The organism is Ewingella americana (assembly GCF_006438725.1).
GTDB classification, from domain to species: Bacteria; Pseudomonadota; Gammaproteobacteria; order Enterobacterales; family Enterobacteriaceae; genus Ewingella; species Ewingella americana_A.
Map to the genome: position 1 here is coordinate 173,015 of NZ_RCZD01000006.1, position 57,671 is coordinate 230,685.

The following is a 57,671-nucleotide window of genomic DNA, read 5'->3' on the forward strand; positions in this document are numbered from 1 at the left end:
GCAGCTGCTTTAGCTTTGCTTTCTTTAACCACAAGTAACCCCCTCCTCTTACGCTCTTATTGCGTATAACGAACGTTATCCGGCCAATCAAAAATTAGCACTTGTCATTTATTGACGGTTTATTCTCGCCCGTAAAATGACAATAGCCGTAGGAATGATTGACCTCCCGGATAACAATACGCAACAACGCTAAAAACAAACACAGAATCGAGTCATGCTCATCGGGCATTGCTGCGTATTCGCACATGTTTATTTAAATAAACATTTCACGGCAAATAAATAATTGCCGGGGGATCGTTTTGTCTAAAGAGTAAGAGAAATGAAAAAATTAAAAATTGCCGCCAATACCAATACATATGAGTGCTTTGAAACTTCCCGCGAGATAGTGGATATCCAGCACACAGATTTTAATGATATTGCTGCGGTAGTGATGTCGGTCGCGGATGTTGAACAGGGCATGATCAAACAAATAGAAGAGATGGGTCTGAACATCCCGTTATTTGTGGCCGTCTGCTGTGAAGAATCATTAGATAATACTGCGCTGCCTGCATTGCATGGCGTATTTGAACTCTGCGGCAAAAATACTCAGTTTTACGGTAAACAGCTGGAAGCGGCAGCGGTGAAATATGAAAGTGAATTATTACCGCCGTTCTTTAATACCCTGACCCGCTATGTCGAAATGGGCAACGCCACGTTCGCCTGTCCGGGCCATCAGGGGGGTGAATTCTTCCGTAAACACCCGGCGGGCCGCCAGTTCTTTGACTTCTTTGGTGAGAACATCTTCCGTTCAGATATGTGCAATGCCGACGTCAAACTCGGCGACTTACTGATTCACGAAGGCGCACCCTGTGATGCACAAAAGCATGCAGCCAAAGTGTTTAATGCGGATAAAACCTATTTTGTGCTCAACGGCACTTCAGCCTCAAATAAGGTGGTCTGCAACGCCCTGCTGAGCCGTGACGATTTGGTGCTGTTCGACCGCAATAACCATAAGTCCAACCACCATGGTGCACTGATCCAGGCAGGTGCTACGCCGGTCTATCTGGAAACGGCGCGCAACCCGTTTGGCTTTATCGGTGGCATTGACGCCCACTGTTTTGAAGAGAAGTATTTACGCCAGCAAATCAGTGAAGTGGCGCCTGAACGTGCCCACGAGAAACGCCCTTTCCGTTTGGCCATTATTCAGTTAGGCACCTATGACGGCACGATTTATAACGCCCGTCAGGTAGTGGATAAAATCGGCCATCTCTGTGATTACATTCTGTTTGATTCCGCCTGGGTCGGCTATGAACAGTTTATTCCTATGATGAAAGAGTGCTCGCCGCTGCTGCTGGAATTGAACGAGAACGACCCTGGTATTATCGTCACCCAGTCCGTGCACAAACAGCAGGCTGGTTTCTCACAGACATCGCAAATCCATAAAAAAGATAAGCATATCAAAGGTCAGGACCGCTATTGTAACCATAAGCGCTTCAATAATGCCTTTATGATGCACGCCTCCACCAGCCCGTTCTACCCGTTGTTTGCCGCACTGGATGTTAACGCCAAAATGCATGAAGGCAAAAGTGGCCAGCGTCTTTGGAAAGAGTGTGTCCGCGTCGGTATTGAAGCCCGCAAGATGCTGATGGCAACCTGTTCGCTAATCAAACCCTTCGTTCCTGACATGGTTGATGGCAAACCGTGGCAATCGTATGACACCGAACTGATGGCTCAGGATCTGCGTTTCTTTAATTTTATTCCGGGTGAAAAATGGCATGCTTTTGAAGGTTATGCCGAGTCCCAGTATTTTGTCGATCCTTGTAAATTACTGCTTACCACCCCAGGAATTAATACCGAGAATGGCGAATATACTGAATTCGGTATTCCGGCAACCATTCTGGCTAATTATCTGCGGGAAAACGGCATTGTTCCTGAGAAGTGTGACCTGAACTCGATTCTTTTCCTGCTCACACCCGCGGAAGATATTGCCAAGATGCAACACCTGGTGGCATTAATAGCCCGCTTCGAACAACACATTGAACAAGATTCACTGCTCAGTGAAGTCCTGCCTGCTGTTTATAAAAGCAATCAGCAGCGTTACGAAAATTATACTTTGCGCCAACTTTGCCAGGAAATGCATGACTTGTATGTCAGCTATGATGTTAAAGAATTACAAAAAGAGATGTTCCGCAAGAAATATTTCCCACGTGTTGCCATGAATCCGCAAGATGCCAATACCCAGTTTATTCGCGGTAAGGTTGAATTGGTTTCTCTGGCCAAAGCCGAGGGCAGGATCGCCGCCGAAGGCGCATTACCTTATCCTCCGGGTGTGTTATGTGTTGTTCCGGGTGAAATTTGGGGAGGTGCTGCCCAACGCTATTTCCTGGCGCTGGAAGAGGGTATCAACTTACTGCCCGGCTTTGCGCCTGAATTACAAGGTGTATATATCCAGAAGGATGAAGACGGCTGGAATCGCGCTTACGGCTATGTCATTAAAGCTTAATTAAACATGTTACTGGTGGAGAGTTCTCCGCCAGTAAGATCACATTATAAAAAGTGAGAATGATCATGAGTAAAGCAAATAATAAAATGGGGGTCATGCAATTAACGATCCTCACCGCAGTGAATATGATGGGTTCCGGCATAATTATGCTGCCAACCAAACTGGCTGAAGTCGGCACTATTTCTATTATTTCCTGGCTGGTCACCGCCGTGGGATCCATGGCACTGGCCTATGCGTTTGCCAAATGTGGCATGTTCAACCGCAAAACCGGCGGCATGGGAGGTTACGCTGAATATGCCTTCGGCAAGTCCGGCAACTTTATGGCCAACTATACCTATGGCGTTTCCTTGCTGATCGCCAATATTGCCATCGCTATTTCCGCCGTCGGTTACGGTACGGAGTTGTTTGGCGTTGCCCTGACGCCTCTGGGAATCAGTATTGCGACCATCGCCGTGCTGTGGGTAGCCACAGTCGCCAACTTCGGTGGGGCGCGCGTCACTGGCCAAATCAGTACCATCACTGTCTGGGGGGTGATTATCCCGGTACTCGGCATTTCGGTCATCGGCTGGTACTGGTTCAGCGGCGAAGCCTATATGGCTGCCTGGAACCCCCATGCGGTACCGACTTTTGAAGCTATCGGCTCCTCAATTTCGATGACGTTATGGGCCTTCCTGGGTCTGGAGTCCGCCTGTGCCAATACTGAAGTGGTAGAAAACCCTGAGCGCAACGTACCTATTGCGGTGCTCGGCGGTACTCTGGGTGCAGCCGTGATCTACATTATTTCGACCAACGTCATCGCCGGGATTGTACCCAATATGGATTTGGCCAACTCCACCGCCCCGTTCGGCCTGGCGTTCTCACATATGTTTAACCCAACGGTGGGTAAAGTCATCATGGCGCTGATGATTATGTCCTGCGTCGGTTCACTGCTGGGTTGGCAGTTCACTATTGCGCAGGTGTTTAAATCCTCTGCCGACAGCGGCTTCTTCCCGAAAATCTTCTCAAAATTGAATAAAGCCGATGCCCCGGTGAAAGGCATGCTGACCATCGTGGTTATCCAGAGTGGCATGACGCTGATGACCATCAGCCCGTCGCTCAACAAACAGTTCAACGTATTAGTTAACCTCGCGGTCGTCACGAATATCATCCCTTATATTCTGTCGATGGCGGCGCTGGTGATTATTCAGAAAGTCGCCAACGTGCCCGTCAACAAAGCGCGCATTGCTAACGTGATTGCGGGAATTGGCGCACTCTACAGTTTCTACGCACTCTACAGTTCCGGCCAGGAAGCCATGATGTGGGGCGCGCTCGCCACCTTCCTCGGTTGGTCGCTGTATGGGATTGTTTCACCACGATTTGAAATGCTGGAAAAGAAAGGTTGATAACCCCCCAGGCGGACGTAATGTCCGCCTTTAAACAGGTATATCTAAGAAGCTGCCTGTACGGCAGTGAACCGCTGGAAAATACGCTTATCCCCTGCGTTATTAAAGTCCTGCGATGGTTTTAGTGGATAGACCTTTTTTTCAGGCAGAAATTGCTCTCTATGAATATCAATGAGTTAATGCTGGTGAGAAAAGGAGGGTTCGCACGGCGGAACACTGGCGACAAAAAAAGCGGAGAGATCTCCGCTTAGGTTTTATGGGTGAAGCTAAAATCAGAACCGGTTAAATGCTGCCGGGAAAGTGACTTCGCCGTGGGCGTCAGTCAGGGCATCTTCGGCCAGGGTGTAGAGCTGGAAAGCGGCTTCGGTGCCCGGCCAGCGGCAGTGGAGATCGTGGGCGGCGGCGGGTTTGAAGCCGAAACGGCCGTAGTAGGCCGGGTCACCGAGCACAACCACGGCGGCGTAACCAAATTCATTCAGTGAATCCAGCCCTTCGTAGATAAGCTTCTCACCCAGCCCCTGACGGCGCAGGGATTCGTCTACGGCCAACGGTGCCAGCCCGACCCAGTTGCGGTCTTCGCCTTTGATATCCACCGGGCAAAATGCGACGTAACCGACAACGCTTCCTTCATCATCCGTCGCCACCACGCCAAGCGTCAGCAACCCGTCTTCACGCAGCTCTTTGACCAGATCGGCTTCATCGCCACTCGGAAACGCACTGCGCAATAAACGGTCGATACCCGCAGCATCAATAGGGATTTCAGTACGAATTAGCATGTCTGCGCTACCGGAGCCACAGGCTCACGGTCCTCTTGTAAACCGGCTTCGATAAAGTCTGCCAGACGCATCAGGCCGCTTTTCAGCAGAACCGGCATGCTGTCGAGATCAATGGCATCCATCAGGTTCTTCACGTTCAGGCCAAGTTCAGTGTCGCCTTCAATGCGCAGGCGACGTTGGAAGAATAAGGTGTCGGGATCTTGTTTACGGGCGGCGATCAGCACCAGGTCATTAGCGTTGCCGCTGAAGCTGACGTCCGCTTCACCGTGCTCTCGAATCTTCAGTTTGCCCTCTTCGACGGTCATCAACCAGCTAAGGTTAAGATCGCTCACCTCGATTTTTAACCAGCGGTCTTCGAGGAAGTCCAGTTCGCCTTCGGCCAGCGCCTGACGGAACTGCCAGCTCAGCACTTGCTGCAAAACCTGTCGCTGTAGTGCAAAAGGCGTGAATTTTAATGGCACACTCAGCAGGGATGGCCCCTGACGCACCATACGTGCTCGTAGTTGTTGCAACACTGGCACTACTCCTTTCGGTAACTTTTCACAAACTGATTCGGTTACGATATGCGCTCTATTTTGCCACATCGTCCGTTTAGTTCAGCGGCCTGCATCAATAAATACTGCAACAGAAAGAAATCACACACAACACTCCGCGAAAGCGTACAGCGATCAACTCGGCAGAAACTGCCTCAAATCAAAATATTGCATTCATAGCTTCTCTAAAATGGTCAGCCTGTAAAACGCTCCCTGATGAATGATTTACGTCAGCGGATACTTCCCTTTTCATTCTTGCCGGTGCAGTGACTGCCGGTTAAAGCCAGGAACAGACGATGGAGCTACTTTGCCCGGCGGGCAATTTGCCTGCGTTAAAAGCGGCAATTGATAACGGTGCCGATGCGGTTTATATCGGTTTAAAAGATGACACCAACGCCCGCCACTTTGCCGGTCTGAACTTTACTGAGAAGAAATTGCAGGAGGCGGCCAGTTATGTCCATCGCCACCGCCGCAAACTGCATATTGCCATTAATACCTTTGCGCACCCTGACGGCTATCAGCGTTGGGAGCGTGCGGTAGATATGGCCGCGCAGCTCGGGGCCGATGTGCTGATCCTCGCTGATATTGCGATGCTTGATTACGCCGCCACCCGCTATCCGCACGTCGAGCGCCATGTCTCGGTGCAGGCCTCTGCGACAAATGACGAAGCCATACGATTTTATCAGCGCAATTTTGATGTCTCTCGCGTGGTGCTGCCGCGCGTACTGTCGATGCATCAGGTGCGCCAGTTGGCGCGCAGCAGCGTGGTTCCGCTGGAAGTGTTTGCGTTTGGCAGTCTGTGCATCATGGCCGAAGGCCGCTGCTATCTCTCCTCTTATCTGACCGGTGAGTCGCCAAATACGGTCGGTGCCTGCTCTCCGGCGCGGTTTGTGCGCTGGCAGCAAACGCCGCAGGGGATGGAATCGCGCCTTAATGACGTGCTGATAGACCGTTATGATGAAGGCGAAAATGCCGGGTATCCGACGCTGTGCAAAGGCCGTTATCTGGTCGATGGCGCGAAGTATCACGCGCTGGAAGAACCCACCAGCCTGAACACGCTGGAGCTGTTACCGGAGCTGTTCGCCGCCAATATTGCCTCGGTGAAAATCGAGGGGCGTCAGCGCAGCCCGGCCTATGTCAGCCAGGTCACACGCGTCTGGCGCGCCGCTATTGACCGCTGCAAGGCCGATCCGCAGGGCTTCACCACCGATGCAGAGTGGATGAAGCAGTTGGGTTCCATGTCGGAAGGTACGCAAACTACGCTTGGCGCGTACCATCGTAAATGGCAGTGATCGCAGGGAAAATGATGAAATATTCTTTAGGGGCCATTCTCTACTACTGGCCAAAAGCGGAAGTTGAGGCGTTTTATCAGGCCGCGGCCAGCAGCAGCGCCGAGGTGATTTATCTCGGGGAAAATGTCTGTACTAAACGGCGCGAAATGAAGGTTAATGACTGGATGGAGATCGCCCGTCAGCTGGCCGCCAGCGGCAAACAAGTGGTGCTCTCTACGCTGGCGTTGTTGCAGGCGCCGTCCGAACTCAATGAGCTGAAACGGTACGTCGAGAACGGCGAGTTTCTCATCGAAGCCAATGATTTTGGTGCGGTGAATATGGCGGCGGAGCGCAAGCTGCCGTTTGTCGTCGGCCATGCGCTCAACTGCTATAACGCGGTGACGCTGAAGATCCTGCAAAAACAGGGCATGACGCGCTGGTGTATGCCGGTTGAACTGTCCCGTGACTGGCTGATGAATCTGCTCAAACAGTGCGAAGAGCTGGGTATCCGCGATAAGTTCGAAGTCGAGGTACTCTCCTACGGCCATCTGCCGCTGGCCTACTCTGCCCGCTGCTTTACCGCACGTTCGGAGGATAAGGCGAAAGACGATTGCGAAACCTGCTGCATCAAGTATCCGCAGGGCCGCAAGGTGCTGTCGCAGGAGAACCAGCAAGTATTTGTGCTCAACGGCATTCAGACCCAGAGCGGTTATTGCTACAACCTCGGCAATGAGCTGACGTCGATGGAAGGGCTGGTGGATATTGTGCGGCTGTCGCCGGAAAGCCAGGAGACGTTGAAGATGCTGGAGACATTCCGCGCCAATGAGTGTGGTTTAACACCGGTAAGTCTGACAGATAAGGCTGACTGCAACGGTTACTGGCAGCGGGTCGCCGGCCTGGAGCTGGTGAAGTAATGTCTAAGCTGCCTGTACGGCAGTGAATATATTGTTCAGGCGCGGATTTCGCGCCTGTTTTATTTCTATCCGCCAAACATCATTAATCATTCTTCAGCGGTTTTTTGCGGTGCAGCAGAGTGCGTAACCGTCCGCTATCACGCAGTATTCCCAACCCAATTCCCAGCACCGTATAAACCGCCCCCAGCAGCAACAACATCAGCATATCGCTACCCACTTCGCTAAATGGCAGCCCCATCTGATTCACCCCGGCGATAGCTTTGGTCGCCCAGGTTGAAGGCAGCATGGATGAGATGCCCCGCACCCAGGTTGGCATAGCTTGCAGGGGCCAAATGGTCCCTGAAATATAGAATACCGGCATGGTAATAAAGGAGAGCGTCAGGTAGATCATCTCCACGCTGCGCAGGCACTCGGTGACCAGCTTCCCCAACCCGAGTACCGCCAGCAGGAACGGAAATGTCAGCATGATGATCTCGGGAATACTGGCGGTTTGCCGGTAACCCAGAACCCACGGCCAGAGCACAAACAGGACGATCGACAGAAAAAGCCAGATGGGGATCAGGGCGGATAACCCGCCGAGAAACACCGGGATCGCCGGTTTACCGTCAGGCGCACTGTTGAGCGTAATGTTGACGCGCACGCTGGCGATCAACAGGGAATGCTGCAACAACATGACCAACAGGCCGGGGAAAATGATCGCCGCAAAGCTGATGCCTGGGTTAAACAGATCCAGCGTTTGGCCGACGATCGGGGTGAGTAGCACGCTGGCCTGTTTGGCGGTAAAGCCGCTGTGCATCAGTAATTCTGTGTTGTATTGGGTGAGGATCGACTGATAGGCCGCGACGACGTCCTGCTCAATCTGCCCGTTCGCCAGCCGGTTGGTGGCATCGCCGTACACCGGGATCACGATATCCTGCCCGGCGAGGATCTTCTTCTCGAGATCCACCGGCATGATGATCACCGCAAACAGCTTACGCCATGCGAGATCCCGCTGGGCCTCTTCGACGCTGTCGTAGCTGTTGATTTTGATTTTCGGCGTGGCATCCAACTGACGGGTCAGCAGACGGCTGGCGCTGCTGTGGTCCTGATCGACTACCGCCACCGGTAAATCCCACACAGTGCGGTTGGCGTACACCGTACTCATGACGCAAAGCGAGAGCAAAAGCATCATCCACATCGGCTTATCGAGCATACCGGTCAGGACTTTGGTGAAAGTTTTCCAGTAGGTCCGCAACCATTGGCGCGTGGTCATTTTCCCGGCTCCTGTTTTTTCAGGCGCAGGTATAAGCGCTTATGCACCAGCAGACCGGTGATCAGCGGGTAAACCAACAAAATGGCACACACGCTGAAGATGGCGCTGGCCGGAACCTGCCGCAGGAAGATGTCGAACATGGCGTACAAGGCGTGCGTCAGGGGTTCGATATTGGAGATAATACGGGCAGGCCATGGCATGGAAAGTTCAGGCACCGCCATCCCCGAGAAGGTCAGTGCGATACTGACGAAGATCCCCATCATGGTATACGCCGTGATGGTGGTGCTGGTGAAGGTAAACAGCAGCAGGCCGATGCTCTGCGCTGAAATCACATAAAAGAAACCGATCAGCACCATAAATAACGGATTACCGCTGACCCGCGCATCGAAGAAGCCAACCAGCATGGCGATTTCCACCATCAGCAAGGTGGTAAAGCACAGCGTATAAGGCGCCAGTTTTCCCAACAGGGCAAAAGTGAAGGAAGGTGCACCGATCAGTGACTGGCTGCGGGCCATCACGTAGATCATGCAGGTGACAGTAAACAGCTGGATCAGGTGAATGGTGGCGGCGAATTGCTGGTAGTAAATGTAGCTGCCACTGGCGTTGAACAGACTGCCATAAGAGAGCTCGACGCTGGCCAGAGGCGGCACGGTTTTACCGATTTCATTAGCAATGATCGAACGATATTGGGTGTTGAGTTCAGTGATAAGCCCGCTGAAGTCCTGCGTGGAGTAAAGCCCGGCTCCGTAAAAAAGCGCGTTGTAATAAAGCACGACACTTGGCTGCTTGCCTGAGAGCGCATCGGCTTCGAAGTCTGGCGGAATGTAGAGCAGTGCGTAATCCTGAGCGGTACGCAGCCGGTGCTCGGCTTGCGGCAAGCCATCATCAAAGGCCTGAACGTGCGCATGCGAACCGGCGTCGAGGTTACGGGTCAGCGTTTTCGATAAAGTACTATGATCGTTATCCACTACCGACACCGGCAGGTCCAGCAATGTTCCTTCGGAGAAGTTGCTGCTGATGAGTACAAACAGCAGCAGCGGAAATATCCAGCCCAGCCAGTGGATCACCGGTTTACGAAAGGCATGGCGCGTTTCGCGGGTGAAAGAACGCGAGAAGCAACGCCAGCCGGCTTTTACCCGGAGCATCGCCACTACTCTTTCCAGTTCCACAGGGCGCTCATTCCCTGCCTTAGGTTAGGAATAGGTTTTGCCGGATAGAGGCGAACTTCAAAGGTTTTCAGGTCAAAATCGCCGGTGGCACGAGTGGCGCGCTTGGTGGCGTAATCCCCAAGCGGGGCGATGTAGCGCACTTCGGCATCAATCATTTGGTTATTCAACGCCGGGACGCGGATCTGAATTTTGTCACCCTTATGCACACCGGCCAGAATATTTTCCCGCAGGTTAAAAACAAAATAGGCATCCCGCAGGCGGATCAAGGTCAGTAATGGGCTACCGGCATTTTGCAGTTCGCCCACTTCGACGGGGATCGGACCCACTTCGCCATCGACTGGCGCCTTGACCAGCAGGTCATCCGTCTGTGCTTTGACTTCCAGCAGATCCTCTTCGGCCTGACGTAACTGGGCGGCATAGTTTTCACGCTGTTCAACGCGATCACCGTTGATACCTTCATCCAGGTTGGCTTTCGCCACTAAGACCTGCTGGTAGGCGCTGTCGCGTGCGCGGCGTGCGTCTTCTAAATCTGACGCCGAAATAAAGCCTTTGGCCGCCACTTTGGCGTTACGGTTATAGAGATCGCGAGCGTTGATGTACTCCGCCTGCGCCTGCGCCAGCGTGGCCTTCAGATTGCGGATGCTCTCTTCGCGGGTGCCGTTCACCGATAAATCCAGCTGTGCTTTGGCCTGATCACGGGCAGCTTCCAGCGCACGTAACTGCGCCATCAGTTCGGGGCTGTCGAGGGTGATCAAAAGTTGTCCGGTTTTGACGTCATCGCCGCGTTCGACGTGGCGCTCAATCACCCGGCCTTTGGCTTTGGAGGCCACGATAACTTCAGGGGCATCCACTTCGCCCTGCAATAAGAGATCCTGGTTACCGGCGCGAAAAAGTACCGCCAGTGAAATAGCCACCGCGACCAGCAGCAGGGTCAGCAACATTCTTTTACTCATGGAGTTAACTTCCTTTGTGACTGCCAGCGGCAGACCTCAGCCAGACCGGGGATCGGTGCGGATCGTTGGCGTTTCCTTTTCCATCGGCCGGATCCCTGGCTGCTGGCTTCATCAGGGGATGAATGAAGAGCAGGTATGATAACGGGATGCAGAGAGGCTCTTTTAACACGAAACAGCATATTCATTAAAATTATAGATCAAACCATTTGTATTAATACAAATGCGCGTTTCGGCCTGCGCAGAGCACAAATCAGGTATTCAGCGGAAGTTTAATCGGTAATACTCAGCTGTATAATTAGCGGGCGAATAGCTTCGCCCCTCACCCATCAACGAGTGAGCGATAACGATGTCTGATACAAAGACCGTACCTTTATCCGTGCTGGACCTGGCCCCGGTGCCACAAGGTTCCAGCCCGAAGCAGGCGTTCCAGTCCTCCCTGGACTTAGCCCAACATGCCGAAAAATGGGGCTATCAACGTTACTGGATGGCGGAGCATCACAATATGACCGGCATCGCCAGCGCGGCAACCTCGGTGTTGCTCGGCTTTATTGCCGGTGGCACCAAAACCATCCGCGTCGGTTCCGGTGGCGTAATGTTACCCAACCACTCCCCGCTGGTGATTGCTGAACAATTCGGTACGCTGGCCACACTCTATCCTGACCGTGTGGATTTGGGCCTTGGCCGCGCGCCGGGTACCGACCAGCGCACCATGATTGCCCTGCGCCGTCATCTCTCTGGCGAAGTGGATAACTTCCCGCAAGATGTGCAGGAGTTGCAGCACTATTTCGCCGATGTACAGCCAGGTCAGCCGGTGCAGGCCGTACCGGGCCAGGGTTTACATGTGCCGCTATGGTTGCTGGGTTCAAGCCTCTACAGCGCGCAGCTGGCCGCAGCACTCGGCTTACCGTTTGCCTTCGCATCACACTTTGCGCCGGATATGTTGCATCAGGCGCTGGCAATTTACCGCAGTCAGTTCAAGCCCTCAGAGCAGTTGCAACAGCCCTACGCCATGGTATGTATCAATGCAATCGCTGCGGATACCGACGAAGAAGCCCGCCGCATGTTTACGTCCAATCAGCAACAGTTCATCAATCTACGCCGTGGTAATCCGGGCAAGCTGCCGGCGCCGGTCGATAATATAGAGAGTCTGTGGTCTGCATCAGACCGCTTTGGTGTTGATCAGGCGCTGCGATTGTCGGTCGTGGGTAATAAAGAGACAGTCCGTGCCGGTCTGCAAGCCATATTGCGTGAGACCGAAGCGGATGAGCTGATGATTAACGGCCAGATTTTCGATCATCAGGCGCGCCTGCATTCGTTTGACATTGTCTCTCAGTTGCAAGGCGATTTGGTGAAAGAAGTACGCATCGGCTGATTTCGCAAACTTCCCATCGCCTGTTGTGCAGGCATAAAAAAACCAGCCCGAAGGCTGGTTTTTATTTATCTGTTGCTTGCCGGAGCAGACGTCAGATTATGCGTCAGTCGTACGACGTGGCGCACGGCTTGGTGGACGACGTTCACCAGCAGGTGCAGCAGCACCGCCTTCACGACGTTCCGCAGGACGACCACGGCCACCCTCACGACGCTCACCGCTGAAAGAACGTGGTGGAGCACCGTTACCGCGACGCTCGCCACCAGCACCTGCAGCACCAGGTGCACCAGCAGGACGTTCACGACGTGCAGCTTGTGGCTGTGCATCGCCCAGCAACTGCATGTTCATCGGCTTATTCAGAATACGGGTGCGGGTGAAATGAGACAAAATCTCGCCCGGCATGCCTTTCGGCAACTCGATCGTTGAATGCGAAGAGAACAGCTTGATGTTACCAATGTAACGGCTGCTGATGTCGCCTTCGTTAGCAATTGCGCCAACGATATGACGAACTTCAACACCATCATCGCGGCCTACTTCGATGCGATACAGTTCCATTTCGCCAGCGTCACGACGTTCGCGACGTGGTGCACCATCACGGGAAGCTGCGCCATCACGTGCAGGACGATCACCATCACGTGATGGACGACGGTCGCCGCTACGATCGGCACGATCAGCACGCTCGTCAAATTCACGACGTGGTGGACGGCTTTTGAAGACCTGATCAGCAGGAACGATCAGTGGACGTTCGCCTTGTGCCATTTTCAGCAGTGCAGCAGCCAGCGTTTCGATGTCCAGCTCTTCTGTAGGTTGCAGTTTAGCCAGCAACGCGCGGTACTGATCCAGATCGCCGCTTTCCAGTTGTTGCTGAACTTTTGCAGCGAACTTAGCAAGACGACGCTCACCCAGTACATCTGCAGTAGGGATTTCAACTTCTGGAATGGTCAGCTTCATGGTGCGTTCAATGTTACGCAGCAGGCGACGTTCGCGGTTCTCAACAAACAGCAACGCACGGCCAGCACGACCGGCACGACCGGTACGGCCGATACGGTGAACGTAAGATTCAGAGTCCATCGGGATGTCATAGTTAACAACCAGGCTGATACGTTCTACATCGAGACCACGTGCTGCCACGTCGGTTGCGATCAGAATGTCCAGACGGCCATCTTTCAGACGTTCCAGAGTCTGCTCACGCAGGGACTGGTTCATGTCACCATTCAGCGCTGCACTGTTATAGCCGCTACGTTCAAGCGCTTCAGCCACTTCCAGGGTTGCATTTTTGGTACGCACGAAAATAATCGCCGCATCAAAATCTTCTGATTCAAGGAAACGTACCAACGCTTCGTTTTTACGCAGACCATGAACAGACCAGTAGCTCTGGCTGATGTCAGGGCGAGTAGTTACGCTAGATTGAATGCGTACTTCCTGCGGATCTTTCATGAAACGACGGGTAATGCGACGAATCGCTTCCGGCATGGTGGCAGAGAACAGCGCGGTCTGATGGTCAGCCGGGATCTGCGCCATGATGGTTTCAACATCTTCGATGAAGCCCATGCGCAGCATTTCATCGGCTTCATCCAGCACCAGGCCACTCAGGTTAGAGAGGTTAAGGGTGCCGCGTTTCAGGTGGTCCAGCAGACGGCCTGGGGTACCCACAACAATTTGTGGACCCTGACGCAGTGCGCGCAGTTGGACGTCATAGCGTTGGCCGCCGTAAAGGGCAACCACATTCACGCCATGCAAATGTTTAGCGAAATCAGTACAAGCTTCGGCAACCTGAACAGCCAGTTCACGGGTTGGAGCCAATACCAGAATCTGTGGAGCCTTCAGATCAGGCTTAATGTTGTGCAGCAATGGCAGCGCGAAGGCCGCAGTTTTACCAGAACCGGTTTGTGCCATACCCAATACGTCACGACCATTTAACAGGTGCGGGATACATTCGGATTGGATCGGTGATGGTTTTTCGTAGCCCAGATCAGTCAGGGCGGCAATGATAGGAGCAGACAGCCCCAGGTCAGCAAAAGAGGTTTCAAACTCAGTAGTCATGTACACGTGCCTCATTAATAATGGCAGCCAGTCTACATAACTCGTCGAGAAAATTTTCAGTCATTTTCATTGAAAAGTGTGAACCGGCTCAAATTAGATTATAAAACGAACAAAGCAACCCTCGCCCGTTAAGGCGCTTAAAAATGGATAAACCATGGTTAAGAAGGCTGATTGGTGTCGTCAGCTATTGCTGGTCCGATTCTGATAGGTCGTCTTGCTCTTGGCCTAAAAGCGCCAATTCCAACAATGCATAGCGGTGCTCAACAAAATTATGAACGTTGTTAGCTACCGTCAGTTTGAACAGTGCCAGGGCGCTGTTCTTGTCCCCCAGACTTAGGTAATGCTTACCTAAATAGAAGTCAGTTTCACTGAGATGCTCAGCGAGCGAAGTGTTATCCGTTGCTTCCGCCTTTAGGCGTTCCATCAGCGTTGCTTCGCTGATCTTACCTAGGTAGAATTCGACGATATTCCATCCCCATTGTCCTCTGTCCGCTTTGTCATAACGCTGTTGCAGCGCTACGTCGGCATTCTTGGGATTGATTTCTCGCTCCGCAAGGTAAAGCCATAAAGAACGGAAGGGATCATTTGGATCGTCTCGATAAAACGCCTGCAGATCATCCTGCGCTAACGAGAATCGACCACCATAATACAGTGCGATACCTCGGTTCAAACGCGCGTAGTTGTAAGTTGGATCAAGCTCTAGTACAGAATCAAACGCTTCATAGGCAGCATCGAAGTTGCCTGCCTGCGTTAGGTAAATCCCCAGGTAGTTAAAAACTTCTGGCATATCAGGACGAATAGACAGCGCTTGTGAAAAATCATTTCGCGCTAACGCTCTAAGTCCAAGACTATCATACAGCACACCGCGCTCATATAATAGCTGTGCGCGTTCATCGTCAGTCAGCGCCCGGCTGGCAAGAATTTGTTCCATACGTGCCAGGATAACTTCCTGCTGCAACGTGGGCTGCAATGGGATAGCCAGAACTTCGTTTTTACGCCAATCATGGTTGCTGCATCCTGCCAACATAAGTGCTGTCGCAACATAACACCAGCGCAAGAAAGGCTTCATTTCTACTCCCGAAGACAAACATTGGATTAACATCCTGTCATCCGCCTGCTTAACACGACCGCATCCTGCGCTCATGATACGAACAGTTCCCTGCCTCAAAGCAGGGAACTGTAAAACTTCTGTTACAGAAATTTATTCTGCTGGAGACTCAGTGGGTTCACCCTGGCTCGGCGCTACAGCATCTTTCATGCTCAAGCGAACGCGACCCTGGCGATCAACTTCGACAACTTTGACCGGAACTTCTTGACCCATTTGCAGATAGTCGGTCACTTTATCAACGCGTTTGTCAGCGATTTGAGAAATGTGAACCAGACCTTCTTTACCGCCACCGATGGCAACAAATGCGCCAAACTCGACGATACGGGTCACTTTACCCTGATAGATACGGCCAACTTCAACTTCAGCAGTGATTTCTTCGATGCGACGGATAGCGAATTTCGCTTTCTCACCGTCAGTCGCAGCGATTTTAACTGTACCATCATCTTCAATTTCAATGGTAGTACCGGTTTCTTCAGTCAGCGCACGGATGACAGAACCACCTTTACCGATCACGTCCTTGATTTTATCAGGGCTGATCTTAATGGTATGAATACGTGGTGCAAACTGAGAGATATCACCACGCGGGGTGCTGATAGCCTGTTCCATTACGCCCAGAATGTGCAGACGCGCACCCTTAGCCTGGTTCAGAGCAACCTGCATGATTTCGCGGGTGATGCCTTCAATTTTAATGTCCATCTGCAGAGCGGTAATGCCGTCGCGGCTACCGGCTACTTTAAAGTCCATGTCGCCCAGATGATCTTCGTCACCCAAAATGTCAGACAGAACAACAAAGCTGTCGCCTTCTTTAACCAGACCCATTGCGATACCCGCAACAGCGGCTTTAATCGGCACGCCTGCATCCATCAGGGCCAGAGATGCGCCACAAACAGAAGCCATAGAAGATGAACCATTAGATTCGGTGATTTCAGACACCACACGTACGGTGTACGGGAAGTCTTCTGGTTTTGGCATCATCGCCAACACGCCGCGTTTCGCCAGACGACCGTGACCAATTTCACGGCGTTTAGGCGAACCCACCATCCCGGTCTCACCAACGGAGTACGGAGGGAAGTTGTAGTGGAACAGGAAGCTGTCAGACTTCTCGCCCATCAGCTCATCCAGGTTCTGCGCGTCACGTGCAGTACCCAGAGTAGCTGTCACCAGCGCCTGAGTTTCACCACGGGTGAACAGTGCCGAACCGTGGGTACGTGGCAGAACGCCAGTACGCACGTCCAAACCACGGATCATGTCTTTTTCACGGCCATCGATACGTGGCTCGCCACGCAGAACACGGCTACGTACCACGTGCTTCTCGATGCTGCCCAGCAGGTCAGAGATTTCACCAGCGTCCAGCGCTTCATCTTCCGCTTGCAGAGTTTGAACCACTTCAGCTTTGATAACGTTGATCTGAGCGTAACGATCTTGTTTGTCAGTGATCAGGTATGCATCACCTAAACGAGATTCTGCCAGTGCCGCTACGCGAGCATGCAGCTCAGCATTAACGACTTCAGGCTTCCAATCCCATTTCGCTTTACCGACTTCAGCAACCAGAGAGTTGATGTTATCGATAACGATTTGTTGTTGTTCGTGACCGAACACCACAGCGCCCAGCATCTGGTCTTCACTCAATACATCAGCTTCAGACTCAACCATCAGTACCGCACCTTTGGTACCGGCAACCACCAGGTCCAGACTACTGACTTTCAGTTCATCCGCAGTTGGATTCAGAACATACTGGTCGTTGATGTAACCGACTCGAGCTGAACCAATTGGGCCGCTGAACGGAATACCAGACAGGCTCAATGCAGCAGAAGCGCCAATCATCGCAACGATGTCAGGGTTAACTTGTGGGTTCAGAGAAACCACGGTCGCAATCACCTGAACTTCATTCAGGAAACCTTCTGGGAACAGAGGGCGAATTGGACGGTCAATCAGACGGGAAGTCAGGGTTTCGCCTTCACTTGGACGGCCTTCACGACGGAAGAAGCTGCCCGGGATACGACCAGCAGCGTAAGTACGCTCCTGATAGTTAACCGTCAGTGGGAAGAAGCTTTGGCCTGGTTTTGCTTTTTTCTGGCCAACAACAGTAACAAATACTGCGGTGTCGTCCATGCTAACCATAACGGCTGCGGTTGCCTGACGAGCCATCATGCCGGTTTCCAGCGTGACGGTATGTTGACCGTATTGGAACTTACGAATAGTCGGATTAAGCAATGTAATATCCTTTCATTTGACGCGCAGCTGTTATGACAGCAGTTCACGCCAGTAAATACCCGAACTTCTCACTACATCCTCGCGACTAATGACAATCCTTATTTCTCTTCGCGGAAATAAAGCCTCTCATTAGCCGCGCGAACCTCTGTAACGGAAGATCACGTGATAATAAATTCTATAAAAACAACAACGCTACAGTAACCTGATTTGCAGTCGCTTCCTAGAATAAAGGGGCCAATTGGCCCCTTTACACTGAAACTCGCTAGATTAGCGACGCAGACCCAGACGCTCGATCAGGCTGGTATAACGTGCTACATCTTTACGCTTCAGGTAATCCAGCAGTTTACGACGCTGAGAAACCATACGCAGCAGACCACGACGGCTGTGGTGATCTTTTTTGTGCTCTGCGAAGTGACCTTGCAGATGGTTAATTTGAGCAGTCAGCAAAGCAACCTGAACTTCTGAAGAACCACTGTCGTTAGTGCCACGACCGAAGTCTGTAACGATTTGAGCTTTAGCTTCAACGCTTAGAGACATAATCATACTCCAAAATATTATAGATAAATAAACGGGCGCCGATCTCTAATTCAGCTACCCAATGCATAAGCTGCGCTATTCTACTCTTTGCATTATACGATCGCAAGATGAGCAGAACGTGCTTACTCGGTGTATTCAACCACCAAACGACGCGGCGCTACACGGCCATCATCGTCAATCTCACCAACGCCGATGAACTTACGCTCTTCGCCCTCAGTGATGCGCACCATACCTGACGTTGGGGCACCCGAAGCCTGAACCGGTTGGCCCTGCTTCACGTAACCTGCCACGACAGATAAAAGATTCACCTCAGGGAAGTCCTCACAAGCACTGTCCATAGGTAACAACAGAGGATCCAACAACAGACGCGGCTCAATGCCTTCGACTTCCGCCTGTGCGATCAACTCATGCAGTTTCTCCATCGTGACCATCCTTTCAGCAGGATAGGTTGCAACCTGAACACGACGAAGATAGGTAACGTGCGCTCCGCAACCGAGCTTCTCCCCCAGGTCATCCACAATGGTGCGAATGTAAGTCCCTTTCGAGCAGTGAATTTCCAACTCAACTTCAACCCCTTCCCAACGAATGAACTTCAGTTCATACACGGTGATCGGGCGGGACTCGCGAGGAACTTCGATACCCTGACGGGCGTACTCGTACAGTTTTTTCCCTTCATATTTCAATGCTGAATACATTGAAGGGATCTGTTGAGTTTCTCCGCGAAAACTCTCTAAGGCGTCATCCAACTGCTGCTGGCTAAAACTGACGTCACGCTCCGAGATAATCTGACCTTCCGCATCAGAGGTATCCGTGCGTTGCCCCATACGGGCGACGACCAGATAGCGTTTATCTGAATCTAACAGAAAGCGGGAGAATTTAGTGGCTTCGCCCAAACAGAGTGGCAACATACCGGTTGCCAGGGGATCAAGGGCACCGGTGTGTCCCGCACGGTTGGCGTTATAAAGACGTTTTACTTTTTGCAGTGCATCGTTAGAGGACAATCCAAGAGATTTGTCCAATAACAGTACGCCGTGGATATCACGGCCGCGGCGGCGTGGGCGACTCATTATGCTTCCTCGTCGTCGCCTGCAGCTGAACGACGTTCAGCATCGTTCTTCACGACGTTAGTCACAAGGTTCGACATGCGCATGCCTTCAACCAATGAGTTGTCGTAAGCAAAAGTCAGCTCAGGGACAACGCGCAGACGCATCGCTTTGCCGACCAACGTACGGATAAAACCAGACGCATCCTGCAGGGCTCTGATGCCGTTTTTAACACGATCGGGATCATGATTATCCGTGGTCAGCACATCAAGGAAAGTCACGAACACTTTGGCATACGCCAGGTCACGGGACACTTCAACGCCGGAAACGGTGGCCATGCCAACGCGCGGATCTTTCACTTCACGCTGTAAAATAATGGCGATTTCTTTTTGCATCTCCTGAGAGACGCGTTGGGTACGACTAAATTCTTTTGCCATGATAAGACTCCTTCAGACAATTTCCAGACAAAGAGGGGGGCTCAAGGCCCCCCAACTGGATACAAGCGACGTCGCTAAAATTACGCGATGGTACGTTTGATCTCGATGATTTCGAAGACTTCGATCACATCACCAGCACGCACATCGTTGTAGTTCTTCACGCCGATACCACATTCCATGCCGTTACGAACTTCGGCAACGTCATCTTTGAAGCGGCGCAGGGATTCCAGCTCACCTTCGTAGATCACCACGTTGTCACGCAGTACACGGATTGGGTTGTTACGCTTAATCATACCTTCAGTAACCATACAGCCGGCAATTGCACCGAATTTCGGTGACTTGAATACGTCACGAACTTCAGCCAGACCGATGATTTGCTGTTTGTATTCCGGCGCCAACATACCGCTCATTGCCTGTTTAACTTCGTCAATCAGGTTATAGATAACGGAATAGTAACGCAGATCCAGGCTTTCATTTTCGACAACACGACGGGCTGAAGCATCAGCACGGACGTTGAAGCCGAGGATGATAGCACGAGAAGCCGCTGCCAGCGTCGCATCGGTTTCGGTAATACCACCGACGCCCATACCGACAATCTTGACTTTAACTTCGTCAGTTGACAGCGCTTGCAACGCATCAGAGATCGCTTCGCAAGAACCTTGTACGTCAGATTTCAGCACGATGTTAAGTTCAGAAACCTCACCTTCGGTCATGTTAGCAAACATGTTTTCCAGTTTAGATTTCTGCTGGCGAGCCAGTTTCACTTCGCGGAATTTACCCTGACGATACAGCGCAACTTCACGGGCTTTCTTCTCATCACGTACAACGGTAACTTCATCACCCGCAGCCGGAACGCTGGACAGACCCAACACTTCCACTGGGATAGAAGGACCCGCAGACATAATGTCGCGGCCCATTTCGTCACGCATTGCACGAACACGGCCGTATTCGAAGCCACAAAGAATGATATCGCCTTTGTTCAGCGTACCTTCCTGAACCAGCACGGTTGCAACCGGACCACGACCTTTATCCAGGAAGGATTCAATCACTACACCGTTTGCCATGCCGCTACGAACCGCTTTCAGTTCGAGAACTTCAGCTTGCAGCAAGATGGCATTCAACAGTTCATCAATACCTGTACCGGCTTTCGCAGACACGTGGATGAACTGAGACTCACCGCCCCACTCTTCTGGCATAACGCCATACTGAGAAAGCTCGGTACGAACGCGATCTGGATCAGCGTCAGGCTTGTCAATTTTGTTAACAGCAACCACGATTGGCACACCAGCAGCTTTCGCATGCTGTACGGCTTCGATGGTTTGCGGCATCACGCCATCATCTGCGGAAACGACCAGAACTACGATGTCAGTCGCCTTGGCACCACGAGCACGCATTGAGGTAAATGCGGCGTGTCCTGGAGTATCCAGGAAGGTGATCATGCCGTTTTCAGTTTCAACGTGATAAGCACCAATGTGCTGGGTAATACCGCCAGCTTCGCCTGCTGCGACTTTCGTTGAACGAATGTAGTCAAGCAGAGAGGTTTTACCATGGTCAACGTGGCCCATGATGGTCACAACCGGAGCACGTGGCTCAGCAGCAGTTGACGCACCGGTATCACGGTCACTCATCAGCGCTTCTTCCAGCTCGTTTTCACGACGCAGGATAACTTTATGGCCCATCTCTTCAGCAACCAACTGAGCAGTTTCCTGATCAATAACCTGGTTGATGGTGGCCATTGCACCCAGTTTCATCATGGTTTTGATGACCTGAGAACCTTTAACTGCCATCTTGTTAGCCAGTTCAGCAACAGTAATGGTTTCACCCACTACAACGTCGCGGTTCACTGCAGCGACAGGCTTGTTGAAGCTCTGTTGCAACGTGCTTGGCTTACGCTTGCCTTTACCATTACGGCCAACAGCGCGTGCTTCTTCACGGTCGGCTTTAGATTCAGACAGTTTATTGCCTTTCTTCTGCTTAGTGGCTTTGCCACCACGGGTACGGCTGCGACGTTCGCCTTCAACTTTGGCGTCATTTTCGTCTTCAGCTGCACGGGCGTGCGTAGAAGTGGTGACATGATAGTCAGCAGATTCGGATTCACTTGGCGCAACAACTTCAGTCCAAACACCAGAGTCAGCCATTTTACGGGCTTCTTCTGCAATGCGTTTGGCATTTTCTTCAAGTTTGCGTTGTGCTTCTTCTTCCGTTTTGCGTTTCAGCTCTGCGGCTTCAGCTTCACGGCGTGCTTTATCTGCCTGAGCTGGTTTGGTTACTTCATCTGTATGTTGATTTGTCACTTTGTCTTTTTCCGCTGCGTCGCGCTTAGCTTTTTCAGCGGCCTCACGTTTGGCTTGCTCTTCGGCGGCACGCTTCGCTTTTTCCTGAGCTTCGCGTTGGGCTTGCTCTGCTACTGCACGCTGTGCCTGTTCTTCCGCTTCACGCTTCGCCTGCTCTTCCGCTTCGGCCTGGGCAACTTCTGCTTCGGTCATATCACGTTTAACATAAGTGCGTTTCTTGCGGACTTCGATTTGCACCGATTTACTCTTCCCGCCGGTGCTCGGAATGTTCAGTGTACTACGCGTTTTGCGTTGTAACGTCAGCTTGTTTGGAACACTTCCGTTTCCACGGTTCAAGTGCGCCAGCAATGTCTCTTTTTCTTGCTGGGTGACAGAGTCAGCTTCAGACTTGTCGATCCCTGCATCAGCAAATTGCTGTACCAGGCGATCAACCGGAGTTTGAATCTCTGCTGCCAGCGATTTTACGGTTACATCTGTCATGCTGTTCCTTCCTGCTACAGTTTATTACGCATTGTCGCCAAACCAGCAGATATTGCGTGCGGCCATGATAAGTTCACCAGCCTGTTCGTCGCTAAGACCTTCAATATCTGCCAGATCGTCAACACCCTGCTCGGCAAGATCTTCCAGCGTACAAACCCCTTGCGCAGCCAGTTTAAATGCCATGCTACGTTCGAGACCCGCCAGGTTCAGCAAATCTTCAGCAGGCTTATTGTCGCCGAGACTTTCTTCCTGAGCCAAGGCCAAGGTAGTTAATGCTTCTTTTGCACGTTCGCGCAGCGCATCTACCGTGTCTTCGTCCAGACCATCGATTTCAAGCAATTCTTTCATTGGCACATAAGCCAATTCTTCAAGCGTTGAGAAACCTTCTTCCACCAATACTGTGGCAAAATCTTCATCGATAGCCAGATACTTGGTGAAGGTCTCAATCGCGGCATGAGCCTCGGCCTGATGTTTGGCCTGCAGGTCGTCCGCAGTCATTACGTTCAGTTCCCAGCCGCTTAACTGAGAGGCTAAACGTACGTTTTGACCATTACGGCCAATCGCCTGTGCCAGGTTGCTGGCTTCAACGGCGACATCCATTGTGTGCTTGTCTTCATCGACTACGATAGATGCTACATCAGCAGGTGCCATAGCGTTGATGACAAACTGGGCAGGATTATCATCCCATAATACGATATCAATGCGCTCGCCGCCTAATTCGCTGGAAACAGCCTGAACGCGGGCACCACGCATACCGACGCAAGCACCGATAGGATCGATACGCTTGTCGTTGGTTTTTACGGCAATTTTAGCGCGTGAACCCGGATCGCGGGCAGCGGCTTTAATTTCAATTAACTCTTCGCCGATTTCCGGTACTTCAATGCGGAACAGTTCGATCAGCATTTCATTACGTGAACGGCTAACAAAAAGTTGAGCACCGCGTGCTTCTGGACGCACGTCATAGAGCACACCGCGAATACGGTCACCAGAACGGAAGTTCTCACGTGGCAGCATATCTTCACGCAGGATAACGGCTTCGGCATTGCTGCCTAAGTCGAGAGCGATACTGTCACGGTTAACTTTCTTAACAACACCAGTAACGATCTCACCTTGCTGCTCACGGAACTGCTCAACGACCATGGCGCGTTCAGCTTCACGTACCTTCTGTACGATAACCTGCTTAGCAGTTTGAGTCGTGATACGGTCGAAGGTAACGGATTCGATCTGATCTTCGATGTAACCGCCTAATTCGATAGACGGATCTTCGTATTGAGCAGCTTCGATCGTGATTTCACGGGTCGGTTGCGTAACTTCACTAACGGCAACCCAACGGCGGAAGGTGTCAAAATCACCGGTTTTACGATCGATGGTGACGCGGACTTCAATTTCCTGTTCGTACTTTTTCTTAGTCGCTGTCGATAACGCAGTTTCCAGCGCTTCAAAAATCTTCTCGCGCGGGAGGGATTTTTCATTAGAAACCGCTTCTACAACAGCCAGAATCTCTTTGTTCATCCTAGTTGCCTCATCCAAACTTTAAAAGTGGGGTACCAGGTTCGCTTTCTGGATGTTGCTCAGCGCGAACACTTCATCTTTGCCTTCCACAGTAACCGTGATCATTTCGCCTTCGACAGCTTTGATTATTCCCTGCCATTTACGACGGTTCTGCATAGCCATTCGCAATACCACGCTCACCTCTTCACCGAGAAAACGTTGGTAATGTTCAGCTGTAAACATCGGGCGATCTAGGCCAGGAGAGGAAACTTCCAGATTGTAAGCCACAGTGACCGGGTCTTCGACATCCAGTACCGCGCTAACCTGGTGGCTGACATCAGCACAATTATCAACTGTGATCCCGTCGTCACTATCAATATAGATGCGTAGCGTCGATTGGCGAGCCCGTACGAACTCGATGCCTACCAGCTCAAAGCCTAATGCTTCAACCGGTGCTGAAATCATCTCTGTTAATTTTTGTTCTAATGTGGACAAGCCCACCCCCAAGACATAAAAAAAGGGCCTAATAGCCCAGTGATTCTGCTGCCAAATAACAAAAAACCCCGATAAATCGGGGCTTTATGAAACTGGACCCTGTTTGCCGCATAGCGGCTTCGGTACAACTTTCGAAAGTGTTATTTTCAAATTGAAGCTTTCAAAGTGGAGCTGCAGAACATCACAGGAAGATACTGAAAGTCTATTTGAAATAAACACTTAGGGAAAGTGGTTGCGGGGGCCGGATTTGAACCGACGACCTTCGGGTTATGAGCCCGACGAGCTACCAGGCTGCTCCACCCCGCGTCCGAAAACGTGGCAAATACTACGCCGATAACCGCTAAAAAGCAAGTTATCACAAAGATTGGTACCGAGGACGGGACTTGAACCCGTAAGCCCATTCGGGCACTACCACCTCAAGGTAGCGTGTCTACCAATTCCACCACCTCGGCACTTTTTTTTTTCACAATCGCTTTTACTGTCCAAGTATAAGCCATTGATTGAAAAGCTTACTTCCACTTCTTAGCAAGAACAATCACATCAAAAGCTACAGATTAGTGAGGAACATCACTGTTAGGCGCTGGAGGAGCCGCTGGCGCAGTTGTAGTCTGCTCAGTTTTCGCTGGCTGACCTAAATTTTCCCACTCACTACCTTGTTGGCCCTTATGTGTACTCATGTTCCCAAGGATCAGACTAATGACGAAAAAAAGCGCCGCCAGAACAGCTGTCGTACGGGTCATGAAGTTACCGGAACCACTCGAACCGAACAATGTGCCAGAAGCACCTGCTCCGAAAGAGGCTCCCATATCAGCACCTTTACCTTGTTGTAGCATAACCAGAGCGACAAGCCCGATAGCCACGATAAGGAAAATCACCAGAAGAGCTTCGTACATAGTAGTACCTGTATCCTTGCGGGTTCACCGCGTGCCAATTGCTTCTCACCAATTTAGTGGGTTTTAACGACCCACTGAAGCGGGTGTGAATACTAACCAAAGGCGTATGGTGACGCAAGGGCAATTTGAAGAGGATTGTGCGTTTGCGGAAAAAAACGCCAAAAGGAGCGAAACTGCCGTGTCAGGATCAATCACAGGCTGTTTTTTGTACTAAAAACAGCCTGTGATTTTTTTGTATCCTGCGATTTTTTAACAGGTTACGCCTTAGACGATTTCACCGCATCGGCAATACGGTTAGCGAGCATTTCAACCAGTGCACCATCTTCACCTTCAACCATGACGCGAATCAGCGGTTCTGTGCCCGATTTACGCAACAGTACCCGGCCGCGCCCTGCCAATTCTTTCTCAACTTCTGCGGTGACGCGTTTCACCTCTTCGGTTTCCAGCGGATCATGTTCACCGCTGAAATGCACATTAACCAGGATTTGCGGCAGCAGCTTCATGCCACTGCAGAGATCCTTCAGGCTCATGTGATTGCGCACTATCGCCGTCAGAACTTGTAAACCCGCGACAATACCGTCACCAGTGGTGGTTTTGTCCAGCAAGATCACATGCCCAGAATTTTCAGCACCGATGCGCCAGCCCTTCTCCTGCATTTTTTCCAACACATAACGGTCGCCGACTTTAGCTCGCGCAAAAGGAATACCCAGCTGTTTTAGGGCGAGTTCCAAGCCCATATTGCTCATCAAGGTGCCCACAGCGCCGCCTTTTAGTTGGCCCTGACGCAGCCCTTCACGGGCAATGATGTAAAGGATTTGGTCACCGTCAACTTTATTACCTTCATGGTCAACCATGATCAGACGATCGCCGTCACCATCAAACGCCAGGCCAACATCGGCCTTTTCGGCCAATACGCGTTGCTGCAACTGACGAACATCTGTAGCGCCGCACTCTTCGTTGATGTTCATCCCGTCGGGTTCACAACCAATCGCAATAACTTTCGCACCCAGTTCACGCATTACGCTTGGCGCGATGTGGTAGGTGGCACCATTGGCACAGTCGACCACAATTTTCAGGCTGTTGAGATTCAGTTCACTGGGGAAAGAGCCTTTGCAAAATTCAATATAGCGCCCTGCAGCATCAACGATACGACTGGCTTTACCCAATTCCGCAGACTCAACGCAGGTGAGCGGTTTTTCCATTTCGGCTTCAATCGCTTCTTCCACGTCATCGGGCAATTTGGCCCCATCGATAGTGAAAAACTTGATGCCATTGTCGTAATAAGGATTGTGAGAAGCAGAGATAACAATGCCAGCTTCTGCACGGAAAGTACGCGTCAGGTAGGCAACCGCTGGAGTTGGCATTGGGCCGGTGAACGAAGCTGAAAGCCCGGCAGCCGCAAGGCCCGCCTCAAGTGCCGATTCCAGCATATAACCCGAAATACGCGTGTCTTTGCCAATGATCACTTTGCGGGAGCCGTGACGAGCCAATACCTTGCCCGCTGCCCAACCGAGTTTTAATACAAAATCCGGCGTTATCGGGCTGTCGCCAACTTTGCCGCGAATGCCATCTGTACCAAAGTATTTACGGTTGCTCATGATTTATTTTCATCCCTTGCTGAAAGTGTTGCCTCGACAATGCGCATCGCCTCGACGGTTTCTTTTACATCGTGCACTCTGATTATCTGTGCGCCCTGCATCGCAGCGATGACGGCACAGGCTACGCTGCCGGTCACCCGCAGTTCAGGAGGAACTTGCAGTAACTGACCGACCATCGATTTCCTCGACATCCCCACCAATAATGGCAGGCCAAAGTGGTGAAACTCCGCCAGTCTGGCAAGCAGCTGATAATTATGCTTCAAATTCTTACCGAAACCGAAGCCGGGGTCGAGTAACAATTTATTTTTAGGAATACCCGCGCTCACACAGCGAGCAATTTGCTCATTAAAATAGGTATTAATTTCGCTAATCAGATTCTCATAATGCGGAGCGCGCTGCATATTTTTCGGTTGTCCCTGCATATGCATCAGGCACACAGGTAAGCCGGTGCTAGCAGCCGCTGAGAGCGCGCCTGGCTCCTGTAAAGAACGAATGTCATTAATCAAGTGCGCACCCGCTTTCGCAGTTTCAAGGATCACCCCAGCCTTCGAGGTATCCACTGAGATCCAGACATCCATTCGCTGGCTGATCGCTTCAACCACGGGAACCACTCTTGACAACTCTTCATCTTCACTCACTTCCGCCGCACCGGGTCTGGTTGACTCACCACCAATATCCAAAATAGTGGCTCCCGCTGCTATCATCGCCTGCGCGTGTTTCAGCGCAAGGTCGATTCGGTTATGACGGCCACCGTCAGAAAAAGAATCCGGCGTGACATTGAGGATCCCCATAACCTGAGGGTAAGTGAGGTCGAGTGAAACACCCCGGGAAGTGAGCTGCATGATGATTTCCTCTCTGTCGGTTCTGAGGCATTTCACAATAGTGCCCCAGCATATGCATAAAAAAACCCTGGGCAAGCCCAGGGTTTCGTGTCAGCAATAATAACGCCAATCTACAGCTTACTTACCGCTAAATTGTTCGCACATCGTATTACCCGGATTCGGAGTACGAGGCTCGTCAACCGGCGTTGGTGCTGTCGGAGTACCGCCGTCGTTTGAATTATCACCGCCACTTTTACCGCTCACCTCATCCCAGCCAGCAGGAGGGCGAACGTCTTTACGGTTCATCAGGTCATCAATTTGTGGTGCATCAATGGTTTCATATTTCATCAGTGCATCTTTCATCGAATGCAGGATGTCCATATTTTCCATTAATAACTCACGGGCACGTTGATAATTGTGCTCAACCAGGGCTTTCACTTCCTGATCGATGATACGTGCGGTTTCATCAGACATGTGTTTGGCTTTTGCTACTGAACGGCCCAGGAAAACTTCACCTTCTTCCTCTGCGTACAGTAACGGACCTAACTTCTCTGAGAAGCCCCACTGAGTCACCATGTTACGTGCAATCGACGTCGCCACTTTGATATCGTTCGACGCACCGGTAGAAACTTTCTCTACACCGTAGATGATCTCTTCTGCCAGACGACCGCCGTAAAGGGTAGAAATCTGGCTTTCCAGTTTCTGGCGGCTGGCGCTGATAGCGTCGCCTACAGGCAGGAAGAAGGTCACACCCAGCGCACGGCCGCGTGGAATAATTGTCACTTTGTGAACAGGATCATGCTCAGGAACCAGGCGACCAATAATGGCGTGGCCTGCTTCATGGTATGCCGTTGACTCTTTCTGCGCTTCCGTCATCACCATGGAGCGACGTTCCGCACCCATCATGATTTTGTCTTTCGCTTTCTCGAACTCAACCATTGAAACCACACGTTTATTACCGCGTGCTGAGAACAATGCTGCTTCGTTGACTAAGTTTGCTAAGTCCGCACCAGAGAATCCTGGGGTACCGCGGGCAATGACAGATGCATCAACATCTGGCGCCAACGGCACACGACGGGAGTGAACTTTCAGAATCTGTTCACGGCCGCGTACATCTGGCAAGCCAACCACAACTTGACGGTCAAAACGGCCCGGACGCAGCAACGCAGGATCCAGTACGTCTGGACGGTTAGTTGCCGCAATAACGATGATGCCCTCATTACCTTCGAAGCCATCCATTTCAACCAGCATCTGGTTCAGGGTCTGCTCACGCTCGTCGTGACCACCGCCTAAACCGGCGCCACGTTGGCGTCCAACGGCATCAATCTCATCGATAAAGATGATACATGGTGCAGCTTTTTTAGCCTGTTCGAACATATCACGCACACGTGATGCACCGACACCCACGAACATTTCCACGAAGTCAGAACCGGAAATGGTAAAGAACGGAACCTTGGCTTCACCTGCGATGGCTTTCGCCAACAGAGTTTTACCTGTCCCCGGAGGACCTACCATCAGAACGCCTTTAGGAATTTTACCGCCCAATTTCTGGAAACGGCTTGGTTCGCGCAGGTAATCAACCAGTTCGCTAACCTCTTCCTTGGCTTCATCACAACCAGCAACGTCAGCAAAAGTGGTTTTAATTTGGTCTTCGGTCAACATACGGGCTTTGCTTTTACCAAAGGACATTGCCCCTTTGCCACCGCCACCCTGCATCTGCCGCATAAAGAATATCCAGACGCCAATCAACAACAGCATCGGGAACCAAGAAATAAATATCGAGGCCAGCAGGCTAGGTTGTTCTGGCGGTTCGCCAACAACTTTCACGCTTTTGCTCAGCAACGTATCCAGCAACTTAGGATCATCCACTGGAATATAGGTCGTGTATTTATTGCTGTCTTTTTTAACAACGTCAATCTCACGTCCATTGATACGTGCTTCACGAATCTGGTCTTGGGTCAATTCGGACATGAAGGTAGAATAATCTACCCTACGGCCATTAGACTCACTGGGCCCAAAGCTCTGAAATACAGACATCAATACAACCGCGATGACTAACCAGAGAATCAGGTTCTTCGCCATGTCACTCAAGGGATTAACCTCATATTACAACTGTGTTAACAAACAGCGTTAGGGTACTAAAGTTTCAGCCCTGTCGCTACGATGTACACTTCTCGCGAACGTGCACGGGAAGCGTCTGGCTTACGAACCTTCACCTTCGTAAAAAGGGAGCGAATTTCCCGTAGGTATTCATCAAAGCCATCTCCCTGGAACACCTTCACCAGGAAACTACCACCTGGTGCCAATACATCACGACACATATCCAGTGCTAACTCAACCAGATACATCGACTTTGGAATATCGACTGCCGGAGTACCGCTCATATTCGGGGCCATATCGGACATGACCACCTGAACTTTGTTGTCTCCCACTCTTTCCAAAAGAGCTTTGAGAACTAATTCATCACGAAAGTCACCTTGAAGGAAGTCGACTCCGACGATGGGATCCATAGGTAAAAGATCGCACGCGATGATGCGGCCTTTGTTACCAATTTGTGTTGCCACGAACTGTGACCAACCACCCGGAGCCGCGCCTAAATCCACGACAGTCATACCCGGTTTGAACAGTTTGTCGCCTTGCTGTATCTCATCCAGTTTAAACCAGGCGCGGGAACGCAGGCCTTTTTTCTGTGCCTGAATCACATATTTATCGCTAAAGTGTTCCTGCAACCAGCGTGTGGAACTTGCAGAACGCTTTTTATTAGACATTATTTATTAACCATATAATTTTCCATTAGCTCTAAGATAGAGCATTTGGAACAAGCTGTTAGCGTCATTACGTCTATGGCTAAGTCAGTCATATCGCCTTGCCGGAGCAGTCCGATTTGGTGATAACCATGAGATGGCGGTAGAATGACCCGTTTTCAATCCCAACTTAAGCAAAAAAGACGATGAATCTTAACAATAAGCAAAAACAGTACCTGAAAGGTCTGGCACACCCACTCAAACCGGTTGTCATGCTGGGTAATAACGGCCTTACTGAAGGTGTACTTGCCGAAATCGAACAGGCTCTGAAACACCATGAACTCATCAAGGTGAAAGTAGCCGCTGAAGAGCGTGAAACGAAGACCTTGATCGTTGACGCTATTGTGCGTGAAACCAAGGCGAGCAATGTGCAAGTCATCGGCAATATGCTGGTACTTTATCGCCCTTCTACTGAAGACCGCAAAATTATCTTACCGCGTTAATTCTTTAAGGTTTAACGAAAAACGCTGTAGATATTCAGAACGGTGACACGTAATCAGTTTGAATAAAAGGCCGCTCGCGGCCTTTTTACGTTAGTTTTCACTTCCCTGTGAAGCATTTCACGCGAGAAGTGAGGGTTCAGAGCAGACTGAGCACAGCGAACCTTGCTGTTTACTCGACATTTTTGCGATGAATTAAAGGTATTCAACCTTCAGCACTTCATATTCAACGTCGCCACCCGGTGTACGGATAACCACGATGTCATCTTGTTCTTTGCCGATTAAACCACGTGCAATGGGTGAGTTTACGGAAATCAGATTTTGCTTAAAATCGGCTTCGTCATCACCAACAATGCGGTATTTTTGCTCTTCTTCAGTATCAAGGTTCATCAAAGACACTGTCGCACCAAAAATTACGCGACCCGTTGCCGGCATTTTAGTGACATCGATAATCTGAGCATTCGAGAGTTTAGCTTCAATCTCCTGAATACGTCCTTCGCAAAAACCCTGCTGCTCACGCGCTGCATGGTACTCAGCATTCTCTTTCAAATCGCCATGTTCACGCGCCGTAGCAATGTCTGCAATGATCCTAGGGCGGCGAACGCTCTTAAGATGATCGAGTTCTTCGCGTAATCTTTCAGCGCCACGCAATGTCATCGGAATCGGTTTCATATATTCACTACCTCTAACTTTGTCCTTTCGGCAAACACCGTCCTGATTAAATCAGGTAGAAATAAGTCAGTTCTCTTGACCGACTCTCTCTTGCTAAAAACAAAAAAACCTCACCCAGAGTCCACGACCCAGGTCAGGATTGGTTTTGCATTATGATGACTATTTTAACGTAGAGTTCCTTAAGGGTCATCGTTTACTTTCACCCTCGTTGCACCCCAGTTCGTAGCATCGTAGTATGGCGACACGTTCTTCCGTGGTTACCAGGGCCCTTACTCAAAATAATGCGTTTTTTACGAATTGTCAGTGGATTAGCTTGCGCGTTGGCTCTTAATGCTAACGCAGCTCAGGTCGAAAATTACACCGAGTATCTGCCCGACGGCACGAACCTGGCGTTGCTGGTGCAGAAAATTGGAGCCACGTCTCCTATAATCGACTATCACGGGCAGCAAATGGCACTGCCCGCCAGTACTATGAAAATTCTGACCGCACTGGCCGCATTGCTGCAGTTGGGTCCAGATTTCCGATTTACCACCACATTTGAAACGAAAGGTTCCGTTTCCGATGGCGTCCTGAAAGGCGATCTTATCGCCCGTTTCGCCGGAGATCCTACCTTTAAACGACAAAACATCCGCAATATGGTTGCCGCCTTACGCAAGCAGGGTATCAAGCAAATTACCGGCGATGTGGTAATAGACAGTTCTGTTTTTGCCAGTCATGACAAAGCACCGGGTTGGCCATGGAATGACATTACACAATGCTTCAGCGCCCCGCCTGCGGCAGCGATTGTCGATCGCAATTGCTTCTCAGTGTCGCTCTACAGTGCGCCCAAACCGAACGACAATGCGTTTATTCGGGTAGCATCCTATTACCCCGTGCATATGTTCAGTGAAGTACGCACGCTGGCCAAAGGTTCTCCCGATGCACAGTATTGTGAACTGGATGTCGTACCGGGCGAGCTGAACCGTTACACGCTAACGGGTTGCCTGACTCAACGTAGTGAACCTCTGCCGCTGGCTTTCGCCATTCAGGATGGCTCGAGTTATGCGGGTGCAATTCTAAAAGATGAATTACAGCAGGCTGAGATTCAGATTGACGGCACGTTAAAACGCCAAACTCAACCGACGCCGGCAGGTACCGTTTTAGCGCAAACACAATCGGCACCGCTGCATGATCTGCTTCGCCTGATGCTGAAAAAATCCGACAATATGATCGCCGATACCGTGTTCCGAACCATCGGGCACCAGCGGTTTGGCGTTCCGGGGACATGGCGTGCAGGGTCTGATGCGGTACGTCAGATATTACGGCAAAAAGCTGGTATTGATTTGGGGAACTCGATTCAGGTCGATGGTTCCGGCTTGTCTCGCCACGACTTATTGTCACCGGCCACCATGATGCAGGTGCTGCAATACATCGCCCAGCATGATCAGGAGTTGGATTTTATTTCAATGCTGCCCCTGGCCGGGCATGACGGAACATTGCAGTATCGCGGCGGTCTTCATGAAGCAGGTGTTGATGGCAAGGTATCAGCTAAAACCGGTTCTCTGGCCGGCGTTTACAATCTGGCAGGCTTCATTACTACAGCAAGCGGTCAGCGTATGGCTTTTGTGCAGTTCTTGTCGGGCTACGCTGTACCACCAGAAGATCAGCGTACCCGCCGTGCACCGCTGGTTCGTTTTGAGAGTCGCCTTTATCGGGACGTGTATCAAAATAACTGAGTGCTCACGATGAAATTACTGATTGTCGAAGATGACGAGCTTTTACGACAGGGCCTTTCATTGGCCCTGACAGGCGAGAATTATGCCTGTGATTGTGCCTCAAACGCAGCGCAAGCACACAGCCTGATTAAAACCAGCCAGTATAGCTTAGTGATCCTCGATTTAGGTCTGCCGGACAGAGACGGAGCCTCCCTGCTGCGTCAGTGGAGACGGGAAGATATTTCGCTACCGGTACTCATCCTCACAGCACGTGATGCACTCGAAGATCGCGTCGATGGGCTGGATGCCGGTGCCGATGATTATTTGGTAAAACCCTTCGCCTTAGTTGAATTACTGGCCAGGGTGCGCGCTCTTATACGCCGGTATCAGGGACAAAGTGACAACCAAATAAGCGTAGGTGACCTCACAATAAACCTATCGACACAGCAGGTTTACCAGGATAAAACTCCGGTTGAGATCACCCCGAAAGAGTTCGCCATTTTATCCCGCCTGATGATGCGAGCCGGTCAGACGGTGAATCGTGAATTACTTCAGCAGGACCTCTACACATGGAATGACGACATGGGGTCTAACACACTGGAAGTCCACGTTCATAATTTACGCCGTAAACTGGGCAAAGAGCTGATACGCACCGTGCGTGGCAATGGTTATCGTCTGGAAACCACGCTATGACCAGTATGCGCCGCCGGTTATTGGTTATGTTAGCACTCATCCTCTTTGTGACTCAACTGACCAGTATTTTCTGGTTGTGGCATGAAAGTCAGGAACAAATTAATTTATTAGTTAACGACACGCTGTCGGCCAAAGTTCGGAATACTCACGTCGAGAAGGAGATCGCGGAAGCTATTGCTTCACTTATCGCCCCTTCGTTACTGATGATGGCAGTGACGCTACTTCTCTGTTTCTGGGCAATCAGCTGGATTATTCGCCCCCTGAATCAATTACAGAACCGGCTCGATATGCGCTCAGCCGATAATCTCTCGCCTTTGCCGTTAAACAGTGAGATCCGCGAGATCGTTTCTGTGACCAACGCATTGAATCAACTTTTCTCACGTCTTTCGAATACGATTCAACAAGAGCGCCTGTTTACGGCAGATGCCGCCCATGAACTGAGAACACCGCTGGCGGGAGTACGCCTGCATCTTGAACTCATGGAGCAGAAAGGGGTTGATGGTAGCCGGACGCTGATCACCCGTATCGATCAATTGATGCATACCATTGAGCAATTATTAATGCTCTCCCGCGCCGGTCATAATTTCGCCAAAGGCTACTATGACCGAGTCGACCTCGTCGATCATGTCATTATGCCGCTGCAGGAAGAGCTGCTGGAGATGGTCAATCAGCGTCGTCAAAAGCTTACGTTTAACATGCCAGAACAACTGTTTATTCAGGGAGACGCGATTCTGCTCAGGCTGATGGTGCGTAATCTGGTTGAAAATGCCTACCGCTATAGCCCTGAAGAGAGTGAAATCCTTGTCACCTTGTCACGCAAGGCGGAAGGTGTTTTGGTGCAGGTGGAGGATCAGGGGCCAGGAGTTGATGAGCAGCAAGCCAGTGAATTGACCCATGCCTTCAAACGCATGGATCAGCGTTACGGCGGTAGCGGGCTGGGTTTGAATATTATTATTCGGATCGCCACGTTACACGGGGGAAGTTTGGTGTTGAATAACCGCCAGGGAACTCGCGGTCTTTGTGCGCAGTGCTGGCTACCGGAAACGGCTTTCAGCAAATTCTAAAGCGGTGTAATGCGCAGTAGAGCCAATGAGAACCGGCAATAAAAAAGGTCGCACAAGGCGACCTTTTATCACGTCATTCGCTTTGAGCAGCGGGGATTAACGTTCGTAAATGATTTCGACACCTTCGTCGTCTTCATCATCCCAGTCATCCCAATCTTCGTCATCTTCTTCTGCTTCAACTTCAGCCAGTTGTTCACGATGGTAATCGTCCCACATGAACTCAACTTTCTCTGGCACAGCGGCTTCTACAGCCATGTGTTTAGGATTCTCATTGATGAATTTCATCACATCCCAGCACAGAGCATTCACACCTTCACGGTTAGCCGCAGAAATCAGGTAGTAATTACCTTCCCAGCCCAGTGCCTCCGCAATAGCTTTTGCACGGGTTTCAGCTTCTTCTTTTGAGATCAGATCAACTTTGTTGAAGACCAGCCAGCGTGGCTTTTCAGCCAGTTTAGCGTTGTACTGCTGCAACTCGTTGATAATGACTTTAGCATTCTCAATCGGATCGGATTCGTCAATTGGCGCAATATCGATGAGATGCAACAACACGCGGCAGCGTTCGAGATGCTTCAGGAAGCGTATTCCTAAACCTGCACCTTCAGAAGCGCCCTCAATCAAACCAGGGATGTCGGCAATCACGAAGCTTTGTTCGCTGTCCATGCGGACCACGCCCAAACTTGGAACCAGAGTCGTAAACGGATAGTCAGCCACTTTTGGTTTTGCTGCGGATACCGCGCGGATAAACGTTGATTTACCGGCGTTTGGAAGCCCCAGCATACCGACATCTGCCAACAGCATCAGCTCCAGCGCGATATCACGCTCTTCACCTTTAGTGCCCATGGTTTTCTGGCGCGGCGAACGGTTGATTGAAGATTTAAAACGGGTGTTGCCCAAGCCGTGGAAGCCGCCTTTAGCGACCATCTGGACCTGACCATGACGGGTCATATCACCCAGCACTTCGCCAGTAGCCTGATCAATGACACGTGTACCGACCGGGACTTTGATGGTGATATCTTTACCACGTTTACCGGTACAGTCACTGCTTTGACCATTGGTACCACGTTCAGCACGGTAGGATTTAACAAAGCGGAAATCGATCAGCGTATTGAGGTTTTCGTCACCAATCAGATACACATCGCCGCCGTCGCCGCCGTCACCGCCGTCAGGGCCACCGCGTGGAATATACTTCTCACGACGGAAGCTCACACAACCGTTACCGCCGTCACCTGCCACAATGAGTATTGTGGCTTCATCAACAAACTTCATTTGTACTGTCTCCGTAAATCATTCACCGGGTTGCTTAAGTTTAGCCACCAGGTTTTGTTCTGTCCGACCAGGCCACCAACGATGGCCAATTGCGGAAAACATCGCCCCCGCCACCACCACGAATGCACCAAGATAACCAATAGTGTTAAGTACCGGTGCGGCAAACATACCAGGCCAGGCGAGTGCCAATAAATCTGAAAATAGCAGGGTAAACAACGGCGTCAGGGTGACAAAAGCACTCACTTGCGCCGCCTGCCATCTCGCCATCGCTTCCGCTAATGCGCCGTATCCTACTAAAGTATTCGCGCCGCAAAACAACAAGCAGGCAAATTGCCAACTGCTGAGCTGAGAAAGCATCGCCGGACTGGCCAGCGGGAGCAATGCGATAGAACACAAAGTGTACAGCATAAATAAGATCTGAGGTGAGGCCAGCCGGCGCAATAAGATCTTTTGTGCCACGCCGTAGACTACCCAAACCGTTGCCGCGCCGATCCCAAGTAATACACCTAACGTGTAATCAGTGAGTCGGGTAAAAATTTCTATCAGGCTGGTATTAAAAAACAACACCAGCCCCAAAATAAGCATACCGGCGCCGACGACCTGGGTGATACGCATCCTTTCTTTCAGGATAACGACGCTGGCAAACATCATACCAACGGGTGATAACTGTCCGATAACCTGCGATGCCGTTGGGCTGAGGTATTGCAGAGATGACCCGAATAAAACGAAATTGCCCAGTAATCCGCAGGTGGCTATCAGAAGCAAAACCAGCCAGCCCGGACTTTTGAACATTTGCATCGATGGCAATCTCTGCCGCGACGCCAGAATACACCCGAGAACAACAGCGGCTAATGAAAACCGGAACCAAACGACGGTAAACGGGTCCATCACCACTAAAACCTGCTTCATGGCAATCGGCAGAGAACCCCAGCATATCGCCGTGATTATCGCTAACATGATCCCTATGGGCGCCTGCGATTTTATGTCCATATTCTTGCCAGATTGGGCGAACCAGAATGTAAAAAGCCCCACAACGAATTGCGGGGCTTACATCTATTTACTTAAGACGCGAAAAATTTATGCAGCTTCGATGCTGATAAACTTACGGTTTTTCGGGCCTTTAACTTCGAACTTGACTTTACCGTCAGCCAAAGCAAACAGAGTATGGTCCTTACCGCAACCCACGTTGGTACCAGCGTGGAATTTGGTGCCGCGCTGACGAACGATGATGCTGCCTGCCAGTACTGCTTCGCCGCCAAAGCGTTTTACGCCAAGACGTTTAGCTTCTGAATCGCGACCGTTGCGTGTGGAGCCGCCAGCCTTTTTGTGTGCCATTGTTCCGCTCTCCTAGACTTAAGCGCTGATGCCGGTGATTTTAACGTCAGTGAACCACTGACGGTGGCCCTGTTGCTTACGGTAGTGTTTACGACGACGAAACTTAACAATCTTAATTTTATCGCCACGACCGTGAGCTACAACTTCAGCTTTGACCAAACCGCCAGCAACTAATGGCAGACCGATATTAATTTCTTCACCGTTAGCAATCATGAGAACTTGATCGAACTCGATTGCTTCGCCAGTTGCGATGTCCAGCTTCTCAAGGCGAATAGTCTGCCCTTCGCTGACACGGTGTTGTTTACCACCACTTTGGAAAACCGCGTACATATAAAACTCCGCTTTCCGCGCACTCAACTTTGTATAGTCCAGAGGGCGCTATAAATATTCACAATAGGGCGCGAATTCTACGCAAAAAATCAGCATAAGACAATAGCACTTTCACTACTAAAGAAGAAAAAAAGCGCAGTTCTTCCGATGGCATTTATCTGCACTGTTTTTCAAGTACAATCCCCTTTACAGTTAGTGCCATGTGCCAATGTGAGCCTGATCTCATTGCGGTGAAGAGAAACACAGCCGAAAAAACACAATGAACCTAGAACAGATTATCGATCTCACCGAACAGGACATGGAAGCGGTTAACGCAACCATACTTGAGCAGTTGAATTCTGATGTATCGCTCATCAATCAGCTGGGATATTACATCATTAGTGGCGGGGGTAAACGAATTCGCCCCATGATCGCCGTTCTTGCTGCCCGCGCCTTATCCTATGAGGGTAATAAGCACGTTACCGTTGCGGCCCTGATTGAATTTATCCACACAGCCACGCTGCTGCACGACGATGTTGTCGATGAATCCGATATGCGTCGCGGAAAAGCCACGGCCAATGCCGCCTTCGGCAATGCTGCCAGCGTGTTGGTGGGCGATTTTATCTATACCCGTGCTTTTCAGATGATGACGGATCTCGAATCAATGCCGGTGCTGGCGTTAATGGCTAAGGCCGTGAACGTTATTGCAGAAGGCGAAGTTTTACAGTTGATGAACTGCAACGACCCGGATATCACCGAAGAGAGTTACATGCAGGTTATTTACAGTAAAACCGCACGTCTGTTCGAGGCCGCCGCGCAAGCTTCGGCCATGTTAGCCGGCGGCAGTGAAGAACAAATTCAGGGCTTACAGAATTATGGTCGTTATCTGGGTACGGCTTTCCAGCTTATTGACGATCTGCTCGATTACGACGCCAATGGCGAAACGCTTGGCAAAAATACCGGTGACGATCTGAATGAAGGGAAACCCACCCTGCCTTTGCTACATGCGATGAAAAATGGCAATGCGCAGCAATCTGCCATGATCCGTCAGGCCATCGAAGAAGGAAATGGCCGCCATTTACTGGAGCCTGTTTTAGCCGCTATGCATCAATGGGGGTCGCTGGATCACACCCGCGCCCGTGCTGAAGAAGAAGCTGACAAGGCAATTCAGGCTTTACAGGTTCTACCTGAGTCGGTTTATCGCAGCGCTCTTGAGGGTCTTGCGCATATTGCTGTCAGACGCGAATTCTGACCAGCCCCTGTGCAGTATGCATATGAACATGTACCGCCTTACGCGGTACATGTTGCCATTAACGCGTCAGTTTAAGCCTCTGATCCGATGCTAAGACGTTGGAGAACTTCAGATAAACCTTCCCTGACAATGAATTTTATGATCATTTCACGTTCCTTTTCCTTAAGTTGTTTATAACTTTCAACCCAAATTGCCAAAGGATCCTGATGTGCTGAATAGACATATTCAGCAGACTGTTCTTTCATCTCCAGACAATCCAACGCTTTTATAGGTATGCTGTCGATGTGATATTCAACAGCCCTTCCCTGAACACCACGCCGACGGCGCTTAATCCAGGAATCACGCCGCGCCATACCATGAATACCTTGCGTTGAGGAAGGTAACCCATCAAAGCCAATAAGCTCCTTAGCTGCAAACCACTCTTTTTTCATAACGTTCCTTTTCAGATTGCACTAAAGCACAACAGAATAATGTTACAAATCCTTGAGACAGTGAATAAAACCGTAGGAGGCTGTTCACTTTTCCATTTAAAGACATATTTAATAACTGCAGCTAACTTATAGCACTACTTAATGGAAAGAAGAAATACGAATTAATGTAAAAATAGCGATAAACAATAACCACTAAGTATCGATGAATCTTTTTTATGAAAACCAACGATGTATAAATTACATTTTTCAGAAAGCCTCCCTCACTGTAGAACAAACTCAGAGAAAACCCCCTTAAAACCTTTAAATACAATAAGTTAATTAAATTGGTTATATATAAAAAATGCTCAATCATTGTTAAAAAATCGCTACAACAACCTCCTGTAGCAGCCTTTATTACGTATTCCTTTAAAACGTAAGGTTAATATTAAAAAAACTTTAACCTACACATCTCATTAATAAACCAATATTTTTATGTGCTTCCTGAAGTTAACCATCAAAAAATCAGATTGCACGTTTGCGTTAATATCAAGAAAGAGATATTTTCCAGAAAATAATTAACATGTTTTTTAGAAACAGAAACGTCAATTCCGAAATTCAATATTTCAGATCTTGATTCCAGAAGTCACACTGCAATTAAAATGACATTGAGTAGTTTGCCGATAATGAAAGGGATTAAACATGAAAGGATGTAAAGAAAATTGGCATCAGGCAGATATCATCGCCGCATTGCGCAAGAAAGGCACGACACTGGCAGCAGTCTCTCGGGGGGCGGGACTGAGTTCATCGACGCTGGCAAACGCTCTGTCGAGGCCATGGCCCAAAGGAGAGCGCATTATTGCTGATGCCATTGGCATCCATCCTTCGATGATTTGGCCGAACCGATATTTCGACCCGACAACATCTCAACGTATCGTGCGTAAAATCCGCCTGCCGAACAAAAGCTGAATTTATCGAAAAAAAGCCGCCGGATTATCCGGCGGCTTTCTAAGCATTCAGCAATATGATCAGTTGTTGATGAATTGCTCACCTAATTCGATATCTTTATGCAGCACGCTAAGCATTGACTCCAAAGAGCTTTGCTCAAACGCACTCAGCTTACCGATGCTCTTCAATTCGGCCACGCCGTTTTTACCCAGCAGAATCGGTTGAGCAAAGAACCGCGCATACTCGCCCAGCCCTTCAACATAAGCGCACTCGACAACGTTGCTTTCGCCATTTAGCGCACGAACTAAAGATAAACCAAAGCGTGCGCCAGCCTGACCCATAGACAGAGTTGCAGATCCCCCGCCGGCTTTGGCCTCAACCACTTCTGTACCCGCGTTCTGGATACGTTTGGTCAACTCTGCCGCTTCACTTTCACTGAATGTCACATCAGGGATCTGCGACAGGAGTGGCAAAATCGTAACGCCGGAGTGGCCGCCAATCACAGGGACTTCAATATCCTGTGGCTGCTTGCCTTTCAGCTCAGCAACGAAGGTATTCGAACGTATAGCATCAAGAGTGGTTACGCCAAATAATTTATTTTTGTCGTAAACGCCCGCTTTTTTCAACACTTCAGCGGCAATAGCTACCGTGGTATTCACCGGATTAGTGATGATACCAATGCACGCTTTCGGACAGGTTTTCGCAACTTGTTCAATCAAATTGCGAACGATGCCCGCATTGACGTTGAACAGATCAGAACGATCCATACCTGGCTTGCGCGCGACACCGGCAGAAATCAGCACCACATCAGCACCCACTAATGCTGGAGTTGCATCGACTCCACAGAAACCTTTGATTTTTACAGCCGTAGGGATATGACTAAGGTCAACAGCAACACCTGGTGTTACCGGGGCAATGTCATACAGAGAGAGTTCTGAACCTGAAGGCAGCTGAGTCTTGAGTAGAAGGGCGAGGGCCTGGCCAATACCGCCAGCTGCACCGAGAACTGCAACTTTCATCCTATACTCCTTTTTTATCATAAACTTAAAAATCGCCGTGAATTCATCTAGTTATGACCTTAATCTACTGACTTACCAAACACAATCACCGAACCACGATAGTGAGAAGCCGCGCAGTATAAAGGTTGTATTTCGGCTTAATTTAAGATTATTTCACTTATGCATCAAATACATATAGCAATAAAATCATAAAATAGCGTCACGAAACACGACAGGTTAATCGGCGGTTACATTACACCCGAAGACAACATCAGGACAATATCATTTTAATAACAATTTATTTACCTGCAACGGCGAAAATAATGCACGAAATTGGCATATTCATGACATTTAATCGTTTGCACTCTTAGCCCGACTCCTTATATTTCGGAGAATTCATGGTTCATCGAAGAACGCTCATTGCATAAAAATTCATATATATGCATAATCACCGGCACTATCGTAATGACCTTAGGGTGCAAAATGCGTAATCCTGCTAAACAGGAAGATCTGATCAAAGCCTTCAAGTCCCTATTGAAGGAGGAGAAGTTCAGTTCTCAGGGTGAAATCGTCCTCGCCTTACAAGAAGATGGCTTCGAGAACATTAATCAATCGAAAGTCTCGCGCATGCTGACCAAGTTCGGCGCGGTGCGTACCCGCAATGCTAAAATGGAAATGGTGTACTGTCTGCCCGCCGAAATCGGCGTTCCAACGACCACCAGCCCATTAAAAAATCTGGTTTTGGATATCGATTACAATGAAGCCGTGGTTGTTATCCGTACCAGTCCAGGTGCAGCGCAACTGATTGCACGTCTGCTGGACTCGTTGGGAAAATCGGAAGGCATCCTTGGCACTATCGCAGGGGATGACACCATCTTCACCACACCCGCACGCGGCTTCAGCGTTAAACAATTGTATGAAGCTATCCTCAGCCTTTTCGAGCAGGAACTTTAAAACGCTTATCCTGTTCTGAGTTCAAGGCGTTACGACATATCACATGCAGGTTACCCGTTATTTTATCCTCAAGGTCTCCTGCAAGTACCTCTTAACCGTCTCGCTATATTATTACGATTCATCCTTCCTTAACTATCTACCTGAAAAGCATGTCATTCCGCCTATACCTTTCTCTTAATCGGTTCCTTCCACTGTTAAATCAGGCCTTACCAGTCACATTACCGTTACAGAATGGTTTCAATAGTGCGAACAACTGCAAAATTACGCACAAATAGTCAAAGTATATTAATGCTTTGATTTTTAGAAAAAATAATTGGAGTTGTTCATTTATAAACCTCTTTTTATGCCTTTTGGTTATTAAAACCAATACAAGCACACTCATAACCACCAAAAATACTATTAGCAAACTATTAATATTTGTAGTTACTAGATGTATACTCATTTTCGTGATGTGAGTCACTGTTTGTTGAAGCGTATAATAAAATCGACGAGGTTAATTATGAAAGTTACTACTACTATTGCGGCATTGAGCATTTTATCTGCTCTGTCATTTGGTGTTTTTGCAGCACAACCCGTTACGCAGGATCAAGCGAAAAATATGCAGTCTGTGGGGATAATCAGTGTCAGCGGTACGGGTGCACCTTCTGATATCCGTCAGGCATTGTCCGAAAAAGCCGATGAGCAAGGCGCAAAAGCCTTCCGTGTTATCGAAGCGCGTGAGGAAGGTCACTTCCACGCAACCGCAGAAATTTACCAATAAGATCGTATCGGTAAATAAAGCGAAGAGGTCTGAAAAAAATTCAGGCCTGTGAAATGAAAACGAAATTGAAAACCGGATTTATCGCTGCACTACACCAGGTTTCCAGAGCATCAAAACGCTCTTCAATCTTGATAATCCAGACCTGATAAATCCCAACATGAATCGACGCTGTGATGAACTGCTTTTAAAAGTAGGCATCAACGTCAAAATATCAGGAAATTGTCATGAAAATCATTACTACTGTCGCTGCACTTAGCCTGTTCACTGCCGTTTCATTCGGCGCTTCAGCAGCACAACTGGTCACCAACGATCAGGCACAACATTTACAGCCGATGGGCATTATCAGCGCCAGCGGCGTTAACGGAGTTCCCATGGATATCCGCCAGCAGTTGTCTGATAAAGCCGACAGCAAAGGTGCAAAATCTTTCCGCGTGATTGAAGCCCATAACGATGGCGCTTACCACGCAACAGCAGAAATTTATCAATAAGATCTCTGCCATAAAGTCAGTCCGTGTTTCATCATTATCAAATCTTCAGATTTTAGCGTTACCGGGTTCAACAGCCACAAACCAGCGATTAAAATTCTGCGCTGTTGAGGCTGGAAAGAGAGCTGACACTGCCACTGCCGCGCTCCCTTGCTACCGATACCCTCGTCGTCCTGTCCGACGACACCTTTTGGCTCCCACATGTTGTGGGAGCTTTTTTTTATGCTTTTTTCAGCCCGGATCACAGCCATAAAAAAACACAGCCGGAGCTGTGTTTTTATTGATCACTCGCACACGCAGAGCGTTAAAACTCTTCGACCACGTTTGCCTTAGCGGCCAGGGCATCCAGGAGTTTGTTATGGATCCCACCAAACCCGCCGTTGCTCATCACCAGAATATGATCACCCGGCACAGCGGCCTTAACCACCAGATCCACCAGCGCATCGACGTCAGCACTCCAGTGCGCAGGCTGGATGCAGCGTTCAGCCACTTCAGCTACCTGCCACGGGATATGCTGCGGCTGTAACAGAAAGACTTCGTCTGCCCGACCCAGCGCGGGTGCCAGCTCATTTTTACTCAGCCCCATTTTCATGGTGTTTGAACGTGGTTCCAGAACGGCCAGAATACGTGCCGTACCGCCAACTTTACTGCGCAAAGCCGCCAGCGTGGCGAGAATCGCCGTCGGATGGTGAGCAAAATCATCATAGACGCGGACACCATAAGCCTCACCGCGCAGTTCAAGACGGCGGCGGGCGTTGATGAAATCTCCCAGTGCTTTGCAGGCGTCTTCTGGCTTCACACCAACGTGGCGCGCAGCGGCAATCGCCATCAGGCCATTGTGCATATTGTGTTCGCCCACTAACGACCAGTGAACTTCACCGACCGGCTCACCGTGCAAAGAGACGGTAAATGAACTGGAATCCGGCGTCAGTTTCTTCGCATCCCAGGCGCAGGCTTCGGTATCCCCCACGAACTCCTGCTCACTCCAGCAGCCCATTGCCATCACTTGTTTCAGCGGAGTGTCATGCTCAGGCAGAATAATTTTGCCTTGTCCCGGTACCAAACGAACCAAATGGTGGAACTGTTTCTGAATGGCTTTCAGATCGTCGAAGATATCGGCGTGATCGAACTCGAGGTTATTGAGGACCAGCGTACGCGGGCTATAGTGAACAAACTTCGAACGTTTATCGAAGAACGCACAGTCGTACTCATCGGCTTCAATCACCATAAACGGACTGTTGCCCAGACGCGCTGAAACGTCGAAATTACCCGGCACTCCACCGATGACATATCCCGGTTCGTAGCCACAGGCTTCGAGGATCCAGGTCACCATGCCGGCGGTGGTCGTTTTGCCATGCGTACCTGCCACAGCAATGACCCAGCGGCCGGGCAGTACATGATCGTGCAGCCACTGCGGGCCTGACACGTAAGGGATGCCTTGTTCCAGTACGGCTTCAACACAAGGGTTACCCCGAGTCATCGCGTTGCCGATAATGACCAGATCCGGCTGGGGATCCAGCTGAGACGGATCGTAGCCCTGGATCAATTCAATGCCCTGATTCTCCAGCAGCGTACTCATTGGTGGATAAACGTTGTTATCTGAGCCGGTAACCTGATGCCCTTGCGCGCGCGCCAGCATCGCCAGCCCGCCCATAAAGGTGCCGCAAATCCCAAGAATATGAATGCGCATATATTTTCCATTGATGCCTTTAAGTCAGCGGCTATTCTACCGCTCAGAATCGTCCAGAAGAAATGGATTTGCCTAGGTTTCATCCATATATTTGGGCTAAACTGCCCACGTTAATGTAAAAGGTTTATTAACGAACCGTTATCCATCCTAGATTCAGGGAATGCGTCATGAAAACGTTAGGCGAATTTATTGTTGAAAAGCAGCAGGATTTTCCACATGCGACTGGTGAACTCACCGCCCTCCTTTCAGCAATAAAGCTCGGCGCAAAAATTATTCACCGAGACATCAACAAAGCCGGGCTGGTCGATATCCTCGGTGTCAGTGGTGTGGAAAATGTGCAGGGCGAAGTTCAGATGAAACTCGACCTGTACGCCAATGAAAAGTTAAAAGCAGCCATGAAAGCGCGCGGTGAAATTGCCGGTATCGCGTCTGAAGAAGAAGATGAGATCGTCATTTTTGAAGGGGAACGTGCTGAAAATGCAAAATACGTGATCCTGATGGACCCTCTGGATGGCTCCTCAAACATTGATGTTAACGTCTCCGTGGGGACCATTTTCTCCATTTACCGCCGTACTACGCCCCTGGGTCAGTCAGTCACCGAAGCCGACTTCCTGCAACCGGGTAACCGCCAGGTTGCAGCGGGTTATGTGGTTTATGGCTCCTCTACCATGCTGGTTTACACCACCGGTGTCGGTGTTCATGCCTTCACTTATGATCCTTCACTTGGCGTCTTTTGCCTGTCCCATGAAAAAGTCCGTTTCCCTGAAAAGGGCAGCATGTACTCAATCAATGAAGGCAACTACATCAAATTCCCGCTCGGTGTTAAAAAATACATTAAGTATTGCCAGGAGGAGGACGAAGCCACACTGCGCCCTTATACCTCACGCTATATCGGTTCGCTGGTTGCTGACTTCCACCGTAACCTGCTCAAAGGCGGCATCTATATTTACCCAAGTACTGCCAGCCATCCTGCCGGCAAACTGCGTCTGTTGTACGAATGCAACCCGATGGCCTTCCTGGCTGAACAAGCGGGCGGCAAAGCCAGTGATGGTAAAAACCGCATTCTGGATATTGTTCCGCAAAAACTGCACGAACGCGCACCGTTCTTCGTCGGCAACAGTTCGATGGTAGAAGATGCAGAACGCTTTATTGCGCAGTTCCCGGACGAAGCTTACCCACAATAAAAACGTTTTATCTCTGTAACTTACCTTCAAGGGTTCAGCACAAGCTGAACCCTTTTTTTATGACGGCATCGCTTCAGGCAAAATCCTGCTGATTGAGTTTGAACACCGACACGCTTTGCGCCAGCAGTTGCGCCTGCTCTTCCAGTGAACGCGTGGCGGCCGTCGCTTCTTCCACCAGGGTCGCATTTTGCTGCGCCACCTGATCCATCTGCGCGATGGCAATATTAACCTGTTCGATACCGTGAGTTTGTTCGCTGGTCGCAATAGAGATTTCATTCATCAGACTGGTAACGCGACGCACTTCGCTGGCGATCTCCGTCATGGTTGCCGCCGCGGATTTCACCATCGTTCCCCCTTCTGATACACGGCTTTCCGAATCACCAATCAGCGCTTTGATCTCTTTGGCTGACTGCGCACTGCGCTGTGCCAGGCTGCGCACTTCACCGGCAACAACGGCAAAACCGCGCCCCTGTTCGCCTGCGCGGGCAGCTTCTACTGCCGCATTCAGCGCCAGAATATTGGTCTGGAAGGCGATCCCATCAATCACGGTGATAATGTCTGCAATACGCTTGGAACTGTCTGTGATGGCATGCATTTTATCCATCACCTGATGCACCAGCTGGCTGCCTTTATCAGCAATGCCCGACACGCTTTTTGCGAGCTGATTCGCCTGCTCAGAGTTGGTGGCATTCATACGCACAGTTGACGTCAGTTGCTCCATACTGGCGGCCGTTTCCTCCAACGAGGCTGCAGACTCCTCGGTACGCTGCGCCAGATGCACGTTGCCTGCGGCCAGTTCACGCGTGCCGACATCAATCTGATTACCAGCGTCACGGACACGACCAACCGACGCGGCCAGTGCATCCTGCATTTTTTTCATCGCCCGCAGTAAGCGCCCCATTTCATTGCTGCGAGAGTCGTCAATCTCATGGGTTAAATCGCCGGCGGCAATAAACTCAAGCTGTGCGATAGAGGCACTCAGCGGGTGCATGATAATTTTCTGCAAGGCAAACCACGACAACAGCGCAATAGAAATGGCGACCAGGCAGGCGATAACAATGACCATGAGCTGCACCTGCGCCTGTTTCTGTGCAGTGATGATATGTCGATCGGCAGTGTCGTTGGCATAGACGCGAAAATCCGTCAGCGCCTTGTCATAAGCGTTGCTGTACGGCGTCATTTTATTTTCAAGTACATCATAATAACTGTCCGTACTTTGCGCCTCGATAGCCGCCAGCGCAGGTTTAAGCCCATTTGATTTATAGGCTTCATAAGCCGCTTTTATCGCATTGGATAAATCTTCGCCGCGCTGAGCTTCATCATTAATCGCCATAAATACGGCAATTTGCTGGTCAGCCTGTTTGATATAGTCCGCCACTCGGCTGGCAGTCTCTTTTGAATCATCCATCATGCCGATTTCCATCTGGCGCACCGCCACACTGCTGGCAACCCGGGCACGCAGAGAAAAACTATAACTATTGGCTAATGCGCCGAGTTCATCACCCTTCAGCTGGTTGATTTGCTGCAACGAGGTGGCGCTCTGGCGAATCGCGTTGGCACCCAAAATACTGACCAGTAATAAGATCAGTGTCATTACAACTAACAAGGCGATCAATCCCGCCTTTACGCTCAACTTATTCAACATACTGTGATACCTGGTTGTTTATGAAAAGGAGGAAAATGCGAGAAAGGTACTTCGTAGGCCATGCAGAGTTTTTATGTAAATTGTTATCGGCAATCCTGTAGATTTCTTGATAAAAAACCGTAAAACAGGCAGTTACAAGGTAAAGCTGGCACGGAGTAAACGTTCCTGCCAAATGCAGCGGATTATCCGAGCTTAAAAAGAGAGATATACCAGAAACGCTGACCGCGAAAAGGGCGGGAATTCGTGACGGACTTGGCTATAATGTGCGGCACTCCATTCCTGGTTTAACGAAGGAAACCAAAAATGAGCTTACTCAATGTACCGGCCGGCAAAGACCTGCCAGAAGATATCTATGTCGTTATCGAGATCCCGGCCAATGCCGATCCTATTAAATACGAAGTAGATAAAGATACCGGCGCGCTGTTTGTGGACCGTTTCATGTCTACGGCGATGTTCTACCCGTGCAACTACGGCTATATCAACCACACCCTGTCTCTCGACGGTGACCCGGTTGACGTATTGGTGCCAACGCCATACCCACTGCAACCCGGTTCAGTGATTCGCTGCCGCCCGGTTGGCGTGCTGAAAATGAGCGACGAATCTGGCGAAGATGCCAAAGTGGTCGCGGTTCCGCACACCAAGCTGAGCAAAGAGTACGATCACATCAACGATGTGAACGACCTGCCAGAACTGCTGCGTGCGCAGATCACCCACTTCTTCGAGCAATATAAAGCGCTGGAAAAAGGCAAATGGGTGAAGGTTGAAGGATGGGAAAACGCAGAAGCAGCGAAAGCTGAAATCGTTACCTCTTTCGAGCGTGCTAAAAACAAGTAATGGTTTTTGCTGTAGTGAAAAGAAAAACACCGTCCAAATGGACGGTGTTTTTTTATGTTCCTCTCCCTGGTAGAAGAGAAGATGTAGCAACGTATTAAACGACTTTGCTCAGCGTTCTCATTTCATATCACCTGCACGCTTCACCCAATCTCCTCCTTCAATACGCGGTACTCCTTCGAGTGAACGTATGTAGACGTAGATCCAGGCACTGCCGTACGGGGTGGAAATCAGTTCACGTTTATAATCTTTTGTATTACTTTTCAGTTCGTCCAGTTCAGCCATAATAGACGACGTGATGCGGTAAACTTCACAATAGACTTTCCCTTCCCCTGGAACTGCTGCCGGATAGTGCCCCAGATTATAGAGCGCATACCCTTCCAACTCGTGGTCACCCAACCACTGAGCGTTCGTCATCCAATGACTGTTGCCTTGCTTGCGTCGTAAACTGCCATAAACAATGATTCGCATATTTGGTTTCGTATAGTAAAGGTCACATGGGTTAAAACTGAAACTGATAAAGCACATCTAATGCCTGATCGATGCCGGATACAGCTTCCAGATACAGTTTAGGCATCAAGCGATAGCGCAGGGTCAATGTTGCCAGCGAGTCGAAAATCCCGACGCCATATTTCACCTGTAATCCGGGTAAAACATAGCCACTGACCACCACCTGGGAGCTGTCTCCCACGCCTTGCGTATCCAGTGCCAGGTTACTGACACCGAATGCTTCGCCGATTTTACCCACAAGTTTACCACTTTGCGCAACCCCCATACCGATAAGCATTGAGGTCATGGCCCCGCTGTCGGCTCCCGAACTGTCCAAACCTTGCCCGCGAAGCAGGTAGGACAAGGCTTCTTGCTGTGACATGCTCGGGTCTGAGAATATTTCAAGTTTAGGGGCATCGGCCTCGCCAGTGACGCGAAGCCCGGCAATAACGTCGTTTTCTGTCGAATCAGGATTACGGATAGCCTCAAGATTGAGCAGCGGCTGGTCGGCCGGACCGGAGAATAATAGCTGACCTTTACGCACCAGCAAATCCTGACCATAGGCATGGAAACGCCCGGACGGAATATCAATCTGGCCGTTCAGACCCAGCCCCCGGCTGTCCTGTACAACCTTCAGCGCGCCTTTCAGACGTGCTTTCAGGCCGAAGGCATCGATGCGTACATCATCGCCAATATTTACAATCAGATTGCTGTTGATCGGAATCGAGGCCGTGGCGGGTGCAATGGGTTGGCGCTGATCGTCAAGCATCACCTCATCAGGCGAGATACCCACCGCGCTTTCCGGTAACTCCTGCACCGTGATACGCGCCCACGGAATATCAACCCGGCCATTCAGCGAGAAGAGCTGAGGCGTGGCGTCAAACACCAGATCTGGCGAGACGTCCAGGCGCACCATTGGCGGAATTGACACCCGCACGCGGTCGCCTTTGGCCGAAACACGTGCACGCCAGGCATTCAATTCACTCCAGTCGGCATTACCATTCAGCGCCAGTTGACCGTGCGCGGTGCGGATCACCCCGTCCATCAGCGATGACATCCCGTTGAAATTGATGTTGATATTGGCATTCGTGATGTCGAACGGCATGAACTGACCATCGAAATCGACGTCAGTCAGGGCTAATCGCCCGAATACCTGAGGTTTTTGTACATCGCCCCCCAGACGCAGATTCGCATTGAGAATACCGGAGGCTTTTTCACCCTCCATCAGCGCGGGTTGTAACAGCGCCATAGAGATTTTGGTGATATTGACGTTACCGCTCAGATTACGGCGACCTTGCGGATCGGCAATCTGAATATTGCCGTCAAGCTGACCGTTATTGGCAATCTTGATCAGCCAGTCGAGATTGGCGCGCCCATTGTTCAGCCCGGCGTTAAGGTTCAGCGTATCGAAGGCCACAGGCAGCGGATTGCCCTGAATCAGCTGCTGTACTTTCACACCTTTGCCCACCAGCGACAGACTGGCCTGCGGCAACCCGCCATCGGCCTTCCAACTGACGTTAGCATTGCCACTGAAGACGCCGCTGAGTTTGGTCTCCTGCCCCAGGAAGGGTTTGAGCATGGCCAAATCAAACCGGTTGAGCAGCAGGCTGGCCTGTCCGCTGGCACCTGCCTCAATGGTTTTCGGCACACACAGATCGGCATCCGGGTTTTGCCAGCAGTGCGGCCCGACGGTCACCCGCTGCTCTTTGTTGAAATACTCGAGAGCAATCGCACGGTTCAGACGCCATTCACCGACCGGCGTATCAAACAGCGTATTGTTGATGTTGCCTTTCCACTGCTCGGTCGTGCGGTCAAAACTGCCGCTCAGTGCCAGGCGGCCGGAGACCGGTTTGCCTTCGATATTAAGCTTCAGCTCATGCTGTTTTTCGTTGCCTTTGGCATCCAGCGTCAGGTCACTGATTTGCAGCGCATCCTGCTTAAGCTGTTGCACCCGCACGGCAAGATTGCCCTGAATCTGGTCAGAAGAGCTGACGTCACCTTTGATGCTGACGCGGCTGATGGTCAGAGCCTGCCATTTCATACCCGTCGCAGTGAGATCGGCCAGCAGTTTTGGCGATTTAAGATCACCCCGCAGTTGCAGCATCCCCTTCGCCACGCCGCCCAGTCCTGGCAATGCGCCATCCAGATGCGGCGCATCGATTTTTGCATCGAGATCCCACTGGTCGCTAAGCTTACCTTTCACATCAATATTGTTGCGCCCCAGCTCCAGATGCATCTGGGGAATATCCCACTGGCCGTAGCTATTACCACGCAGGTTACCGCGGGCTTTGACCAGATTGTTTTTCACGTTGCCGTCGAGTTCAAGCATCGGCACCTGCATCTGCCAACTGCCGCCATAAAGACTACCGCGAGTGGCAATTTTGCCCTGCAACTTCGCCGGCCAGTCCGGGTACTGCTTGGCAGTGTTGATGTTATTCAGCGTCAGCAAGGTGTTCCAACTGATGGCTTTACTCCAGTCCACCACGCCGGTCAGGTCAGTCGTCCCCTGTAACGCAGCGAGTCGCAGCAAGGTCAGTTTGAATTGTTCGACATTACCTTGACCGTCGACGGTCAGCGTCGCCGGTGGAATGTGATCACCGCTGAAATCAGAGTGCAGAGACAGCGCGTAGTCCGTGGCTTTTCCGCTGAATTTCAGTTTGAAATCTTTAACCTGATACTGTGGTTTACCCGTCAGCGGCCATTGCAGCGTAGTACTTTCCAGCGCCAGATTGAGCGGCAGACCAGCTTCGGCCAGTTGGGTTTCCAGGGATAACTGCGCCCGCACCGGACCGGAAAGATTCAGGCCGACGTCCAGCTTCTCACGCAGCGCGCCGCCAATTTTCAGTTTGATCTTCTCGCCTTTCACCGGGTCCACATTCAGCGCGGTGTTGATGGTCATCTCGACCGGCCAGTTGCCGTTGAGCGTGGCCTGACCGATACCATCTAACGACCCCTGCGGCGAGCGCACCTGAAGCGCGTCGAGTTTCACGACCTGATCGCGGGTACTGACCTTTAACAGGAAATGGGTGATCAGCACGTCGGTATCGCCGGTCAGACGCAAATTATCTGCGGTGATCTGATCGATATTAAGATCCAGCGGCAGGCGGAAGTCCGGCAGTTCTGGCAACAGCGGTTTGGCAAACAGTTCCTGCAAGGTTTCACCCAGTGGCTTCTCAGGAACCACGACCGGTTTTTCCGCCGGTTTGCCGGTGACTTTTTCTGTCGCTTTTTCGACGGCTTTATCCTGCGCGGCCTGCACAACCTCCGGCAGCGGGCTGACCGGCGTTTTTGGCAGCGCCATCAACAGGCCACCAATGTGGGTCGGCAACAAATGCAACGAACGGTCCTGCCACTGCGCACCGGTGCGCAACTCCCCCAGGGAGATGGCACGGTCATCGATCGTCACGTTGACGTTATTAAGCGTCAATACCCGCAGGGTGATCGGATAAGGCGTACTGAGATTGGTCAGTGGTTGGCTGTTTTCGGGTTCCGCGACAGGCTCCGCAGGCGTCATCGCTTTGGTATTCACCGCGACGTTAACGTCACGCAGACGCAGCGCATTGATACACAACGCACTGTTCTTAAAGCAGGAGAGATCGACTGAAAGATGAAACTCTCCCGCCGTGACATCCACGCCGGGCATTTCGTAATGCAGCCCCTTCAGCGTCAGGTTGCGCCAGCCCCCTTCGACGCTGGCGATATTCAGCCCGGGAACAAAACGCTGCGCAGCGCTGAGGACCAGATGCAAGCCGGTTTGCGTGCCGATGAGAAACGCCGCCGTGCCCACCAGCAGCAACAGAGCAATCAGGAAACCAAGGCAGAACTTCTTAAACAAACTCATAATTCAGGACCCAAACCGATGTAAAACTGCAATCCATGCTCGTTCTGGTCGGCAACCGGTGCGGCGATATCGAACTTAACCGGCCCAACCGGCGAGGCCCAGCGCACACCCACACCCGCACCCGTTTTAACATTGCTTTTTGCGATGTCATCCACCGCTTCGCCCGAGTCAACAAACACTGCGCCCCACCATTTTCCGGTCACGTTGTACTGATATTCCAGCGAGCCGGTCGCCAGCTTGGACGCACCGGTTAGCTTGCCGTCATCATCTTTTGGTGAAATCGATTTGTATTTATAACCACGGATACTGCGGTCCCCCCCGGCGAAGAAGCGCAGGGACGGCGGTACACGCTGAAAGTCATTGGTTTCAATCCAGCCCAGATTGCCACGCACGACAAAACGGTGCTTCTCGGCCAGGGTGCGGATCCAGACGTTTTGCGCCTGAATCACGGCGAAGTCGACATCAGAACCCCAGCTGGTATCAGAAATATCCAGCGAGTAGCGCTGGGAGTCGCCCCAGGTCGGCATCAGGCCGCCACGCTGCCGGGTGCGGTTAACGTTCACACCAGGGTAGAGGAGCATCGTCGTGTTGGTCACGCTGCCCTGCGTAAAGTGGTCCAGGCTCCAGCGCAGGTTCACCGCACGCTGCCAGCCGCTGTCCAGATCCCAATAACGCGCCAGATTGACGGTACTGGAGTCAGATTTAGTGTCATTGAGGTCTTCGCGCTTAAAGCCGCCCTGCACCAGATAATATTGCTGGAGAGGGTCTTTTAGCAGCGGGATTTTATACGTCAGATCGAGTGATTGCTCAGGAGCCGAAAGGCTGACCGAGCTCTCCAGACTCTGGCCACGATCGTTGACCCAGGGTTTTTTCCAGTTAGCTTTCAGCCGCGGACCGACGTCAGTGGAGTAACCGACCCCGGTTTCTAAGGTATTTCGCGTGCGCGGCGTCACCACCGCATCCAGCGGCAGCGTTTTGGTGGCTTTCGCCCCGTCAAATTGTGGGGACACCACCACCGAGTTGAACCAGCCGGTGGCTGCCAGTCGCCGGTTCAGCTCCGCCAGATCGGCCGAGCTGTAATAATCGCCTTCATGAAACGGCACCAGATTTTGCAGATACTCTTCGCGGATCTGCGAGCCCTGAAAATTGACCTTGCCAAAGTGATAGCGCTCGCCACTGTCAAACTGGATATCCCAGAAGGCTTTGTGCTCGTCTTCAATTACACCGAGCTGGCTTTTACGCATATCCGCATCAAAGTAGCCTTTACGCACAGACATGCCGGTCAGGGCGCTTTTAAAATCATCATAGGTGCTGTGATTCAAAATGGTGCCGACGGCGGGGACACGCGACTTCTTCAGCGCCTCAAACTCATTATCTTTGCTCGCCTGCCCATCAATCACCACGTGAGTACCTGCGATCTTTACCGGCGTTCCCGGCGTCACTTTGGCAATCAATACCGGGCGGCCCGGCGGTGGGGTCTGGCGCAAATCAAAATCGATGGTCGGTTGGTAATAGCCCAAAGGGCGTAAACCCTGCTCGATAGCCGCACTGACACGGGCACGGAAACGCCCGTCGGCACCGACTTCATCGCTTTGGATGGAGGAAAGCCGGACCCGCACATTCTTTTCAAGGTCACCATCGAGACCTTCCAGCTGCAAACGTACTTTCGCTGCCATGGAGAGCGAAGGAGCCAGCAACAGACCTAATAAAAAAAGTTCCCGGTGGTATCGTGGCACGCGCACTCCTGCTAATTTTACTGTCCTGTTAAAATATCAGATGCCAGTCAGGGAATTAATGCCGCAGCACGGCAGATTCACCTATTTAAAATCCGATTAACGCATTTTAGTGCTAATCCATGAAAATTTATCAACGACGAGGCAACGTAACCCGTATTGTGTGCAAAGTCGCAATCAGATACAACTAACCGTGGCCTTTTGGCCGCAATAGGTTATTAAATAAACAGCCGGAGTCTCCTGTGGTGCAACATTCCGATAGCACACGTATTGATACACCCCATTTCGATAAAGCCCAAATTGTGAAGCAGGAAGATGCTTTGCCAGGCCGCGTAACCCCGATGCCGGTCGCCACCACGCACGTGGTCAACGGCCATTCGATGACACATGTTCCTGACAATATGGACGTGGCCATTTTCGCGATGGGCTGTTTCTGGGGCGTAGAACGCCTGTTCTGGCAGCAGAAAGGGGTTTACAGCACGGCGGCGGGCTACAGCGGCGGTTTCACACCAAACCCGACCTATCGTGAAGTATGTAGCGGTCAGACAGGCCATGCAGAAGCGGTTCGCGTGGTCTTTGACCCGGAGGTCATCAGCTACGAACACTTGCTGCAAATCTTCTGGGAAAATCACGACCCGGCGCAGGGCATGCGTCAGGGCGGCGATTTAGGCACGCAATACCGCTCAGCGATTTACCTGTTGAGCGAAGAGCAACAAAACGCCGCACAGGCCAGCCTGCAACGTTTCCAGCAGGCGATGGACAGTGCGGGCGATAAGCGCCACATCACCACTGAAATCACCGAAGCCCTACCGTTCTATTATGCGGAAGACGATCACCAGCAATACCTGTTCAAAAATCCTGAAGGTTATTGCGGTCTGGGTGGTATCGGTGTGTGCTTACCGCTTTAATAAAAGCCCCCCCAAAATCATTCAATTTGCAGGTAGACGGCAACCGAAAGAACCCGATGAGCTTACTCAGGTAAGTGATTCGGGTGAATGAGGGCAGCCAACACCCCTGTAATTTGAAGGATGCAGGGGGTTTTTTAAGCGCTGGCGGCAATCTCAGTGCTACTGCTATACTATGCGGGCCGCAAATGTGGCCCGATAAACGGTTTTCTGGCTGTTATCTTTGATTTTTTTGCTCTAAATGATGTTTTCTTTTATACAGCAATCCAATGAGTACCCTTCCCTGCCGATCTTTGTATCGGTGTTAAACGGATAGATTATGTTAAACAGTATCTTACTGATTCTCTTACTTATCGCGATCAGTGCCTTTTTCTCCCTATCGGAGATATCGCTGGCCGCTTCTCGAAAAATTAAACTCAAGCTCCTGGCTGATGAAGGAAACATCAACGCCTCACATGTATTGAAACTACAAGAAACCCCAGGTCTGTTCTTCACCGTTGTTCAAATCGGGCTTAATGCCGTCGCTATCCTCGGTGGTATTGTCGGCGATGCCGCGTTCTCTCCTGCCTTCAAAATGTTTTTCATTCGTTTCCTGTCACCAGAAATGGCCGATCAGGTCAGCTTTATCTGCTCCTTCGTTCTGGTCACCAGCCTGTTTATTCTGTTTGCTGACCTGACGCCGAAGCGCATCGGTATGATTTCACCCGAAACGGTTGCCGTTCGTATAGTCAACCCGATGCGTTTCTGCCTGTTCGTGTGCCGGCCAATGGTCTGGTTCTTCAACGGACTGGCTAACGTCATTTTCCGCCTGTTCAAGTTGCCAACCGTGCGTAACGACGATATCACTTCTGATGATATTTATGCCGTAGTGGAAGCCGGTGCGCTGGCGGGCGTACTGCGTAAGCAAGAGCATGAGCTGATTGAAAACGTATTTGAGCTGGAATCGCGGACCGTGCCGTCATCTATGACCTCACGCGAGAGCGTGATTTTCTTTGACCTGCGCGAAAGCGAAGACAGCATTAAAGAGAAGATTTCTACCCATCCGCACTCGAAGTTCCTGGTGTGCGACGGCCATATCGATCAGGTCGTGGGTTATGTCGATTCAAAAGACCTGCTGAACCGCGTGCTGGGTAATCAGAGTCTGATGCTGAGCAGCGGCGTGCAAATTCGCTCGGCGCTGATCGTACCCGATACACTGACGCTCTCCGAGGCGCTGGAAAGTTTCAAAGCGGCTGGTGAAGACTTCGCGGTGATCCTCAACGAATATGCGCTCGTGGTAGGGATTATTACGCTCAATGACGTGATGACCACGCTGATGGGCGATTTAGTCGGTCAGGGCATGGAAGAGCAGATTGTCACGCGTGATGAAAACTCATGGCTTATCGAGGGGGGGACACCTATCGAAGACGTGATGCGCGTACTGCATATCGAAGCGTTCCCGCAGGCGGGTAATTATGAAACCATCGGCGGTTTCATGATGTTCATGCTGCGTAAAATCCCTAAACGTACCGACTTTGTGAAGTTCTCCGGCTACAAGTTTGAAGTCGTGGATATCGACAGCTACAAAATCGACCAACTGCTGGTGACCCGCATCACCGATAAACCTGTCGCACCGTTGTTGCCAAAGACGCCGCAGGAAATCAAAGATGAGAAGAATGCACAGAAGCTTGCCGAGAAAAACGGCGATCACTCATCATGATTGAGTGAATGCCAG

The 57,671-nt window shown here is 50.7% G+C and carries 51 protein-coding genes and 2 tRNA genes (1 of these 53 cut by a window edge); 19 read left to right on the forward strand and 34 right to left on the reverse strand.

Annotated elements, in window-relative coordinates:
• From EAH77_RS25820 to potE, 3 genes are all read left to right on the forward strand, one after another.
• A protein-coding gene (locus EAH77_RS25820; RefSeq protein ID WP_431306769.1) for a hypothetical protein crosses the window boundary here: on the forward strand, positions 1 to 38 show its 3' portion. 13 nt of this gene lie to the left of the window's left edge; the window shows 38 of its 51 coding nt (coding positions 14-51); the start codon falls outside the window, past its left edge; the stop codon is at positions 36 to 38.
• Between the two features lie 281 nt (positions 39 to 319).
• Positions 320 to 2,482 carry an ornithine decarboxylase SpeF gene (gene speF / locus EAH77_RS13095; protein ID WP_140473258.1) on the forward strand — a complete coding sequence of 721 codons (2,163 nt, stop codon included), beginning with the start codon at positions 320 to 322 and terminating at the stop codon, positions 2,480 to 2,482.
• Positions 2,483 to 2,547: 65 nt separating this feature from the next.
• A complete protein-coding gene (gene potE / locus EAH77_RS13100; RefSeq protein WP_140473259.1) occupies positions 2,548 to 3,864 on the forward strand; it encodes a putrescine-ornithine antiporter in 1,317 nt (438 codons plus the stop codon).
• 272 nt (positions 3,865 to 4,136) lie between these two features.
• On the opposite strand, the gene EAH77_RS13105 is transcribed toward potE, so the two are convergent.
• Together EAH77_RS13105 and ubiT are read right to left on the reverse strand one after the other, a co-directional pair.
• Positions 4,137 to 4,640: a GNAT family N-acetyltransferase gene (locus EAH77_RS13105; protein ID WP_140473260.1), complete on the reverse strand. Its 504-nt coding sequence runs from the start codon at positions 4,638 to 4,640 to the stop codon at positions 4,137 to 4,139.
• Complete coding sequence (ubiT, locus tag EAH77_RS13110; protein WP_140473261.1) at positions 4,634 to 5,155, reverse strand: ubiquinone anaerobic biosynthesis accessory factor UbiT; 522 nt, start codon at positions 5,153 to 5,155, stop codon at positions 4,634 to 4,636. Before ubiT ends, EAH77_RS13105 begins: the two co-directional genes overlap by 7 nt.
• A 314-nt stretch (positions 5,156 to 5,469) precedes the next feature.
• On the opposite strand from ubiT, the gene ubiU reads away from it, so the two are divergent.
• Both ubiU and EAH77_RS13120 read left to right on the forward strand, forming a co-directional pair.
• Complete coding sequence (gene ubiU / locus EAH77_RS13115) at positions 5,470 to 6,465, forward strand: ubiquinone anaerobic biosynthesis protein UbiU (protein WP_140473262.1); 996 nt, start codon at positions 5,470 to 5,472, stop codon at positions 6,463 to 6,465.
• A gap of 14 nt (positions 6,466 to 6,479) precedes the next feature.
• A complete protein-coding gene (locus EAH77_RS13120) occupies positions 6,480 to 7,358 on the forward strand; it encodes a U32 family peptidase (RefSeq protein ID WP_140473263.1) in 879 nt (292 codons plus the stop codon).
• A gap of 82 nt (positions 7,359 to 7,440) precedes the next feature.
• Here EAH77_RS13120 and EAH77_RS13125 read toward each other — a convergent pair whose 3' ends face one another.
• From EAH77_RS13125 to EAH77_RS13135, 3 genes are read right to left on the reverse strand one after another with little or no spacing between them, the layout of a single operon-like run.
• Entirely contained in the window at positions 7,441 to 8,592 is a 1,152-nt protein-coding gene (locus tag EAH77_RS13125) for an ABC transporter permease (protein ID WP_194150514.1), read from the reverse strand.
• Positions 8,593 to 8,606: 14 nt separating this feature from the next.
• Positions 8,607 to 9,755: an ABC transporter permease gene (locus EAH77_RS13130; RefSeq protein WP_140473363.1), complete on the reverse strand. Its 1,149-nt coding sequence runs from the start codon at positions 9,753 to 9,755 to the stop codon at positions 8,607 to 8,609.
• A gap of 5 nt (positions 9,756 to 9,760) precedes the next feature.
• On the reverse strand, positions 9,761 to 10,732 hold the full coding sequence (locus EAH77_RS13135) for an HlyD family secretion protein (protein WP_140473265.1): 972 nt from the start codon (positions 10,730 to 10,732) through the stop codon (positions 9,761 to 9,763).
• Positions 10,733 to 11,078: 346 nt separating this feature from the next.
• Here EAH77_RS13135 and EAH77_RS13140 point away from each other — a divergent pair, with 346 nt between their 5' ends.
• On the forward strand, positions 11,079 to 12,104 hold the full coding sequence (locus EAH77_RS13140; protein WP_140473266.1) for a luciferase-like monooxygenase: 1,026 nt from the start codon (positions 11,079 to 11,081) through the stop codon (positions 12,102 to 12,104).
• A gap of 96 nt (positions 12,105 to 12,200) precedes the next feature.
• On the opposite strand, the gene EAH77_RS13145 is transcribed toward EAH77_RS13140, so the two are convergent.
• The 17 genes from EAH77_RS13145 to rlmE all read right to left on the reverse strand — a co-directional run bounded on the left by EAH77_RS13145 (position 12,201) and on the right by rlmE (position 30,323).
• Entirely contained in the window at positions 12,201 to 14,144 is a 1,944-nt protein-coding gene (locus EAH77_RS13145) for a DEAD/DEAH family ATP-dependent RNA helicase (protein ID WP_140473267.1), read from the reverse strand.
• Complete coding sequence (yrbN, locus tag EAH77_RS25825) at positions 14,134 to 14,214, reverse strand: protein YrbN (protein ID WP_096335046.1); 81 nt, start codon at positions 14,212 to 14,214, stop codon at positions 14,134 to 14,136. Before yrbN ends, EAH77_RS13145 begins: the two co-directional genes overlap by 11 nt.
• Positions 14,215 to 14,328: 114 nt before the next feature.
• Positions 14,329 to 15,213, reverse strand: coding sequence for a lipoprotein NlpI (nlpI, locus tag EAH77_RS13155; protein ID WP_140473268.1), 885 nt, complete (start codon positions 15,211 to 15,213; stop codon positions 14,329 to 14,331).
• Between the two features lie 132 nt (positions 15,214 to 15,345).
• Positions 15,346 to 17,466, reverse strand: coding sequence for a polyribonucleotide nucleotidyltransferase (pnp, locus tag EAH77_RS13160; RefSeq protein WP_140473269.1), 2,121 nt, complete (start codon positions 17,464 to 17,466; stop codon positions 15,346 to 15,348).
• A 267-nt stretch (positions 17,467 to 17,733) separates the two neighbouring features.
• A complete protein-coding gene (gene rpsO / locus EAH77_RS13165; protein ID WP_140473270.1) occupies positions 17,734 to 18,003 on the reverse strand; it encodes a 30S ribosomal protein S15 in 270 nt (89 codons plus the stop codon).
• A 122-nt stretch (positions 18,004 to 18,125) separates the two neighbouring features.
• Positions 18,126 to 19,070 carry a tRNA pseudouridine(55) synthase TruB gene (gene truB, locus EAH77_RS13170; protein ID WP_140473271.1) on the reverse strand — a complete coding sequence of 315 codons (945 nt, stop codon included), beginning with the start codon at positions 19,068 to 19,070 and terminating at the stop codon, positions 18,126 to 18,128.
• Positions 19,070 to 19,483: a 30S ribosome-binding factor RbfA gene (gene rbfA, locus EAH77_RS13175; protein ID WP_136375211.1), complete on the reverse strand. Its 414-nt coding sequence runs from the start codon at positions 19,481 to 19,483 to the stop codon at positions 19,070 to 19,072. Before rbfA ends, truB begins: the two co-directional genes overlap by 1 nt.
• Before the next feature lie 80 nt (positions 19,484 to 19,563).
• Positions 19,564 to 22,257: a translation initiation factor IF-2 gene (gene infB, locus EAH77_RS13180; protein ID WP_140473272.1), complete on the reverse strand. Its 2,694-nt coding sequence runs from the start codon at positions 22,255 to 22,257 to the stop codon at positions 19,564 to 19,566.
• Between the two features lie 24 nt (positions 22,258 to 22,281).
• Complete coding sequence (gene nusA, locus EAH77_RS13185; RefSeq protein ID WP_140473273.1) at positions 22,282 to 23,769, reverse strand: transcription termination factor NusA; 1,488 nt, start codon at positions 23,767 to 23,769, stop codon at positions 22,282 to 22,284.
• A gap of 21 nt (positions 23,770 to 23,790) precedes the next feature.
• The gene (gene rimP / locus EAH77_RS13190; RefSeq protein ID WP_140473274.1) at positions 23,791 to 24,243 is read right to left on the reverse strand and encodes a ribosome maturation factor RimP; all 453 of its coding nucleotides are present in this window, start codon (positions 24,241 to 24,243) and stop codon (positions 23,791 to 23,793) included.
• A 229-nt stretch (positions 24,244 to 24,472) separates the two neighbouring features.
• Positions 24,473 to 24,549: transfer RNA gene (locus tag EAH77_RS13195), tRNA-Met, on the reverse strand.
• Between the two features lie 59 nt (positions 24,550 to 24,608).
• A tRNA-Leu gene (locus tag EAH77_RS13200) sits at positions 24,609 to 24,695 on the reverse strand.
• A gap of 102 nt (positions 24,696 to 24,797) precedes the next feature.
• On the reverse strand, positions 24,798 to 25,136 hold the full coding sequence (secG, locus tag EAH77_RS13205) for a preprotein translocase subunit SecG (RefSeq protein WP_140473275.1): 339 nt from the start codon (positions 25,134 to 25,136) through the stop codon (positions 24,798 to 24,800).
• A 257-nt stretch (positions 25,137 to 25,393) separates the two neighbouring features.
• On the reverse strand, positions 25,394 to 26,734 hold the full coding sequence (glmM, locus tag EAH77_RS13210) for a phosphoglucosamine mutase (protein ID WP_140473276.1): 1,341 nt from the start codon (positions 26,732 to 26,734) through the stop codon (positions 25,394 to 25,396).
• Positions 26,731 to 27,576, reverse strand: a complete 846-nt coding sequence (folP, locus tag EAH77_RS13215; protein WP_140473277.1) for a dihydropteroate synthase — start codon at positions 27,574 to 27,576, stop codon at positions 26,731 to 26,733. Before folP ends, glmM begins: the two co-directional genes overlap by 4 nt.
• A gap of 117 nt (positions 27,577 to 27,693) precedes the next feature.
• Positions 27,694 to 29,637, reverse strand: a complete 1,944-nt coding sequence (gene ftsH, locus EAH77_RS13220) for an ATP-dependent zinc metalloprotease FtsH (RefSeq protein ID WP_194150511.1) — start codon at positions 29,635 to 29,637, stop codon at positions 27,694 to 27,696.
• Between the two features lie 56 nt (positions 29,638 to 29,693).
• Entirely contained in the window at positions 29,694 to 30,323 is a 630-nt protein-coding gene (rlmE, locus tag EAH77_RS13225) for a 23S rRNA (uridine(2552)-2'-O)-methyltransferase RlmE (protein ID WP_140473279.1), read from the reverse strand.
• 182 nt (positions 30,324 to 30,505) lie between these two features.
• Between rlmE and yhbY the strand changes: the two genes are divergently transcribed.
• Positions 30,506 to 30,802 (forward strand): ribosome assembly RNA-binding protein YhbY, encoded by a 297-nt coding sequence (gene yhbY / locus EAH77_RS13230; RefSeq protein ID WP_140473280.1) that lies wholly within the window; start codon positions 30,506 to 30,508, stop codon positions 30,800 to 30,802.
• A gap of 192 nt (positions 30,803 to 30,994) precedes the next feature.
• Here yhbY and greA read toward each other — a convergent pair whose 3' ends face one another.
• A complete protein-coding gene (gene greA / locus EAH77_RS13235; protein WP_140473281.1) occupies positions 30,995 to 31,471 on the reverse strand; it encodes a transcription elongation factor GreA in 477 nt (158 codons plus the stop codon).
• Positions 31,472 to 31,752: 281 nt separating this feature from the next.
• Between greA and dacB the strand changes: the two genes are divergently transcribed.
• From dacB to pmrB, 3 genes are read left to right on the forward strand one after another with little or no spacing between them, the layout of a single operon-like run.
• Complete coding sequence (gene dacB, locus EAH77_RS13240; RefSeq protein ID WP_140473282.1) at positions 31,753 to 33,186, forward strand: serine-type D-Ala-D-Ala carboxypeptidase; 1,434 nt, start codon at positions 31,753 to 31,755, stop codon at positions 33,184 to 33,186.
• Between the two features lie 9 nt (positions 33,187 to 33,195).
• Positions 33,196 to 33,858, forward strand: coding sequence for a two-component system response regulator PmrA (pmrA, locus tag EAH77_RS13245; protein ID WP_140473283.1), 663 nt, complete (start codon positions 33,196 to 33,198; stop codon positions 33,856 to 33,858).
• Positions 33,855 to 34,922, forward strand: coding sequence for a two-component system sensor histidine kinase PmrB (gene pmrB / locus EAH77_RS13250; RefSeq protein ID WP_140473284.1), 1,068 nt, complete (start codon positions 33,855 to 33,857; stop codon positions 34,920 to 34,922). The genes pmrA and pmrB overlap by 4 nt, the downstream gene beginning before the upstream one ends.
• Positions 34,923 to 35,018: 96 nt before the next feature.
• Here pmrB and cgtA read toward each other — a convergent pair whose 3' ends face one another.
• The 4 genes from cgtA to rplU form a co-directional block, all read right to left on the reverse strand.
• Positions 35,019 to 36,191: an Obg family GTPase CgtA gene (gene cgtA / locus EAH77_RS13255; protein WP_140473285.1), complete on the reverse strand. Its 1,173-nt coding sequence runs from the start codon at positions 36,189 to 36,191 to the stop codon at positions 35,019 to 35,021.
• Positions 36,192 to 36,209: 18 nt separating this feature from the next.
• Positions 36,210 to 37,181 (reverse strand): DMT family transporter, encoded by a 972-nt coding sequence (locus EAH77_RS13260; RefSeq protein WP_140473286.1) that lies wholly within the window; start codon positions 37,179 to 37,181, stop codon positions 36,210 to 36,212.
• Between the two features lie 87 nt (positions 37,182 to 37,268).
• A complete protein-coding gene (gene rpmA, locus EAH77_RS13265) occupies positions 37,269 to 37,526 on the reverse strand; it encodes a 50S ribosomal protein L27 (RefSeq protein WP_140473287.1) in 258 nt (85 codons plus the stop codon).
• A gap of 18 nt (positions 37,527 to 37,544) precedes the next feature.
• The gene (gene rplU, locus EAH77_RS13270) at positions 37,545 to 37,856 is read right to left on the reverse strand and encodes a 50S ribosomal protein L21 (RefSeq protein WP_140473288.1); all 312 of its coding nucleotides are present in this window, start codon (positions 37,854 to 37,856) and stop codon (positions 37,545 to 37,547) included.
• A gap of 259 nt (positions 37,857 to 38,115) precedes the next feature.
• Here rplU and ispB point away from each other — a divergent pair, with 259 nt between their 5' ends.
• Positions 38,116 to 39,087, forward strand: coding sequence for an octaprenyl diphosphate synthase (gene ispB, locus EAH77_RS13275; RefSeq protein ID WP_140473289.1), 972 nt, complete (start codon positions 38,116 to 38,118; stop codon positions 39,085 to 39,087).
• A gap of 71 nt (positions 39,088 to 39,158) precedes the next feature.
• On the opposite strand, the gene EAH77_RS13280 is transcribed toward ispB, so the two are convergent.
• Positions 39,159 to 39,518, reverse strand: coding sequence for a DNA-binding protein (locus EAH77_RS13280; protein ID WP_140473290.1), 360 nt, complete (start codon positions 39,516 to 39,518; stop codon positions 39,159 to 39,161).
• Between the two features lie 678 nt (positions 39,519 to 40,196).
• Here EAH77_RS13280 and EAH77_RS13285 point away from each other — a divergent pair.
• Positions 40,197 to 40,463: a helix-turn-helix domain-containing protein gene (locus EAH77_RS13285; RefSeq protein ID WP_140473291.1), complete on the forward strand. Its 267-nt coding sequence runs from the start codon at positions 40,197 to 40,199 to the stop codon at positions 40,461 to 40,463.
• 59 nt (positions 40,464 to 40,522) lie between these two features.
• Here the strand turns inward: EAH77_RS13285 and mdh are convergent, their stop codons facing one another.
• Positions 40,523 to 41,461, reverse strand: a complete 939-nt coding sequence (mdh, locus tag EAH77_RS13290; RefSeq protein WP_140473292.1) for a malate dehydrogenase — start codon at positions 41,459 to 41,461, stop codon at positions 40,523 to 40,525.
• A 462-nt stretch (positions 41,462 to 41,923) separates the two neighbouring features.
• Between mdh and argR the strand changes: the two genes are divergently transcribed.
• The 3 genes from argR (at position 41,924) to yhcN (EAH77_RS13305) (ending at position 43,642) form a co-directional block, all read left to right on the forward strand.
• Positions 41,924 to 42,394, forward strand: a complete 471-nt coding sequence (gene argR / locus EAH77_RS13295) for a transcriptional regulator ArgR (RefSeq protein ID WP_140473293.1) — start codon at positions 41,924 to 41,926, stop codon at positions 42,392 to 42,394.
• A gap of 499 nt (positions 42,395 to 42,893) precedes the next feature.
• Positions 42,894 to 43,154 carry a peroxide/acid stress response protein YhcN gene (gene yhcN, locus EAH77_RS13300; RefSeq protein ID WP_140473294.1) on the forward strand — a complete coding sequence of 87 codons (261 nt, stop codon included), beginning with the start codon at positions 42,894 to 42,896 and terminating at the stop codon, positions 43,152 to 43,154.
• Positions 43,155 to 43,378: 224 nt separating this feature from the next.
• Complete coding sequence (gene yhcN / locus EAH77_RS13305) at positions 43,379 to 43,642, forward strand: peroxide/acid stress response protein YhcN (RefSeq protein WP_140473295.1); 264 nt, start codon at positions 43,379 to 43,381, stop codon at positions 43,640 to 43,642.
• A gap of 301 nt (positions 43,643 to 43,943) precedes the next feature.
• Here the strand turns inward: yhcN (EAH77_RS13305) and mpl are convergent, their stop codons facing one another.
• Complete coding sequence (gene mpl / locus EAH77_RS13310; RefSeq protein WP_140473296.1) at positions 43,944 to 45,329, reverse strand: UDP-N-acetylmuramate:L-alanyl-gamma-D-glutamyl-meso-diaminopimelate ligase; 1,386 nt, start codon at positions 45,327 to 45,329, stop codon at positions 43,944 to 43,946.
• A gap of 167 nt (positions 45,330 to 45,496) precedes the next feature.
• Between mpl and fbp the strand changes: the two genes are divergently transcribed.
• Positions 45,497 to 46,513 carry a class 1 fructose-bisphosphatase gene (gene fbp / locus EAH77_RS13315; protein WP_140473297.1) on the forward strand — a complete coding sequence of 339 codons (1,017 nt, stop codon included), beginning with the start codon at positions 45,497 to 45,499 and terminating at the stop codon, positions 46,511 to 46,513.
• Between the two features lie 73 nt (positions 46,514 to 46,586).
• Here the strand turns inward: fbp and EAH77_RS13320 are convergent, their stop codons facing one another.
• Positions 46,587 to 48,158 carry a methyl-accepting chemotaxis protein gene (locus tag EAH77_RS13320; protein ID WP_140473298.1) on the reverse strand — a complete coding sequence of 524 codons (1,572 nt, stop codon included), beginning with the start codon at positions 48,156 to 48,158 and terminating at the stop codon, positions 46,587 to 46,589.
• Between the two features lie 303 nt (positions 48,159 to 48,461).
• On the opposite strand from EAH77_RS13320, the gene ppa reads away from it, so the two are divergent.
• Complete coding sequence (ppa, locus tag EAH77_RS13325; protein WP_140473299.1) at positions 48,462 to 48,992, forward strand: inorganic diphosphatase; 531 nt, start codon at positions 48,462 to 48,464, stop codon at positions 48,990 to 48,992.
• Positions 48,993 to 49,109: 117 nt separating this feature from the next.
• Here the strand turns inward: ppa and EAH77_RS13330 are convergent, their stop codons facing one another.
• Genes EAH77_RS13330 through tamA form a run of 3 tightly spaced genes read right to left on the reverse strand, consistent with a single transcriptional unit; the run spans position 49,110 to position 55,055 of the window.
• Positions 49,110 to 49,460: a gamma-glutamylcyclotransferase family protein gene (locus EAH77_RS13330; protein ID WP_140473300.1), complete on the reverse strand. Its 351-nt coding sequence runs from the start codon at positions 49,458 to 49,460 to the stop codon at positions 49,110 to 49,112.
• A gap of 31 nt (positions 49,461 to 49,491) precedes the next feature.
• Positions 49,492 to 53,319, reverse strand: a complete 3,828-nt coding sequence (gene tamB / locus EAH77_RS13335; protein WP_140473301.1) for an autotransporter assembly complex protein TamB — start codon at positions 53,317 to 53,319, stop codon at positions 49,492 to 49,494.
• The gene (gene tamA / locus EAH77_RS13340) at positions 53,316 to 55,055 is read right to left on the reverse strand and encodes an autotransporter assembly complex protein TamA (protein ID WP_140473302.1); all 1,740 of its coding nucleotides are present in this window, start codon (positions 55,053 to 55,055) and stop codon (positions 53,316 to 53,318) included. Before tamA ends, tamB begins: the two co-directional genes overlap by 4 nt.
• Positions 55,056 to 55,321: 266 nt before the next feature.
• On the opposite strand from tamA, the gene msrA reads away from it, so the two are divergent.
• Together msrA and EAH77_RS13350 are read left to right on the forward strand one after the other, a co-directional pair.
• A complete protein-coding gene (gene msrA / locus EAH77_RS13345; RefSeq protein ID WP_161985802.1) occupies positions 55,322 to 55,960 on the forward strand; it encodes a peptide-methionine (S)-S-oxide reductase MsrA in 639 nt (212 codons plus the stop codon).
• Between the two features lie 316 nt (positions 55,961 to 56,276).
• Positions 56,277 to 57,656 carry a hemolysin family protein gene (locus tag EAH77_RS13350; RefSeq protein ID WP_140473303.1) on the forward strand — a complete coding sequence of 460 codons (1,380 nt, stop codon included), beginning with the start codon at positions 56,277 to 56,279 and terminating at the stop codon, positions 57,654 to 57,656.
• The last annotated feature ends 15 nt before the right edge of the window (positions 57,657 to 57,671 follow it).

Excerpts from the sequence above, each read along its gene's own strand:
- speF (WP_140473258.1), top strand. The coding sequence starts at position 320 with ATGAAAAAATTAAAAATTGCCGCCAATACCAATACATATGAGTGCTTT.
- potE (WP_140473259.1), top strand. The coding sequence starts at position 2,548 with ATGAGTAAAGCAAATAATAAAATGGGGGTCATGCAATTAACGATCCTC.
- EAH77_RS13105 (WP_140473260.1), bottom strand. The coding sequence starts at position 4,640 with ATGCTAATTCGTACTGAAATCCCTATTGATGCTGCGGGTATCGACCGT.
- ubiU (WP_140473262.1), top strand. The coding sequence starts at position 5,470 with ATGGAGCTACTTTGCCCGGCGGGCAATTTGCCTGCGTTAAAAGCGGCA.
- EAH77_RS13120 (WP_140473263.1), top strand. The coding sequence starts at position 6,480 with ATGAAATATTCTTTAGGGGCCATTCTCTACTACTGGCCAAAAGCGGAA.
- EAH77_RS13130 (WP_140473363.1), bottom strand. The coding sequence starts at position 9,755 with ATGCTCCGGGTAAAAGCCGGCTGGCGTTGCTTCTCGCGTTCTTTCACC.
- EAH77_RS13135 (WP_140473265.1), bottom strand. The coding sequence starts at position 10,732 with ATGAGTAAAAGAATGTTGCTGACCCTGCTGCTGGTCGCGGTGGCTATT.
- EAH77_RS13140 (WP_140473266.1), top strand. The coding sequence starts at position 11,079 with ATGTCTGATACAAAGACCGTACCTTTATCCGTGCTGGACCTGGCCCCG.
- EAH77_RS13145 (WP_140473267.1), bottom strand. The coding sequence starts at position 14,144 with ATGACTACTGAGTTTGAAACCTCTTTTGCTGACCTGGGGCTGTCTGCT.
- yrbN (WP_096335046.1), bottom strand. The coding sequence starts at position 14,214 with ATGAAAATGACTGAAAATTTTCTCGACGAGTTATGTAGACTGGCTGCC.
- nlpI (WP_140473268.1), bottom strand. The coding sequence starts at position 15,213 with ATGAAGCCTTTCTTGCGCTGGTGTTATGTTGCGACAGCACTTATGTTG.
- rpsO (WP_140473270.1), bottom strand. The coding sequence starts at position 18,003 with ATGTCTCTAAGCGTTGAAGCTAAAGCTCAAATCGTTACAGACTTCGGT.
- truB (WP_140473271.1), bottom strand. The coding sequence starts at position 19,070 with ATGAGTCGCCCACGCCGCCGCGGCCGTGATATCCACGGCGTACTGTTA.
- rbfA (WP_136375211.1), bottom strand. The coding sequence starts at position 19,483 with ATGGCAAAAGAATTTAGTCGTACCCAACGCGTCTCTCAGGAGATGCAA.
- infB (WP_140473272.1), bottom strand. The coding sequence starts at position 22,257 with ATGACAGATGTAACCGTAAAATCGCTGGCAGCAGAGATTCAAACTCCG.
- nusA (WP_140473273.1), bottom strand. The coding sequence starts at position 23,769 with ATGAACAAAGAGATTCTGGCTGTTGTAGAAGCGGTTTCTAATGAAAAA.
- secG (WP_140473275.1), bottom strand. The coding sequence starts at position 25,136 with ATGTACGAAGCTCTTCTGGTGATTTTCCTTATCGTGGCTATCGGGCTT.
- glmM (WP_140473276.1), bottom strand. The coding sequence starts at position 26,734 with ATGAGCAACCGTAAATACTTTGGTACAGATGGCATTCGCGGCAAAGTT.
- folP (WP_140473277.1), bottom strand. The coding sequence starts at position 27,576 with ATGCAGCTCACTTCCCGGGGTGTTTCACTCGACCTCACTTACCCTCAG.
- ftsH (WP_194150511.1), bottom strand. The coding sequence starts at position 29,637 with ATGGCGAAGAACCTGATTCTCTGGTTAGTCATCGCGGTTGTATTGATG.
- rlmE (WP_140473279.1), bottom strand. The coding sequence starts at position 30,323 with ATGTCTAATAAAAAGCGTTCTGCAAGTTCCACACGCTGGTTGCAGGAA.
- yhbY (WP_140473280.1), top strand. The coding sequence starts at position 30,506 with ATGAATCTTAACAATAAGCAAAAACAGTACCTGAAAGGTCTGGCACAC.
- greA (WP_140473281.1), bottom strand. The coding sequence starts at position 31,471 with ATGAAACCGATTCCGATGACATTGCGTGGCGCTGAAAGATTACGCGAA.
- dacB (WP_140473282.1), top strand. The coding sequence starts at position 31,753 with ATGCGTTTTTTACGAATTGTCAGTGGATTAGCTTGCGCGTTGGCTCTT.
- pmrA (WP_140473283.1), top strand. The coding sequence starts at position 33,196 with ATGAAATTACTGATTGTCGAAGATGACGAGCTTTTACGACAGGGCCTT.
- pmrB (WP_140473284.1), top strand. The coding sequence starts at position 33,855 with ATGACCAGTATGCGCCGCCGGTTATTGGTTATGTTAGCACTCATCCTC.
- cgtA (WP_140473285.1), bottom strand. The coding sequence starts at position 36,191 with ATGAAGTTTGTTGATGAAGCCACAATACTCATTGTGGCAGGTGACGGC.
- EAH77_RS13260 (WP_140473286.1), bottom strand. The coding sequence starts at position 37,181 with ATGGACATAAAATCGCAGGCGCCCATAGGGATCATGTTAGCGATAATC.
- rpmA (WP_140473287.1), bottom strand. The coding sequence starts at position 37,526 with ATGGCACACAAAAAGGCTGGCGGCTCCACACGCAACGGTCGCGATTCA.
- rplU (WP_140473288.1), bottom strand. The coding sequence starts at position 37,856 with ATGTACGCGGTTTTCCAAAGTGGTGGTAAACAACACCGTGTCAGCGAA.
- ispB (WP_140473289.1), top strand. The coding sequence starts at position 38,116 with ATGAACCTAGAACAGATTATCGATCTCACCGAACAGGACATGGAAGCG.
- EAH77_RS13280 (WP_140473290.1), bottom strand. The coding sequence starts at position 39,518 with ATGAAAAAAGAGTGGTTTGCAGCTAAGGAGCTTATTGGCTTTGATGGG.
- EAH77_RS13285 (WP_140473291.1), top strand. The coding sequence starts at position 40,197 with ATGAAAGGATGTAAAGAAAATTGGCATCAGGCAGATATCATCGCCGCA.
- mdh (WP_140473292.1), bottom strand. The coding sequence starts at position 41,461 with ATGAAAGTTGCAGTTCTCGGTGCAGCTGGCGGTATTGGCCAGGCCCTC.
- argR (WP_140473293.1), top strand. The coding sequence starts at position 41,924 with ATGCGTAATCCTGCTAAACAGGAAGATCTGATCAAAGCCTTCAAGTCC.
- yhcN (WP_140473294.1), top strand. The coding sequence starts at position 42,894 with ATGAAAGTTACTACTACTATTGCGGCATTGAGCATTTTATCTGCTCTG.
- yhcN (WP_140473295.1), top strand. The coding sequence starts at position 43,379 with ATGAAAATCATTACTACTGTCGCTGCACTTAGCCTGTTCACTGCCGTT.
- mpl (WP_140473296.1), bottom strand. The coding sequence starts at position 45,329 with ATGCGCATTCATATTCTTGGGATTTGCGGCACCTTTATGGGCGGGCTG.
- fbp (WP_140473297.1), top strand. The coding sequence starts at position 45,497 with ATGAAAACGTTAGGCGAATTTATTGTTGAAAAGCAGCAGGATTTTCCA.
- EAH77_RS13320 (WP_140473298.1), bottom strand. The coding sequence starts at position 48,158 with ATGTTGAATAAGTTGAGCGTAAAGGCGGGATTGATCGCCTTGTTAGTT.
- ppa (WP_140473299.1), top strand. The coding sequence starts at position 48,462 with ATGAGCTTACTCAATGTACCGGCCGGCAAAGACCTGCCAGAAGATATC.
- EAH77_RS13330 (WP_140473300.1), bottom strand. The coding sequence starts at position 49,460 with ATGCGAATCATTGTTTATGGCAGTTTACGACGCAAGCAAGGCAACAGT.
- tamB (WP_140473301.1), bottom strand. The coding sequence starts at position 53,319 with ATGAGTTTGTTTAAGAAGTTCTGCCTTGGTTTCCTGATTGCTCTGTTG.
- EAH77_RS13350 (WP_140473303.1), top strand. The coding sequence starts at position 56,277 with ATGTTAAACAGTATCTTACTGATTCTCTTACTTATCGCGATCAGTGCC.